Annotated in this window: 38 protein-coding genes; 8 read left to right on the top strand and 30 right to left on the bottom strand. The window is 42.3% G+C overall.

Translation table 11 applies throughout. From position 1 onward, the window contains the following. Positions 1-357: 357 nt before the first annotated feature. From PHI47_RS06730 to PHI47_RS06700, 7 genes are all read right to left on the bottom strand, one after another. On the bottom strand, positions 358-1,020 hold the full coding sequence (locus PHI47_RS06730) for a Tfp pilus assembly protein FimT/FimU (RefSeq protein WP_299935347.1): 663 nt from the start codon (positions 1,018-1,020) through the stop codon (positions 358-360). Positions 1,021-1,125: 105 nt separating this feature from the next. Continuing rightward, positions 1,126-2,943, bottom strand: a complete 1,818-nt coding sequence (locus PHI47_RS06725) for a citrate/2-methylcitrate synthase (protein ID WP_299935359.1) — start codon at positions 2,941-2,943, stop codon at positions 1,126-1,128. A gap of 10 nt (positions 2,944-2,953) precedes the next feature. Beyond that, positions 2,954-4,270, bottom strand: a complete 1,317-nt coding sequence (locus PHI47_RS06720; protein ID WP_299935344.1) for an ATP citrate lyase citrate-binding domain-containing protein — start codon at positions 4,268-4,270, stop codon at positions 2,954-2,956. A gap of 91 nt (positions 4,271-4,361) precedes the next feature. After that, entirely contained in the window at positions 4,362-5,546 is a 1,185-nt protein-coding gene (locus tag PHI47_RS06715) for a hypothetical protein (protein ID WP_299935341.1), read from the bottom strand. After that, positions 5,543-6,112 (bottom strand): aminodeoxychorismate/anthranilate synthase component II, encoded by a 570-nt coding sequence (locus PHI47_RS06710; protein ID WP_299935338.1) that lies wholly within the window; start codon positions 6,110-6,112, stop codon positions 5,543-5,545. The genes PHI47_RS06715 and PHI47_RS06710 overlap by 4 nt, the downstream gene beginning before the upstream one ends. Before the next feature lie 9 nt (positions 6,113-6,121). Beyond that, a complete protein-coding gene (gene mqnE, locus PHI47_RS06705) occupies positions 6,122-7,183 on the bottom strand; it encodes an aminofutalosine synthase MqnE (RefSeq protein WP_299935335.1) in 1,062 nt (353 codons plus the stop codon). Between the two features lie 84 nt (positions 7,184-7,267). After that, complete coding sequence (locus PHI47_RS06700) at positions 7,268-8,206, bottom strand: GGDEF domain-containing protein (RefSeq protein ID WP_299935333.1); 939 nt, start codon at positions 8,204-8,206, stop codon at positions 7,268-7,270. A 135-nt stretch (positions 8,207-8,341) separates the two neighbouring features. On the opposite strand from PHI47_RS06700, the gene PHI47_RS06695 reads away from it, so the two are divergent. The 3 genes from PHI47_RS06695 to PHI47_RS06685 all read left to right on the top strand — a co-directional run bounded on the left by PHI47_RS06695 (position 8,342) and on the right by PHI47_RS06685 (position 14,623). Further along, entirely contained in the window at positions 8,342-10,849 is a 2,508-nt protein-coding gene (locus PHI47_RS06695; RefSeq protein WP_299935330.1) for an HD domain-containing protein, read from the top strand. A 2-nt stretch (positions 10,850-10,851) separates the two neighbouring features. Further along, positions 10,852-12,666 (top strand): glutamine--fructose-6-phosphate transaminase (isomerizing), encoded by a 1,815-nt coding sequence (glmS, locus tag PHI47_RS06690; RefSeq protein WP_299935327.1) that lies wholly within the window; start codon positions 10,852-10,854, stop codon positions 12,664-12,666. Positions 12,667-12,787: 121 nt separating this feature from the next. After that, on the top strand, positions 12,788-14,623 hold the full coding sequence (locus PHI47_RS06685; protein WP_299935324.1) for a GGDEF domain-containing protein: 1,836 nt from the start codon (positions 12,788-12,790) through the stop codon (positions 14,621-14,623). Positions 14,624-14,632: 9 nt separating this feature from the next. Here the strand turns inward: PHI47_RS06685 and PHI47_RS06680 are convergent, their stop codons facing one another. From PHI47_RS06680 to thiC, 3 genes are all read right to left on the bottom strand, one after another. Further along, complete coding sequence (locus tag PHI47_RS06680; RefSeq protein ID WP_299935322.1) at positions 14,633-16,426, bottom strand: GGDEF domain-containing protein; 1,794 nt, start codon at positions 16,424-16,426, stop codon at positions 14,633-14,635. A gap of 102 nt (positions 16,427-16,528) precedes the next feature. Beyond that, positions 16,529-17,701: an Mrp/NBP35 family ATP-binding protein gene (locus tag PHI47_RS06675; RefSeq protein ID WP_299935320.1), complete on the bottom strand. Its 1,173-nt coding sequence runs from the start codon at positions 17,699-17,701 to the stop codon at positions 16,529-16,531. An 89-nt stretch (positions 17,702-17,790) separates the two neighbouring features. Next, complete coding sequence (gene thiC, locus PHI47_RS06670) at positions 17,791-19,167, bottom strand: phosphomethylpyrimidine synthase ThiC (RefSeq protein WP_299935318.1); 1,377 nt, start codon at positions 19,165-19,167, stop codon at positions 17,791-17,793. 215 nt (positions 19,168-19,382) lie between these two features. On the opposite strand from thiC, the gene PHI47_RS06665 reads away from it, so the two are divergent. From PHI47_RS06665 to PHI47_RS06650, 4 genes are read left to right on the top strand one after another with little or no spacing between them, the layout of a single operon-like run. Then, positions 19,383-20,504, top strand: coding sequence for a bifunctional 2-C-methyl-D-erythritol 4-phosphate cytidylyltransferase/2-C-methyl-D-erythritol 2,4-cyclodiphosphate synthase (locus PHI47_RS06665; RefSeq protein ID WP_299935316.1), 1,122 nt, complete (start codon positions 19,383-19,385; stop codon positions 20,502-20,504). After that, entirely contained in the window at positions 20,501-21,388 is an 888-nt protein-coding gene (locus PHI47_RS06660) for a hypothetical protein (protein WP_299935314.1), read from the top strand. Before PHI47_RS06665 ends, PHI47_RS06660 begins: the two co-directional genes overlap by 4 nt. Beyond that, positions 21,366-22,556: a sulfate adenylyltransferase gene (locus PHI47_RS06655; RefSeq protein WP_299935312.1), complete on the top strand. Its 1,191-nt coding sequence runs from the start codon at positions 21,366-21,368 to the stop codon at positions 22,554-22,556. The genes PHI47_RS06660 and PHI47_RS06655 overlap by 23 nt, the downstream gene beginning before the upstream one ends. 8 nt (positions 22,557-22,564) lie before the next feature. Continuing rightward, positions 22,565-23,071: a phosphatidylglycerophosphatase A gene (locus PHI47_RS06650; protein WP_299935309.1), complete on the top strand. Its 507-nt coding sequence runs from the start codon at positions 22,565-22,567 to the stop codon at positions 23,069-23,071. 29 nt (positions 23,072-23,100) lie between these two features. Here the strand turns inward: PHI47_RS06650 and PHI47_RS06645 are convergent, their stop codons facing one another. From PHI47_RS06645 to PHI47_RS06600, 10 genes are all read right to left on the bottom strand, one after another. Continuing rightward, positions 23,101-23,589, bottom strand: coding sequence for a hypothetical protein (locus PHI47_RS06645; protein WP_299935306.1), 489 nt, complete (start codon positions 23,587-23,589; stop codon positions 23,101-23,103). Next, a complete protein-coding gene (locus tag PHI47_RS06640; protein ID WP_299935303.1) occupies positions 23,586-24,029 on the bottom strand; it encodes a hypothetical protein in 444 nt (147 codons plus the stop codon). The genes PHI47_RS06645 and PHI47_RS06640 overlap by 4 nt, the downstream gene beginning before the upstream one ends. After that, a complete protein-coding gene (locus tag PHI47_RS06635) occupies positions 24,026-25,060 on the bottom strand; it encodes a 4Fe-4S binding protein (protein WP_299935299.1) in 1,035 nt (344 codons plus the stop codon). The genes PHI47_RS06640 and PHI47_RS06635 overlap by 4 nt, the downstream gene beginning before the upstream one ends. Positions 25,061-25,129: 69 nt before the next feature. Continuing rightward, a complete protein-coding gene (locus tag PHI47_RS06630) occupies positions 25,130-25,741 on the bottom strand; it encodes a molecular chaperone TorD family protein (protein WP_299935297.1) in 612 nt (203 codons plus the stop codon). A gap of 93 nt (positions 25,742-25,834) precedes the next feature. Then, complete coding sequence (locus PHI47_RS06625; RefSeq protein ID WP_299935356.1) at positions 25,835-29,227, bottom strand: molybdopterin-dependent oxidoreductase; 3,393 nt, start codon at positions 29,225-29,227, stop codon at positions 25,835-25,837. Between the two features lie 13 nt (positions 29,228-29,240). Further along, entirely contained in the window at positions 29,241-30,140 is a 900-nt protein-coding gene (gene nrfD / locus PHI47_RS06620) for an NrfD/PsrC family molybdoenzyme membrane anchor subunit (RefSeq protein WP_299935294.1), read from the bottom strand. Further along, positions 30,140-30,778 carry a 4Fe-4S dicluster domain-containing protein gene (locus PHI47_RS06615; protein ID WP_299935292.1) on the bottom strand — a complete coding sequence of 213 codons (639 nt, stop codon included), beginning with the start codon at positions 30,776-30,778 and terminating at the stop codon, positions 30,140-30,142. The genes nrfD and PHI47_RS06615 overlap by 1 nt, the downstream gene beginning before the upstream one ends. A gap of 247 nt (positions 30,779-31,025) precedes the next feature. Then, positions 31,026-32,318, bottom strand: coding sequence for a histidinol dehydrogenase (gene hisD, locus PHI47_RS06610; RefSeq protein WP_299935289.1), 1,293 nt, complete (start codon positions 32,316-32,318; stop codon positions 31,026-31,028). Positions 32,319-32,330: 12 nt separating this feature from the next. Continuing rightward, on the bottom strand, positions 32,331-32,750 hold the full coding sequence (locus PHI47_RS06605) for a thioredoxin family protein (protein WP_299935287.1): 420 nt from the start codon (positions 32,748-32,750) through the stop codon (positions 32,331-32,333). A 1-nt stretch (position 32,751) separates the two neighbouring features. Beyond that, complete coding sequence (locus tag PHI47_RS06600) at positions 32,752-33,258, bottom strand: shikimate kinase (protein WP_299935285.1); 507 nt, start codon at positions 33,256-33,258, stop codon at positions 32,752-32,754. Between the two features lie 62 nt (positions 33,259-33,320). Here PHI47_RS06600 and PHI47_RS06595 point away from each other — a divergent pair, with 62 nt between their 5' ends. Then, a complete protein-coding gene (locus PHI47_RS06595; protein ID WP_299935282.1) occupies positions 33,321-33,629 on the top strand; it encodes a cupin domain-containing protein in 309 nt (102 codons plus the stop codon). Here the strand turns inward: PHI47_RS06595 and PHI47_RS06590 are convergent. From PHI47_RS06590 to PHI47_RS06545, 10 genes are all read right to left on the bottom strand, one after another. Further along, positions 33,619-35,205, bottom strand: coding sequence for a methyl-accepting chemotaxis protein (locus PHI47_RS06590; RefSeq protein WP_299935279.1), 1,587 nt, complete (start codon positions 35,203-35,205; stop codon positions 33,619-33,621). The two genes, PHI47_RS06595 and PHI47_RS06590, sit on opposite strands and share 11 nt — an antisense overlap. Before the next feature lie 314 nt (positions 35,206-35,519). Further along, positions 35,520-35,834: a hypothetical protein gene (locus tag PHI47_RS06585; RefSeq protein ID WP_299935277.1), complete on the bottom strand. Its 315-nt coding sequence runs from the start codon at positions 35,832-35,834 to the stop codon at positions 35,520-35,522. Next, the gene (locus PHI47_RS06580; protein ID WP_299935275.1) at positions 35,831-36,037 is read right to left on the bottom strand and encodes a hypothetical protein; all 207 of its coding nucleotides are present in this window, start codon (positions 36,035-36,037) and stop codon (positions 35,831-35,833) included. Before PHI47_RS06580 ends, PHI47_RS06585 begins: the two co-directional genes overlap by 4 nt. Beyond that, positions 36,034-36,495, bottom strand: coding sequence for a M15 family metallopeptidase (locus PHI47_RS06575; RefSeq protein WP_299935272.1), 462 nt, complete (start codon positions 36,493-36,495; stop codon positions 36,034-36,036). Before PHI47_RS06575 ends, PHI47_RS06580 begins: the two co-directional genes overlap by 4 nt. Before the next feature lie 5 nt (positions 36,496-36,500). Continuing rightward, positions 36,501-36,776, bottom strand: a complete 276-nt coding sequence (locus PHI47_RS06570; protein ID WP_299935271.1) for a hypothetical protein — start codon at positions 36,774-36,776, stop codon at positions 36,501-36,503. Positions 36,777-36,994: 218 nt separating this feature from the next. Continuing rightward, on the bottom strand, positions 36,995-37,423 hold the full coding sequence (locus PHI47_RS06565) for a hypothetical protein (protein ID WP_299935268.1): 429 nt from the start codon (positions 37,421-37,423) through the stop codon (positions 36,995-36,997). Then, positions 37,416-38,375 (bottom strand): RNA-directed DNA polymerase, encoded by a 960-nt coding sequence (locus PHI47_RS06560; RefSeq protein ID WP_299935265.1) that lies wholly within the window; start codon positions 38,373-38,375, stop codon positions 37,416-37,418. Before PHI47_RS06560 ends, PHI47_RS06565 begins: the two co-directional genes overlap by 8 nt. Positions 38,376-38,637: 262 nt before the next feature. Further along, positions 38,638-39,057 (bottom strand): four helix bundle protein, encoded by a 420-nt coding sequence (locus PHI47_RS06555; protein WP_299935262.1) that lies wholly within the window; start codon positions 39,055-39,057, stop codon positions 38,638-38,640. Between the two features lies 1 nt (position 39,058). After that, the gene (locus tag PHI47_RS06550) at positions 39,059-40,405 is read right to left on the bottom strand and encodes a hypothetical protein (protein ID WP_299935259.1); all 1,347 of its coding nucleotides are present in this window, start codon (positions 40,403-40,405) and stop codon (positions 39,059-39,061) included. 14 nt (positions 40,406-40,419) lie between these two features. Continuing rightward, the coding region (locus PHI47_RS06545; protein WP_299935257.1) for a hypothetical protein at positions 40,420-41,402 on the bottom strand (983 nt) is incomplete at its 5' end.

Here is a 41,402-nt window from a genome sequence, read left to right as displayed (position 1 = left end):
GCACGCCGCCAGCGTTCACTCTGAGCCAGGATCAAACTCTCCATAATTGGTTTGTCCAATCCTATGACCCAAGATGTTAAAATCATTGGCTTCATAAATTGTTATCTATTTTACTTTTTGGTGACTGGTTACCCAGCCAAAGTAAATAGACGGTTGTTGTATTGTGTTGACATAAAGGTCAACGTCTTCGAGAAAGTCTCGAACCGTTTGACCTACTTAGTTTTCAATGATCTCAAACTCAAACTTAACTCTTCTTTCGAAGCGTCTCATCGTTTGTGGACGGGAATTATAGGGGATTTACTCTTAATTGTCAAGAGCGTTTTGAAAGAATTTCAATAAAAGTGATTAATTTCACTTTTATTGCGGAATATGTGTCGAGACATACCCTGTCTCAGGGACTACAGTAATAGTAGCTTGCCTATTATCTTCACCCGTAAGGGTTATAACCATATTTGTGGTTATCAAATAACCACGCCAATTATCATTTATTGCCCACGATGCACGGCGATAGGGTCTTCCTAAATTGTCAAATGTAATTCTCCTTGCAGTTACGGGAGAACCTTTAGCATCTGTTCCTCCAGTAATGACAATATTCTGAATCCCGTATTTACGGGTAAGATTAATAATTTTATTATCATCTACAGTATTGTTAAAAGTTCCATTTCCTAATGTATCTCCGGTTAATGGGTCAGTTGCTTCTTCAAGTGCCGTAGATTCACCATCATTAGAGCGATCAGAGAATACTTCATAAAACCACTCATTTTGCCCTCCATTATTAACATCATTCACTTGACGAATAAATAACGTCCACATTTCAGAATACCATTGCGGATTATTAGAATCAAAGCGGTCATCTACCATGGCTAAATGTTGTGTGTAGCGAATATGATTCGCCAGTTGCTCCGTTGCTTCGGCTAAAGGATCACGGTTAAAACTGGGCATTGCCAAAACGGATAAAATTCCAACTACAATAATGACAAAAATCAGTTCTATCATTGTAAAAGCAAAGCGTTTCATCATGAATACCTTATAAAACAAATTTCATCAAAAAACGATTATAACAAAAAAAAAGAAAGTTTAAGAAAAAAGGAGTCATTCCCGTACATACGGGAATGTGAAGAAAGATTAGATTTCGTCTGCGAGTTCTACATTGTAGAGAATATCGTCTGTCGGATGACGATACATTGGCATACCGAGACGTTTTTCATCCAAAATATGACCAATAAATCCGATTGAACGACCAACTACGAAAAATGCATTTAATGCGCCAGCTTCGATAAAGCCATCGATTTCATCTTCAGAGTATCCGAGTGCACGCCACATATCAACCATCAAGATACCAATAGTACCGTCAACGTTCAAGATAAGGTTATCTTTTTTAGATGTGGTCAATTTTTCGACTTCAAGAGCAAAATCAAGTAGCGGTGTAGCAGGGAAATGCTCAGCTGCATATTTTTTCAATCCTGATACACGAAGATCCGGATTACGAACCGATTTGATACGGTGACCGATACCGGAGATCGTTTTACCCTCTTTTTTCATGTAATCGATAAATTCAGCCGGAGACATGCCACGGTCATTCGCGTATTTGAAATAACGAGCCGCATCATCAATCGCACCGCCGAAACGTGGTCCGATAGTCAAAAGACCTGTTACGAGTGAGCTGATAACGTCTTTTCCTGCACGTGCAGTAACTTTTGCATTATGTGCACCCGAAACGGCAGGACCGTGATCGGCAACGGTTTTAATAACCGTCTCAAGATAATCGGTTGCCCATTTCGGATAACGTTTTTTGAACCAAAGGAGTGAAATAACATCACCGATACCGAAACCGGTTTCAGGAGTTGCCACTGAGCTGATCGGGTAGCCTGCGTAGGTTGCTTCATCACCACGGTCATCAGAGATCGTACAAATGAACTCTTTTTTACGACGTACTTTTGGAACTGAACGCAATTCAGGCTCAACGATTTCACCAATAGTACCCTCTGCACGAAGTTTTCCATAAACTTCTGCGATTGTGTGTGGAAGATCATTGAAGCTTGCAGGTACATAGATGCCTGCTGCTGCCATCGCTTCATTTTTAGACGCTGCTGTTTCTGCATCCGCATTTGCCGAAGCACCTGCGTGACCGAATTGGACACCTGAACTAAAATGTTTCGCGATCGTACCGATACACCATGCGATGATCGGTTTTTTGATCTTGCCGGCTTTTACCGCTTCGATGACTTTGTACTCTTCAGTCCCCCCTACTTCGCCGAGAAGAACCATGTATTTAACTTCAGGGTTGCTCTCCATACGAAGAAGGTTATCGATAAATACCGATCCAACAAATCGGTCTCCACCGATCGCAACACCCTCTGCAATACCATCTGCATTGATGCTAATGATGTTGGAAAGTTCGTTGAACAAACCGCCTGAACGAGTTACCAATCCGCATGAGCCTGCACGGTGCAATTTAGAGTTGATGATGTTTTCGATCGTTCCGCCAACGTTTGCGATTTTGAATCCACCCGGAGCGATACCGCCGACAGTCGCCGGTCCGATAACAACGACACCCGCATCACGAGCTGCTTGGTTCATTTTACGTGCAAGACGTTCTGGTATACCTTCAGCGGTAACCATGACGGTTTTGAACTGCCCTTTAAGAGTAATCGCTTCCATCGTAACATCGTACGCGGTACGGAAAGAACCGAAGTTTAAAAGAACATCTGCATTAGGAAATGCTGCTGCCGCTTCGGTAGTGTTGCGGAAAACCGGAACCATGATCTCATCGGGACCATAGAAAAATTTCTCGAATTTGTTTCCAGACGTTGGAGCAACGATTGCCGCAACCGAAGGTTTAGCACGGTTGATGACATAGTCATAATCCAACATACGCTGGATAGCGCTCGCGTTGTTGTTCCAAAAAATTGCTTGTGTATCTTTGGTAAATAAAGCACCCATCATTCTCTCCTTATTTTTCTAAAGCCATACGTACGATATCCGTTACGTGTGTTTCTGGCCCATAAACTTCGATATAGAGACCCAAACGGTCTGCCGCATCTTTAATATCTTTTAGACCTTTTTCATAGTTCGGTCCGCCACGGCGTACATAAATACGGGTATTATGTTCTTTCATACGATCCGCATAGGTCTCGAAGGATTGAATAATACCGGTAAAGGTTTTTGCAACGTCGGTAAAGTTTGCAATCGCACCCCCGATAATAAGGATTTTATCGCGCCCTTTTGGATCTTTGTGACGTGTCATCAAATCCAAAACTGTATCAGCATAAAATTTTGTTTCACCCGTAGTCGGTCCACCGGAGTATTCACCGTAGTTTGCAAGATCGGCAACATTGCCGGACAAATCGGCAATCGTATCGGCATATACAACCGATGCACCGCCACCTGCTACCATGGTCCAGATGCGACCCATAGGGTTAAGGATAGTGAGTTTCAATGAAGCACCCGATTTAGAGTCTGCTTCTGCAATCGCTTTTTCTTCAGGAGATTGATCTTCCATACCGAACGCCGTCGGGAACTCAGCACCGCACCATGATTCACCCATCATAAACCCTGCGGTGTCGTCGAGACGAGCAACCAAGTCAAGGATATGCATATCGTTACCGATCATAACAATCGGGTTGATTTCAAGGTAGGCAAAGTTCAAATCGCGGTAGAATTTGTAAAACTGCTCAGCAAAAGCGATAAAACGCTCTTTGTTCTCTGCAGGAATTCCTGCAGGAACATTTGCGCGGATTAAATGAGCGATGTTCGCATCATCCATAGTGATAGGAATTGTTACTTCGTTAACTTTCTCTTCCCAACCTTCTTCAACTTCCATACCGCCCTCAGCCGATAGATAAAGGACATCGTCTTCGCCTACTGTGGTTGCAGAAATATAATACTCTTGATCCTGGGAGTGCGGAGTGAACGGCTCAACAATAAAATGAGTCAATGTTCCATGTTGTCCGGAAAGAAGTGTCGTTTCGTGAGCGATTTTTTCGTCGATCCATTTAGCGGCTTCTTCAAGCGTGACGTCACCCGGTTTAGTAGTTTTAAACAATACAAGATCATTTTTACCGCGTTTACCGAAGAGCATATCCGGTTTAGCAACAAGAGCTTCTTGTTTCAACCATTCAAAACCGTGTTTTTGCGCACATGCACGCAATTCATCACCATTAGTTACCAATACTGATTTGAAACCGTAATGAAAACCACTGAAGTATTTTTCCCAATGTTTAGAGAAAATTGCTTTACCATCGTATTCACGAATCGCTCTTTGAGCCATTGCAACTCCTTCGAAAATCTATTTATCAGAAATTATATCATTTATAGGGAATTTGAATTACTTCTGAGAAGTTTTAACCAAAAGAAGATGCTTATTTGTTTATTTTGGTAACATATGTCTTATATACGGGAATATTTTTGTAACTTATTGTAACCTTTTTGCCTTCATGCGTTAACTTTTTCTCTAATCGATACGATTGGCATTGAGTGATTCCGTAAAAACGAAGTCGTAATTGAAGCTTTTCGTCTCCGGCATCAATACACTTAATATGATCTTGATGCAATACGGAAGAAAGCTCTTTTGCAACATGCATCGGATAAGAGAAATGATGCGTTGGCTTGCTGATAAAACGGTAAAACCATTGATTAAAGAAAACTGCCATTACGTTAAGTATCAATATTAGGAAAGCGCTGTAAAACAAGATTCGATATCGTATTCTGAATTCTCGGAGCCGGATTCGGTAGGTATATAAAAACGTTTGTGCGGCGAGAGGTAACGCCAATAATAAAAAGGGAGCAAAAGTTTGCACCTCGACTTTTTGACGGAATGAAAGTAACAGTGATATAAGAAATGCACTGCTTGCAATCATCCATATCAGATCCCATTCTTTCGCAAAAAAACGACGATATAAAACATAAAAAAGATACAAAAAGACAATAGGAGAAAAAATCGCTGCATATACCCCTAATGCATCCAAGAAGCGGCTCTCCGGTAATCCGCCCACATGAATACCGTATAAACGCAATGAAATAATAAGTAAAAGGATACCAAGACTGATAAAAAGATAATTTTTTCGATAGATTCCGTAAAGTGCCACTGCAAAAAATAAATAGGCAAATGCCGGATCGACGATCAGTAGGAATGGAAGTAACCCTAATGCATACTTATCAAAACGGAGATACGTATATGTGAATAAAAAGAGTGAAGCAATAACTAACCCGGCATTATCAACAATCAAAGCCGCACTGGTAACACCAGGAAGTAATACATAAATCAATATGATCCACAAACGGTCATTTTCACGTGTGACGTAATAACGGGATATCGCATACAGTAAAAAAACCGATACGAGATGAAGGAGGATCATCGGCAAACGTAATGCATAATCGTTATGGCCGAATAAATTTAATGAAAGATTGATAATAGAGCGCAAAAGAGAGGAATCACCATAAAGAATTTTGGCTTCATTATAGCTAATGGAGAGGCCCTTGATTTGCAATACGAGGATAAGAGTATTAATCCCCAATAATGCTAAAAAAAAAGCTTTTTCTCTCATAACTTCAGAAAGTTATCTAAAATCTCATGTCCGAATTCACTCATAATCGATTCGGGGTGAAACTGAACACCGTAAATCGGTTTATCTTTAATTTCCAATGCCATAATCTCATGGTCATCTTCACTGTAGGCTGTCGGAATAATCACGTCAGGAAGATTTTCCTGTTCCACGATCAAAGAGTGATATCGGGTTGCCGTAAACATTTCAGGAAGTTTGTGAAAAATCGGTGTGTCCCCCTGACGAATCATCTTGGACGTTTTACCGTGCATCATACGATTTGCCCTTACAACATGACCACCGAATACCTGTGCAATACTTTGATGCCCCAAACAGATGCCTAAAATAGGAACTTTATCAGCAAAATGACGAATGACTTCGAGTGTCACCCCAGCATCATCCGGCGTTGCAGGCCCCGGGGAGATGATGATTTTTTCAGGATGGAGCGCTTCGATCTCCTCTACCGTCATTTCATCATTACGGATGATCTTTAGATCTGCACCGAGTTCGAGACAATACTGCACAATGTTATAGGTAAAACTATCATAATTATCAATCATTAATATCATCGTATTTCCTTACCACGCTTTAATAACATTATACAAGCTATCACGTTCAATTGGATCAAATCCGCTGTTCTTAATCAACCCGACAAACTCTTGAAGATTTACACCGTGTGCACTTTTAGCCCCTGCAGCGGAGTTGATCGATTCTTTTTCGATTGTACCGTCGAGGTCATTCGCCCCAAATTCCTGCGCAACAAGCGCCAAATTGACCGTCGAAGTGACCCAATAGGCTTTTAAATTCGGAACATTATCCAATACGATACGGCTGATTGCCATCGTTTTAAGAATCTCATGCGCCGTAATAAACTCTTTGACATTCAAAAAGTTGTTTTCGCTTTGATAAACAAGGGGTATAAAACAGTTAAAGCCACCCGTAACATCCTGTAAATCCCGAATACGCATCATATGATCGATCCGGTGATGACGTTCTTCGACATGCCCGAAAAGCATCGTCACATTGGATTTCATCCCCCGTTCGTGCCATTTGCGATGAATTTCAAGCCACTGTTGTGAGTTGACTTTCCCTTTGCAGATGTAATCGCGTACTTTTTCATCGAAAATCTCCGCACCGCCGCCCGGCATTGAATCGACTCCGTTGGCTACCATCAAATCGAGAATCTCATCGTAACTTTTGCCATATTCTTCAGCAAGAAAATGGACTTCCGCCGCCGTAAGTGCTTTAATATGAAGCTGTGGATGACGTTCTTTGATTTTTCGAAAGACTTCAAGATACCATTCCAATCCCGTATCAGGGTTATGGGCAGAGACAATGTGCACTTCCGAGATACCGCGTGAGACGATGTCATCCGTAATCGCGACAATCTCCTCATGGCTCATGGTATAGGGATTGGGGTTTTTACGGCTGGCACTGTAGGCGCAAAATTTACAGACGTCTTTACAAATATTGGTCGGATTGATATGGCGATTTATATTGAAATAGGTTTGTTTACCATGCAACGCTTTTCGACGTTCATCAGCGAGTTCACCAAGGGTAAAGAGGTCTAAATCGTACAGAGCTGTTGCTTCGTCTATGGATAACCGTTCACGCCGTTTTACTTTTGCTATCAAATCCATTGTATAAATCTTTATTGCTTATTTTTGGGCGCATTATAGCAAAAGAAAAAATCGTATCCTTTAATTGAATCATCTTTTTTAAGATTACCAGTCAAACAAAATAGTACAGTTTTTATTCGATTTTTTGGCACAGTAAAGTGCTTTTTCTGCACGTGCGATTATTCCGTCAAAGGTATCAGCTTGCTGATGGATCGTAACACCGGCGCTGATGGTGACATGAACACTTTTGCCCAAATAAAGCAAGTTGCTAGTCTCAATCTTTGCACGAATTTTATCCGCAAGAGCAAAGGCCTGTGTTACATCGCATCTTGTTAGAACGACTGCAAACTCCTCTCCTCCGTAACGATACACTTTATCGGCATCACGAATCATGCTTTTGATCGTCTGCGCGATAAAATAGAGGACTTTATCTCCTGCCACATAACCGTGTTCATCATTAATAAATTTAAAGTTATCCACATCAAACATCATTAAAACCATTGAAATATTTTTGTTCTTCCCAGCTTCAATTACCGATCCCATGTCCTCTACAAACCCTTTTCGATTGCCAACCTTAGTAATAGGGTCAATTGTAAGAGATGAGAAAGCCTCATTCAGATCGGTAGTAAGCTCAATAATTTTGGATTGCGCTTTATCAAGTTCACCGGACATATCTTTATTTAAAGAATTCAAACTTTCGATAAAGGTGATATGTTCTTCCTCCGTACTTATAGGAGCATTATCAAGCTGTTCTTGCTGTTTTTTGGCTACAGATGCGATATCGGCATGAGATTCGACAAATGACATAACAGAGCGCTTGGCAATATCAAGATGCTTTGTTCCATCGTCCTTGGAAGTGATCATTATTTGATGTTCTGCATCTTCCTGCTCTTTGCGTAATTCGGCATCAGCCAATTGTAAAAAAAGTTCGTCAAAATATTTTTTATAGTGTGCCGGATAAGGGGAAATTTGCATAGAACGTAAAAGTCCCATCACCTGATCATGAATTGACATAACCTTTTGGTAGTTGTTTGTATTGTTCATCGTGATACACTCCTGCAAAAATATTATATCTTCTATTTATAAATCTATTTGAATGAATATAGCTCATTTTATCATCAATTATCTCTATAATAAAAAGAGCGTTTTGCGCTACAATTAAACCAAAAAGTAGTAAACATGAGTATTACCGAACAAATTGAAGACCTCATCGAACGTAAAGCAAGCGATTTCGAGATATCCAAACTTTTTAAATCCCATATAACCGATTATAAAAATTCGCTTTCAGAACTCTTCGAACGTAATCAGGGGAAAGATTTCCTTGTCATCCATACCAAAACCCTCGACTCGATCATCTCTCTTATGTACAAAACTGTTCTACGCCGGCTGTTTGGAAATTATTTACCGATGCGCAGTTCCATTCCGATCGCATTTATCTCGTTAGGGAGTTACGGACGCGAACAGTTATGTGTACACAGTGATATTGATCTGATGATAGTGTATGAGCAAAATGACGGGTATAACACTGCCGCCATCATTGAAAAATTTCTCTATTTGGCATGGGATGCAGGGCTGAAACTTGGGCATCGTGTTCATGAAGTAAATGATTTATTAAAAGCTTCCCGTGAAGATATCACCATTAAAACAGCGATGATGGAATCACGGCTGATCATCGGTTCTTCTTTTACCTGGAGTTCGACCCAAAACCGGCTCAATACGATTCGCCATGATAACCCTAAATCCTTTATTCTCGCGAAAATAGAAGAAGCGGAACTTCGTCGCAAAAAATTCCCCTCCTCAATGCAGCCGCAAATTAAAGAAGGTGTGGGAGGGCTGCGCGATTCACAACTGCTCTACTGGATTGCCAAAACGCTGTACGGGGTCAACAGCCTCAAAGAACTCACAGGAATTTTATTCAGTGAAGAGCAGTACCGTGAATACCGTATCGCACTCGAATTACTCTTTCGTGTTCGCAGCGCTTTGCATCTGCTCAGCGGTAAACAGCAAGATCAACTTGTTCTTGACTACATGCCGCGCATTGCTCAGATGCTTGGTTTTAGCGATGAGCGGAGGCTGGTCACCAGATTGCTCGAAGCACAATGGCGGATCAATAACTTTACCCAAATCTATGTCAAGAAGATGGCTCGTGTTCACCTGCATGATGCTTCCACTACTTCAAAGCTCCGTAGCGGACGTATTCAAAAAGGATTTTATGCGGTAGATGGAGTTTTATATGCTTCGTATCATACCGCTACACCTGCTATCGATGTGCTGTTGGAAATGCTGGTAAGTTTGGAAGATCGCGAATGGATATTTGACTCAAGTGTCTTGTTTCACTTTACCTATATTTCTATCAAACACCCATTAAAAGTAAAAACATACACCCTGATGCGTAAGCTATTCGAACGCAATCATTTTTATGTTATTTCAAAACTCTTTTACGATGCAGGCATTTTGCATCAGCTCATCGGAGCGTTTAAAAAGGTACTCCATCTCCCTCAGTTTGACGGTTATCACCACTACCCAGTCGACCTGCACTCCATTAAATGTATCGAAGCGCTCGAAAAAATTAATGATCCCCATGTCGAAGCACTCTATAAACCGCTCAGTACAGGAGACAAACTCCTCCTTAAAGCGGCTATACTCCTCCATGATACCGGCAAAGGACGGAAACAAGACCACAGCGAAGTGGGTACAAAACTCATACTCCCCTTCCTCAAAAACCTTAAACTCCCTGCCGGGCAGTTCGAACGCGGAGCGTTACTGGTACGACATCATATTTTGATGAGCAATGTCGCGTATCGTGAAAATCTCTACCATGAAAAAACCCTCTATCAGTTTATGTCTAAAATCAAAACACCTGAAAATCTCACCCTTCTTTATATCCTTACCTACGCCGATATCAATGGGGTAGGTCCTGGAACCTATACGAGCTTCGGTGCCAATTTACTCCACGAACTCTACGAAGCTTCCCTTGAAATCGCTTCCCAAAACGATCGAATTACCGATGCCATTAAACGGGAAAACAAAGAGAAAAAACTCACCAACGATCCTGAATTTATCCAACTCAGTAAAATCGAACAGAAAAAGGTTCTCTCCATCGAATCGAGTCTCTTTTTCTTTAAACATACTCCCAATGAAATCTTGAGTATCTCCAAAAAGGCATTTCAGTGCCAAACTTTCACCTATCAGTTGAATATTGACAACGGTTTGATAATCCATATTTTTCGAAAAATACCTTTGAATCTGGGATATCTTTTGGGCAAACTCAGTTATTTGGATGTTGCATCAATGGATATTTTTACCCTTTTTGACGGGATAAAATACTTCAAAATCGAATTTTTACAACGGCCTAAAGAGGGTACGATGGAACAAATCGAGATGATTGTCGAGGAGGCATTTGATATGTCTAAAAAAATCGATCTCCCCAAACCGATCATCAAACCTAGCGAGATCACCATCGATTGCGACCACTCTATTCATTACGCGCAACTCAATCTCACTACGACCAACCAAAGGGGACTACTCGCCTATTTCGTCCAATGTTTCGATGAAGCGCAAATCAATATCGCCACCGCGAAAATTCACACCAATAAAAATATGGCTCGTGACCACTTCTTAATTGAAAAGCAACATAAAATGTGCGATAATGCGCGCGAAATTATTAATAAATTAGTAGAGGTGTAATCATGTGCGGTATTGTTGGGTATATCGGAGTCAAGCCAGTTAAACAAATATTGATAGACGGGCTTCGCGAGCTTGAATACCGAGGATATGATTCTGCAGGAATCGCCGTATTGCAAGAGGGTCATTTTTCCCTTTTTAAAGCCGTTGGTAAACTTGTCAACCTTGAAGAAAAAGCTCAAAATTATGAAAGTACCGGCTTCTCCGTCGGTATCGGACATACCCGCTGGGCAACACATGGCAAACCGACGGAACTTAACGCCCATCCCCATTTAGGACAAAATTCTTATGTTGTTCATAACGGTATTATCGAAAATTACCAAGAGCTTAAAGCAATGCTCACCTCGCAAGGGGTACAGTTTCTAAGCCAAACCGATACCGAAGTGATTGTCCATCTATTTGAGCACCAGCTCAAAACAGCTCCAACACCGTTTGATGCTTTCAAGCAGACCCTCGCACAACTTCACGGTGCCTATGCAATCTTGCTCGTTAATGCGGATGCAGAAGGGACAATTTTCTTCGCTAAACACGGTTCTCCGATGATTATCGGACGTAACCGTGAGAATGAAACATTCTTCGGTTCCTCAGATGCCGCCTTGATCGGAAAATGCCATGAGGTGATCTATCTCGAAGACGGCCATTATGGGTATGCCTCAGCGGATGGCATTTTACTCTTTGATGAACAAAACCGTGAGGTGGCATTGCGCTTTACTCCTCTTTCCGAAAATAAACTTTCTGCTCAAAAAGAGGGATATCGCTTTTTTATGGAAAAAGAGATTTATGAGCAAAGTACGGTTTTATCCGATACCCTCATGGGACGCTTACGGGACGATAGTCTCTATTTTGAAGAGCTGGATAGTCATTTATTTGAGGGAATTAACGAGATAAAACTCTGTGCCTGCGGAACCAGTTATCATGCAGCTTTAGTAGCGAGCTATTTACTCGAACGACACGCTAAAATCAAAACTTCCGTCGAAATAGCCAGTGAATTCCGTTATCGAGAACCGCTGTTGACTCCCGATACCCTTTTTGTCGTTATCAGCCAAAGCGGTGAAACTGCTGACACACTGGAAAGTCTCAAAATGGCAAAACGCAACGGCCTGAAAACAATGGTTATCTGTAACGTCGATAACTCATCCATGGTTCGTCTCGCCGATGCAAGTATCCTAACCCGAGCCGGTATTGAAAAAGGAGTTGCATCAACCAAAGCATTCGCTACTCAAGTGTGTGTCCTGTGGATGCTCAGCCTCTATTTATCCGGGGAACGAAAAACTCTCAGCACTACTGAAATCCAGCATCAAATTACATTGCTTCGTGCCGTCCCTGCCACTGTCCGTGTCGACAATGCCATACATGAGCAACTTCGTCGCCTCTCAAAACGTTATCTTCACGGTCACGGCTTCTTTTTCATCGGCCGTGACGTGTTCTTTCCCCTTGCTCTTGAGGGGGCATTAAAACTCAAAGAGATAAGCTATATGCATGCCGAAGGCTATCCTAGCGGAGAAATGAAGCACGGGCCTATCGCTCTAGCCGATCCTGAACTCTTTACCATTGCTTTACTCCCACAGCATATGCTTTACGATAAGACAAAAAGCAATATCGAAGAGCTCAGTGCACGTGATTCAACAATCTGCTCCATCAGCCCTCTTGATTTTGACAAAGCAGATGATCATATCCGTACCAAGCATACGGACGATTATATGCTTGAATTCTTCGAAATGATGGTTGTTCTGCAACTCCTCTCCATGGAAATCGCAATCCGCTTAGGGAACGATGTCGATATGCCGCGCAACCTCGCGAAAAGTGTTACTGTCGAATAATTCCACCCTTCCTAAATGCCTTTCATAAGGCATTTTTTTTACTTTCATATATATTTAAAAATTATTTAGCTATTCTCATTAATTAAATCTTCCCCGTCCATTTTTTATAAGGCATAAACCCATGAATACCAACCGTAAGATTTTATTTATTGTCGCATTGATGCTAATCGGCCTTGCCGTCGCTACAATCACCAACGTTGCTCTGAACTTTCGTGATTACGGCTACAACAATGCGATTGAAAAATCAAAGATGACCGCTGAAATCGTCCGGGATGGATTAACCGCACACATGGTGAACGGTATTATGGACAAGCGAGAGTTTTTTCTCTCCAACATTGCCAATATCAAAGATGTGCAGAAATTATGGATTGTACGCTCACAGAATGTTGTCGCCCAACACGGGGAAGGGCTTGAAAATGAGCATCCCAGAGATGCTATCGATCAAAGAGTACTCAAAGAGGGAATTGTTATTCGCCAAATCAATGAAGATGCTCAAAACGCTGTTTTACGTGTGACCATCCCTTACATCGCTACCGCCTACGGCAACCCCAATTGTCTCACCTGTCATAACGCTAAAGAGGGGGATGTGTTAGGTGCCATCAGTATGGAATTTAATATCAACGATATTCGCCAAACCGGCGCCATGACGATTGCCAAAATTTTTGCTATTAACGTTATTTTTATTTTTATTGCCCTTTGGGTAACAAACCATTATTTCAAACCCTATATGCAGCTATTTGCTAATTTGCAAAATGGAATTAAACGAGCCCGTACCGGAGATTTCAGCTTCCGTTTCACTACTACACTCAAAGATGCAGGAAGCGAAGTTGCAGAGCAAATGAATACCCTCTTTCAAAAAATGGAAGATACGTTCGGCGGTATCAAACATAATCTCAATACATTTGCATCTCGTTCCAATATCTCTTGCAGTGATCCGCTCAGTACTGCAGGAATAATCATACAAGAGCTCTCTGATGTCTATAAGTTCAAAAAAACGATCGAGCTTGACAGTACCAAAGACGCTATATATGAGCGGTTTGTCTATGTTTTAAAAGAAAAATTCCATTTTGCCCATTTTGCCCTCTATGAAGTGGATAAAAATACAAAAGAGCGAAAATTGATTCATATTACGGAGGGCAAAACCTTTTGTCTTCCAATCGCGGATAAGGATGCCATAGAATGCAGAGCCTACCGCACCGCTAGTGACGTTTATTCAACTGATTTTCCTAATCTTTGTGCTAACTGCGCACAAGATAAAGAATACTCATGTATTCCATTTAATATTAATGATGATTTAGCCCTCGTTCTCTCTTTCTCAGCAAAAACTGTAATAGAAATTGAGACGATGAATCTCTCATTACCAAGTATCAAAAACTATTTTGAAGCAGCAAAAGCCGTTATTGAGAGCCGAACGCTTATGGATAAACTGCGCGATTCTTCACTCCGAGACGGTGCGACCCGTCTTTATAACCGTCGCTTTTTGGAAGAGTTTATTGATAAAAGTTCAGAGCAAGCGCTTCGCTCAAACATCTCCTATGCTATTTTAATGATCGATATCGACTATTTTAAAATGATTAATGATACTTACGGACATGATTCAGGGGATATTGTTATAAAAAGCTTGGCTGAAATTCTCCAGGAGAGTATCCGCAAAGCCGATCTTGCTATCCGTTACGGAGGGGAAGAATTCTTGATTCTTTTATACAACACAACACCTGAAGGTGCCGTTCAAGTTGCCGAAAAAATTCGTACACGCTTTAATGGGAAAAAATACCATTTTGGCAACGATACGGTTGAAAAAACACTTAGTATCGGAGTGGCCCATTTCCCATCACAAGCAGATTCAATCTGGAAAGTAATTAAATATGCCGATCTTGCGCTGTATGAAGGAAAAAATACAGGACGCAACCGCGTTATCGAATTTGAATCACGGATGCATAGCGGAAATGAATTCTAATTTTTCCTGCTAAATCAACATCGTTTCGACATCATAAAGGAGGGAACAATTTCCCCCATGGTGTTTTGCCTCTAACAATGCTCGCTTCGCGAGCTCAATCCCTTCCATCATATCAGACGTTTGTTCAGGAAAAAGTGAGATTCCGATACTCACCGTTTTTAGAATCGCATAGGTATTAATACGGATTTTCTTTTTGAATGAACTACGAATCGCCTCAGCAACTTCATTAACGTGATCAGCTTCATAATCGTATAAAATAACCGTAAATGTATCCCCGCCGTAACGGATAAGAATATCTCCTAGTTGGATACATTCTTGTATATTACGTGCCATAGCTTTGATCACTTCATTTGCGATTTGACTGTCATAGGAATGATTGATCGCATTAAATTGATCCATATCGACCATCAATATACCATAGGGAATGATTGTACGGTTAGCTTGTGCATTAATCAATTTAGTCAGTTCTTCAAGATAAGTACGATTGTAAAGCTGTGTCAGCGAATCTATCCGGACTGTTTGCTGTAACTTCTTATTGATAATTTGAACTCTTGAAGCATTAATGTAATTACCCAATTGCTCAAGTGCCAAGCGTATTTTCCCAATGTCACGGACATCATACGTTACCAAAGAAATGACGATATCAAGTTCATCCACAATAGGATAATTTCGACATATATAATAGGCAGAGGGATCGATCATTTTCGGACATGCGACTTCACATTGAGTCGAATCAACCATTCCGGTCGTCCGATCGCAACGACATCCGCTTAAGGCATCACAAAGCAGCGTTTTCTCGCTATGAACGACATGCGTTGTCTTATCCAGTGGATTGAGTTCTAAAATATTAAAATTACCAAGACTCCACCGTGTGCGTAATAAGGCAATGATACGACCGTAAATTTCTTCGAGATTTTGATCTTTTTCGATTTCCTTGCGAAAACGCTCCACTTCATAGAGTTGATGGACACCCATTTGGAGGGTAAAGAGCGGATCAGCATTCGGTTTATCCAAATGGATCAATGAACCCATTTTTTTACCGCTTTCAGTGAGTGTTGTATGAAGTTTTTCCATCAAAGCATTTGCCCACATTGCCGTGTGGTATCCATCAACACTCTCAGTCTGTTTAAGCCGATACGAATAGTCTCCCCCTTCAGCCTTTTCCATCATCACCGAAAAATCATCGAGGGTCTCTTTATAAGAGACAATAAAACGACGAACTGTTTTAAATAAATAGTACATCAACCCCATCACCACTACCATTGCCATAAAGATGGAAATGAGTCCGGTAACTTTGAGATCATTGATTTGCATCTCAAGGGAAACCACCCCTAAGACATCCCCTGCTTTCGCATCATGACAACTTAAACAATCCATTTTCCCTTTCCCTGTTGCAACATAGGGAATAGAAAGACGATAGAGAGTATCCGAGAACAACGTTCCGGAAACATCTGATATACTTTTTCCTTCGCGTAATACTGCACGATCGATATTATCATGCGCATCCTGAGGATGGATTCCGTTGCCGTATTGATGATTTAATCGTTCAGATCGAACGATCCATGTACTCTTGACCCCATCGATAGTATCTATTTGTTTAAGGAATTCGTTTTGATAATCACTGCTTCCGGTAATCATATGAGATGTCAAGGATTCTCTTATGATATTTCCCGCTAAATTAGCTCTACTCTCAGCGGATTGAAGGATCATGTAACGGAAAATCAATGCTAATGCCGTGATAAAAAAGACGGCTAACGCGATCATCTTGATAACAAAAGTAAAAAATGTTTTCTCTTTTTTCATTATTCCTGACTTATAACACAAATGGGTCGATTATACTGAAAAAAAGATTAGAGGACTAACAGGAGAGGTTCCCCCTAAGTCGGGGGAATACTAGAAAATTGCTTAGTGACAGCCGCAACCGGTGCCGCAGCTTCCTGAACTTGCAGGAGCCTCTTGTTTTGGTGCAGCAGCGGTTGAACATGCCGATACACCTGGAGGTGTATTGGGTTGAATTGCTTGATTATCAACCCCGCCCTCTTCATTAATTTTCTCGATGGTCACCCAGAGATCTTCAGCCGCTTTCATATACCGTTTTGCCGTTTCTGAAGTCGGCGCGTAATAGGTGACCGGTTTTCCTTCATCTCCACCGGTACGGATAGAAGGTTCAATCGGAATTTCGGCAAGAATGCAGGTTTCAAACTGATCCGCCATCGCTTTGGATGTTCCTTTACCGAAAATATCGTATTCGACACCGGTATCCGGAGCGATGAAGCCGCTCATATTTTCAATAACACCTGCGATAGGGATATGAAGTTTTTTGAACATATCCAAACTACGACGAGAATCATCGAGTGATACCATTTGCGGAGTAGTAACGGTAACCCCAACGGTTACCGGAACACTTTGCGCCAACGTAAGTTGTGCATCACCAGTACCCGGAGGCATATCAATGACGAGACAATCCAAATCGGACCACATAATGTCACGCAAGAACTGCTCGATCGCTTTCATGATCATCGCACCGCGCCAGATAAGGGACTGCCCCTCTTCCATCAATGAGCCCATGGACATTACTTCAATACCATAGGCTTTAATCGGAAGCACTTTATTACCGACGACTTCAGGTTTGATTCCATCAACACCCATCATACGCGGAATATTTGGACCATAAATATCCGCATCCAAAAGACCGACTTTTTTCCCTTGCATTGCTAGCGCTATCGCAAGATTCACCGAAGTCGTCGACTTACCGACTCCCCCTTTGCCTGAGCTCACCATGATGAAATTTTTCACTTGAGGGGCAATATTTTTCCCCTTCGATGAACTCTCACGCGGCATTTTAGGTGCTTGAATATTGATGACAACGTCAGATGCACCGGCACGTTTTAACTCATCCGTTGCTTCTGTTGTAATTTGGTGAGCTACTTCAGGAGCACTTGAAGTAATATCAACTGTCACATGAACATTATTACCCTCAATTTTAATCTCTTTAATAAATCCAAACGTTACGATATCTTTCGTAAATCCCGGATAAGTAACTTTGGATAACGCTGATTTTACAATTTCTTCTGTCATATTTTTTCCTTTTTATTTATTTTTCCGTTCGTGGTAAGCCTGTCGAACCATGAACTTATCACCCTTCGACAGGCTCAGGGCGAACGGGATTAGCTTGCGTTTTGTGTTTTTGCTTCTTCAGCAATCCATGCAAGAGACTCAGGATTATCCATAATCTGCTGTGTAATTTTGTACGAACAAAACTTCGGTCCGCACATGGAGCAGAATTCCGCTTCTTTGAATACATCCTGAGGCAACGTTTCATCGTGATATTCACGCGCTCGTTCTGGATCAAGTGCCAACTCGAACTGGCGATTCCAATCAAACGCATAGCGTGCATCGCTCATTGCATCATCGATATCACGTGCGCCCTTACGACCACGAGCGATATCTGCAGCATGTGCTGCGATTTTATAGGCAATGATCCCAGCACGCACGTCTTCGGCATTCGGAAGACCTAAATGCTCTTTCGGAGTGACGTAACAGAGCATTGAAGCTCCATGCCATCCGCCGACCGCTGCACCAATCGCCGAGCTGATATGATCGTATCCCGCCGCGATATCGGTAACGAGCGGACCGAGGATATAAAACGGTGCTTCATGACAATATTCGCGCTGAATCTTCATATTACGCTCGATTTGATTGAGAGGAACGTGTCCCGGCCCCTCGATCATCACCTGAACATTTTTCTCCCACGCACGCAGTGTCAATTCACCGAGCACTTTTAGCTCCCCGAGTTGTGCTTCATCGGACGCATCCGCCAAACATCCCGGGCGAAGTGAATCTCCGAGAGAAAGAGAGACATCGTAACGAGCACAAATATCCAATATTTCATCATACGCCGTGTAAAACGGATTTTCACGATGGTAATGCATCATCCATGCCGCCATTAGCGATCCGCCTCGGCTGACGATTCCCATTTTACGTTTTGCCACTTTCGGCATGGTTGCGAGCAAAAAGCCCGCATGGATCGTGAAATAACTCACCCCTTGCTGTGCTTGACGCTCCAATACCTCTAGCATAACCTCAATACTTAAATCTTCGATTTTATTATTCACATCATGCAAAATTTGATAGATAGGAACGGTTCCGATCGGGATTTTAGAGTTGGCGATTACCGCACGGCGGATCTCATCCAAATCTCCACCCGTAGAGAGGTCCATGGCTGTATCGGCTTTATAGTGTTGAGAGACTTGAATCTTTTCAATCTCCCCTTGAACATCCGATGCTATCGCGGACGAACCGATATTGGCATTTATTTTACAGCGTGCGGCGATCCCAATCGCCATTGGCTCTAAATTTTTATGATTGACATTCGCAGGGATTATTAGGCGCCCGCGCGCTACTTCAGAACGAACCAATTCAGGATCGAGCTCCTCTACTTTGGCAACGTATGCCATCTCTTCTGTAATAATGCCTTGCTTAGCATAATACATCTGAGTTCGGACGGTATCGTTTTGTCTCTCAGCGACCCATTCAGTTCTCATAGTGTTTGCTCCTTAAATTCCGAAAGCTATTTGGACTTATAAATAAGACCCCCTAAAAGGGTGGTATCTCTTTTAATGTAGATTAAAAATTTCAAGAGGATTTAGGAAAACAGACCCTCTTTCCCCTTGTTATATTCTATAATTTATCGAAAACAAGATAAAAAAAAGCTTTTTGAGTGTATAATTTCGTAACAGTTTTCAAAATAGGATACATTTTGTCTGATTTGACCCTAGTTTTGCTTGCCGCAGGTAACTCAGAGCGTTTTAAAGTACCGGTAAAAAAACAATGGCTTCGTATCGGGCATGATCCGCTATGGCTTTATGTTACTAACCGTATCAAAGCTTCTCTTCCAAATGCCAACATTATTCTCTCTGGCCATGCAAATGAAATCCCTTTTATGACCTCTATGTGCGATTACACAGTCGTCGCAGGCGGAAAGACGCGTCAACAATCACTCAAAAATGCCCTCAAAGAGGTTAAGACACCTTATGTAATGGTCACTGATATTGCCAGAGCCTGTATCGATCCTGATCTCATTTTCCGACTCATTGCCGCTAAAGATTCAGCTGATACTATTGTACCTGCTCTCGACATTCATGATACGGTTGTCTATGATACTGTCACTATCGAACGAAACCTTGTAAAACGGATACAAACTCCGCAGCTTTCCCGTACTGAAATACTGCGCCGTGCATTAGAAACTGACACTGAATACACCGATGAGAGCAGTGCTGTTGTCGCTATCGGAGGAACACGTCATTTCATCCTCGGAGATGAACGTGCTGCCAAAATAACCCATGCATCCGATATTACCGCGTTAGAGTGTTTAAGCGCACCATCCAATATCGTTTTTACCGGAAACGGTTTTGATGTACATCCTTTTGAAGAGGGTAAACCTATGGTCTTAGGTGGCGTTGAAATCGAAAGCACTTTCGGCTTTAAAGCTCATAGTGACGGTGATGTCGCGATTCATGCCCTTATCGATGCGCTTTTGGGTGCCGCATGTTTGGGAGATATTGGAATGCTTTTCCCGGATACGGATAACAGCTATAAAAACATTGATTCCAAAGAGCTCTTACGCCTATGCGTACTAAAACTTCACCAATTCGGCTTTGTCATTACCCATGCCGACATAACGGTCATCGCTCAGGCTCCTAAAATTGCTCCTTATAAAGATCACATGCGATGCACGCTCGCTTCACTGCTTCACATCCCGACTGCACGTGTGAATGTCAAAGCAACGACCACCGAGCATTTGGGATTTATCGGTCGGCGCGAAGGGGTTGGAGTAATCGCAACTGCATCAGTACACTATTTTGATTGGAAAAACGGATGAACATACTCATTATCGAAAACGAGATCTATCTCGCACAAAGTATCGCTTCTAAACTCAGCGATCTAAGCCATAACTGCGATATCTCCAGCTCTACTAAAGAGGGGCTGCGCGGAGTCCCTTACGACGTTGTCCTCCTCTCGACGAATATCAGCGGCCAAGACATCTACCCTGTAATCGAAGCGTATAAAAATGCTGTCGTCATTTTGATGGTAAGCTATATCAGTAACGACACCGTCTCAAAACCTCTTGCTGCCGGAGCCAAAGATTATATTCTCAAACCGTTTATGATTGAAGAGCTGATTCGTAAAATCCAACATTTCCAAAACCATGAGCGTCTCCGCCGACAAAATCAAACCTATGAGCGCTATCTCGCCCACACCTTTAATTCCATCAATGTCGATGAAGATTTGGACAAAACAGAATTACCGCTTTTTATTTGCAGCGGATACCAAAAATACGCCGATGCTTTTGCATTCCGTTATGCCGCCCATCGGGATAAAACACTTCATTTTATCTCATTAGCTTCCGCCAAAGCATTTAGCGATATTGCGGCCTTAGGTGACGATGCAATTCTCTATATTACTGATTTTCAAAATCTCAAAAAAAGTGAACATAAAGCATTTTACGAACTCGTTGCAAAAAAAGCATGTATTATCGCAAGTACTGATCCTGTCGATTCACCTCCCTTTAGAGTTATCGAAATTGAAAGTGACAATAATCTTTTTGACCAAGGGGAAATTCTGCCGATCGAAGAGTATGTTAAATATATTATGATCCATTTTCAGAACCGTTTCCCGGATACGGAACTCTCAAAAAAACTCGGTATTTCACGCAAAAGCTTATGGGAAAAGAGAAAGAAATATGGCATCGTCAAGAAAAAATAGAACCCTTTTTATCGACCAAGAGGCTGTCTCCGCCCTAATCTTACTCAAATCAGGAATGCTGAGCCCTGTCATCCGCCTGATGAATGAGGCCCAAAGCAAAGAGGTATTAGCGACTGGAATGTTTCAAGATAAAACTTTCCCCTTCCCCCTAATTCTCTCACCCAGCGGAAAAGTGAATGAAACTATCCTGACATCGGCGAAAAAAGGAGAAGTTCTCGATCTGATTTGCGATAATACCCTTGTCGGTGAACTGTGTGTGGATGAAGTCTATCCTATCGATCCCCGTGAACGCTTACGACAAATTTACGGCACCGAAGATCTCTCCCATCCTGGGGTAAATGCAACCCATAAACGACTCGGAAAATACGCTATTTGCGGTGAATATTCAATTGATCTAACACCAGTTAGATCGATTCAAGCCATGATTGCCCAAGCTAAAGAACAAACGGGGGCCAAACACACGACCGCTTTGTTTATGGCCGCGAATCCCCTTCACCGAGCACATGAGCGTTTTATCCGACAAAGTTTGGAACGGACCGATATTATCGTTATTTTCTTGCTAAAACCGTATAACAGTGCTGACTTACAATACGAACTCCGATACCAAACACTCCAATATTTCGTTGAAAACTACCTCCCACGCAATCGTGTCGTAATCGTTCCATTGGAAAGCAGCTATATTTTTGCCGGAAGCAATGAAGTCATCCTTGATGCAATCGTTGCCAAAAACTACGGATGTGATCGATTAATGATTGGTCAAAATCATGCCGGAATTGGAATGTATTATGATCAGAATGCCAATAAATCGGTTATTGATCGATTGGTAGGCATTGACATCGACGTGGGCATTTCCAGTGAATACGTCTATTGTAATCAATGTAAAACCTTAGTAAGTGTCCAAACCTGCCCACACGGGCACCATCACCATATCTCTTATCATGCTGAATCAATCTTAGAACTGATGCAACAAGGCCTTCTCCCTCCTGCCGTATTGGTACGTAAAGAGATATCTTCCATGATCGTCGCATCACTCTTTCCAAATCGATTTAAAAATTTGGCCAAACTTTATTACGATATTATGCCCGTTAACGGTCTTCTCGAAGAGCACAGTGAAAAAGATTTTTACGTTGAACTGATGCGTCTATACCAGACAACTTCTTTAACATAAGGCAAACAATGAATTGGTTTTTTATCACCGTAGGATACAGCGGTCTTTTCCCAAAAGCTCCCGGAACGATGGGGACGATTGCCTCTCTTCCTCTGGGAATAGCAATACTTCTTTATTTCGGCCCGCAAACCCTTTTTTTAGCAACAATCTTAATCACCCTTATTGCGATTAAAGCCATTGATAAACATGAACGCACATCAAATGAGCATGATGACAGCCGAATTGTTATTGATGAACTGGTTGGAATGTGGTTCGCCCTCTCCATCGCTCCCGGGATCGGCTTTGATACTACCGCCCTTTTGCAATGGAACAACGGGATAGCCATACAAATTGTCCTCAGCTTTCTTTTATTCCGATTTTTCGATATCAGAAAACCCTCTATTATCGGACGGATTGATCGGGAAACTAAAGGGGGTCTTGGGGTAATGGGAGATGATATCATCGCCGGATTTGCCGCAGGTATTGCTTCGGCTATGATTTGGCAGGGTGTTCTTAAATCAGGTCTTTTAGGCTAAGCTTTTTGAAGAGAGCAAAATCTCTCTTCTTAGATCATCATCGGCTCATCCGTCGGTTCAATTTCTTCAAAATCTTCAATAATTTGATCAAAGATTTTTTGTGTCATTTTTATCTTTGAAATATTCTCATCAAAGAATGGTTTCGATGCAGGAAACGCTTCTGAAAGCTCTTGATAGATCAGTATACGTCCACCGAAATGGCGTTTGAACTCATCGAATGCACCCTGCAAATAAGCTTTAGTCGTCGTATGACGAAAAAGTGCTTTAATCATTTTTTTCCGCTCTTTGATCGGAATCGATTCATCAATCGCTTCAGCTACCCGTTTAATATCCAAACGCGACAAATAGGCACCGCAATGATACGGTGCTAATAATTTGTCGGAAAGCTCATCTACAAACCCAGGAACCGGTTCTTCTTCCTCATTTTCAGTATTCGTTTCACAGCTTCCCGTATCACATTTAGTCCGCACAAATTCGTCAAATTCAGCTCGTAAATTACTGAAATCATTTTCTTTCATTTTCTTTCTCCTCGTATTAAATCATAAAAATAGTGACACAACGATCTCAGTGCAATATCGTCTTTAAAATCTTCACTCTCAGCATACGTATCCAATGCCTTAGGCATTATCAAATCTCCCAAAAGAGAACCATTGTCAATCCGGATAAAATCGACCAACCCTGCTTCATTTGCTTCACTTGAAAGGGTATCCATCAACGAAAGTACCTCTTCTTGATACTCCGATCCTATTACGGCACCATTTAACTTTGAATGGCGCATTTGTGAAATGGTAAATACAACATCGTCCGGTCGAATGTTCATTGGAATCACCATCGCATTGGTTCCGTTCTCTTTAAATAGTTTGTTCACCATTGACGAGAAGCGATTGCTGTGTGCCACTTCGGCAATAAATCCAAAAAGTTTGCTCTCTGCCGTAATCGAATTATCGTTGTTCATCATCTATTCAATCCCCATAATTCCAATGCTTCTTCTTCTTCCAAACGACAGCGGCGGCAAATTTTGTCACCGGATACCGAACTAAACGTTGCGTCACACTCATCGCATCGACGCACAGAATAGGTGATCATATTTTGAACCTTCGGTTCGTACCACTCTTTGAGATTGTACGATGTGGATAGCGTAATCGCATCACTCTCACATACATCATGACATAGATGGCACTTGACACATAAAAATGGATCAAAATCAATCTTTGAGTTACGCATATCAGAGGTCAATGCACCTGTAGGACAAACACGGTAACACATCTCACACGCGGTGCATTTCGTCTCATCCATGAGTTTTTGAGAGGTAAAAGTGATCCGTTCCCCATCAACAACATGATAGATTGAAGGCTTATCAAGGCGTTTAAGTGCTGTAAAAAACACCTTTCGACGATCGGTTATTTTTTTCATTCGCATATCTTTGATATGAGAGGTATCAATCGAATGGGAGATAAATTCATCCGTGCTTAATTGCACTTCTCTCTCAAAATTTGCTTTGTACGAACCGATCTTTTTAAGATGAAACGTTTTGAAAAAATCGCGACGATCTTTTTCATCCGCTTTTTCATTTTCAGAATATTTCTCTTCGACGAACTCGACAAAATATTCCGATTCAATTGCTTCGAGAGCGTAATTAACATTTTCTACTCTCATCCGCAGATCACTCATTACCGCTTCACCAATAGAACATTCACCACAATGACCGATATCCAAGGTAAGCCCTTTTTTCATTCCGCACAAAGCAATCAAGTGTTCACTCCCAAGAGCGGCGATACACGGTACGTTCTTCTGACACGACACAAGCGACGATTCATCACTCACGAAATTAAAGAAAAAATCGGTCGGATTAAAATCATCCAGTCCCAATGCTTCGGTAGGACACGATGCAACACATCCCGCACATCCGACACATGACGCTTGATTTATCGAGGGAAGGCGATCGACAATAGCGATAGCGTTTGTTGGACAGACCTCTGCACATAGCATACATACTGAGTTTACGCTCAGAGCACGAACACATTTCGCAGGTGATAAGTTCAACAAGCCCATAACTCTTTAGACCTCTACACTTAAGGTTTCATTATCACTAAGGATAAATTCCAACGCCGTCTCTGCCGCATCGTAATAAAGCGGTGTTCGTGCTTCATATTTCAGATTAATGAGATACATCGGTGCCCATTTTAGTAAATGGGTATTGAGAAAATGGTGCTGTACTTTTTTGAGTTCAGTTACCGCTTCCCTATCATTTTCATTTAATGCTTTTTTCTGCGCTTCGCATAAATGGTGCATAAATTCGAGTTCAATACCGATGTGATCTGCTGATACGACACGTGCTACTTCATAATCGACCAAAAAGTCGTATGCGCTATAGATATCCGTAACGGGGTTCGCACCTCCCGTCTCGATCATTTGGTCGCTTCGTGTATAAAATGTCTCATACGGCACTAAATGCAAGATCGAAAGATTGGTAAAATCGGGATTTAAATACTCTTCGAGTATCTCTTTATTTGGGAGATTTTTACGTTGTTCCCATGCTTCCCAATGAGGGAAAAATTCTAAAACGGTCGGATCGTTTTTGAGTGTTTCTAAAATTTCATCATCCAGTTCTTGAAGTAATATTCGAGAAAGCAATGCATATATATTGCTTCGAGCAATGATCTCATCCATAACGGTTAGGCCTTTAAAAGTGATTGTAGGATTGTAGCCTAAAGGGCTGAAAAGCCCTTTAGTTGTCCCTATTAGAAAGAGAAGATGGAAGTTTTATCCCTTGATATTCACATCATACGACGTAGGGTCAAGTTTAACCCACGGACGGAAGATATGTTTCGGTCGGCGAAGTTTAGAGTTAGAATCCAAACCTCGTGAGAGTTTATCTCTCCATGCTTGGTAGACTTTCATATTATTGTCATAATTGACAAAAATATCTCCGATTTTATCTCCCGCCTGTGCCGGTTCAAGCAATACTTTGTGGTGCCAGCAGTGCATACCCGATACCGGATCCGGGTGTGGAGCCGCTACCGCATTTTGCCATGAACCTGAAAGTCCATCCCACCATACGTTACCTGAGTCACGGTTGTATTCAGCAAAACGTTCTGTATGGAAAGGTTTGATCCCCTCAACGTATTTGAGTTTACCCTCTTTTCCATCCATTTGAATTTCAGCAACCGGAACCCCGAAACTATTAAGTCCAGTAGTCCCTTCATAGTTATCGATAATCGTTTGAGCACCTTCTTTACCGACATTTGCCGGAGATTCTTTGAGGAACTCTTTGTTGTTCAAATCACGAGGAGCAACTCCAGTAGCTACTTTTCCATCGGTTACACCGTTAGGAATCGTAACATGATTAGTTAATTTCCAGCGACCGCCGTGGTGAGAACATGCGAGTGTTCCCGGAAGAACACCTTCAGTAGGAACCGCCATTGCAACAAAATGTCCGCTCTCCAATCCGGAAACGGTATCAACAATTCTTACACGAATCGCATCACCGCGTTTAAATCCAAGACGTTTAGCATCTCCGGTACTGATCCAGATCGGGTCATGGTTTTGGCTGATCTCCATAAGATGTTTGGAGTTTGCCGAACGAGTATGAATGTTATACGGTAAACGGAATACCGTATTGAGAGCAAATGAGTTTTCCTCTTTCATATAGACATGGTTAACATGCGATAGAATATGAACCATCTCCTCTTTCTCTTTATCATTACGAGGATAAATCGCCATCGCGTATTCCGGCCACTTCCAATCTTTGGCTACCCATTGGGTATAGACATCGAGTTTACGTGTCGGTGTTGTGAACCCTTGTACTTTTTTACCATCTACAACAATACCGATTTTTTTCGTATCGCCTTTGTCGTCTTTAGCGCTGATAATACCGGAACCGTCAACACTCATTGAAGCAGCATCAAACTTATGCTCATACGATTCAACTTTTCCCTCTTCGATTTTGAGTTCACGTTCTTGAACACTGTAGATTTTATCCTCTTCGAGCCATGCACCGTGATCACGCATGTATGCATAGACTGGGAATTCCTCTTTGGTATAGCGTTCATCGTTCATAACGGTCTCATGCAATTTTGGCAAGTTGTCCCCGAACGCCGCATCGTACCATTCTGCAATCGTAACAGGTTTGCCAGGATGACGTTTAGACTCCCACATTTGTTTGATATTTAAACTACCGTCCGGATCGATATAGTTGACACATAAATCAAACATAAATTCGTTCTCTTCCCATACTTCACCGAGACCCGCTTTGATGTGCGCTTCAAGAGTCGCACGAGCAGGATTTTTAGGTTTCCAGCCCGCTTTTTCCAACGCTACACGCAATACCGGCTGACGGAAACTTGTCCAGCGAGCCGGAAGAGTTGCTTCAGAGTGTTGGTCATGTCTCTCACCCGCAAGTCCTGTCGGAAGAACATAGTCCATGTACCAGTTGGTCTCAGACCAAACCGGCGAAAGATTGACGGTAAGTTCCATAATCTCTTCGTTTTTCAACACTTCGATCCAGCGGAATCCGTCCGGATTGATCCAAACCGGATTATACATACGCGGCATATAAACAGCAAGTTTACTCGGGACTTGCAATCCACGATCATTCCATTTTTTCTGCCACTCTTTATCGCTCAAAAGATGCGGTAACAAAAATGACATTTCATAGGTTGAAAGAGGCCATTCAGGCGGCCAAGTGAGTTCATTCCACGCTTTTACTTTCGGAACGTCTTTACCCGATTTACCTTGTCCTACGGTAGAGCTTCCACCCTTCCCGCCGACGGCGATGTCGTGCCAGTGATACCATCCCGTTCCACCGATATTTCCAACTGCACCGACTAAGCCGGTTACAAAGAAAACCGACTTACCGTTCATCCAACCACCGCGGTTACCCGCTGCCGTTGCACGCCAAACGTACGTAGAGATCGCATCTTCCGCCCAAATAAACATCTCATAGAGTTTTTCAAGTTTATACGCTGGGATATGGGTCTCTTTTTCGGCAAATTCAAGAGTATAGGGAGAATACATATCTTTGAGAAGCTCCAAGTAGCTCTCAAAATCACGTCCTGCCGGAAGCTTAGAAATGAATGTTTTCTCGACCATATAATTGAGATATTCGCTATCATTCATCAACGTTTCCCAGTTAAACCAACGTTTTACGAATGCTTTATTGACCTTATTTTCATGCAAAATACGGTTTGCCAAATAGAGGTAAATCGCTGATTCACTTCCCGGCCACGGAGCTAACCAAAGGTCGGCTATCCCCGCTGAGTTAGAGAGGCGCGGGTCCATAACGACCATTTTTGCACCCTTTTTACGGGCATCGGCAATCATTCCTGCAGCTTGTTGAAAATAGTGCCCTGCGTCCGCAGCATGGGATGAATTTAGGAAAATGAGTTTCGCATTTGCCCAATCCGGGCTGGTACGGTCATCATTAACAAAATGGATCGACGGTGTACGACCATTTGCCGAACAGATGTTCGTATGCGAGTTATACGAATCAAGTCCCAATGTTTCCCATACTTTCGGTACAAATCCATTTTCATTCGGGCGTCCAATATGATACATGACCGATTTTCGAGAAAGCTCATCCCCTTTTCGGATTGTATCCCCCATTTTTTTACCAATCGTGGTCATTGCTTCATCCCACGTTGTACGGATCCATTTACCCTCACCGCGTTTTGAACCCGGTGCACGCTTGAGCGGGAAAGGAATACGGTCAGGATCGTACATTTGTGATTGAACCGCATACCCTTTAGCACAGTTACGACCACGTGAACCCGGATGTAGAGGGTTCCCCATATATTTGCGAACTGTCAATGTTTTTTTATCGACCCATGCTGTCAAGCCGCATGATGCTTCACAGTTGGAACACGCCGTCGGAATAACCATATAATCGTGAACTAAAATACCGTCAGGGTTCTCTTCACTTTGTACGCCATGGCGATTAATACCGCCCCGTTTCCAATCCGTTCCGTCAAGCTCTTGGAAATGATCCCACTGATCCAGCGGAGGGTAAAAGGACAACGTATCAGGGGTGTTGGTGAATTTGCTTGCTTTTACTGACTCAGCAGCAGCATCGACCGAAAACACACCCTTTGCGATTGCGGCACCGGCTACAGTGAGCGCGGTCCCTTTTAAAAATGTTCTTCTGCTTTCTAAATACATCATAATCTACCTCTTAGCTCATATTTAACAATTGTGGAATAACGAGCCAAACGTGTTTGCTCACCCATAAACCGACCAATGCCGATACGGCAGCGATTTTTAACAAATAATACGATTTGTTTTTCAAGCTCAAGCATACCAAAGCCATAGGAACTAAGAATGCCATTACTTGACCTATCCAGAACATGGCTGTGTATTCACCGCCTTTGATAAATGCCAATGTCGCTGCTACCTCTTCGGCTTTCATTCCACCAAAAATATACTCAGACATATAAAGAGTAAATGCTGCGAATGCACTCAAGCCTAAGATAATAGCTAGGTCTTTTTTAATCGCATCGGAAAATTTATTTCCGCCGAGTAAAATCATCGTTGCCGTTCCAGCCAAGAAAGCGGCTAAAATCATCTGAGCCGATTCTGTCGGCATCTGCCATAACTCACGGGCAGTCGATTCTGCCATTAACCCTGCCGTATACAATGTAACCGGAATAGCCAATAAAACTGTCCATCCGAGAAATTTATCGTACATCGCTTCATCTTTTTTCAAATAGATAGCATACGCCATAGCAAAAAGAAGACCGACAAAACCAGTTGCCATCCATGCACCGATCGTAATTGCCGATGTTAGATGAGGATAGAAAAATATATGCCAAAAACGGAACATCTGATGTAAATCAATGACCGTAAAGAACAAGAATAGGTGAATAAAGACAATCGAAATTGCCACGGCCGGAAAACGGATAAAACCGGTTTGTTCCGGATACTTTTTCAACAAGAAAAAGGTAAGGAAAATAATACCGGTTCCGATACTTTTCGCCCACATATTCATCGTAATAATCCAGCCCCAGACGATCCCAGGAAGGGCAACGTCAAGGACTACGATCGCGTTGGTTGCCGCAAGTGTTTCGTGTACCATCAGTGATGTCCTCCTATAGGGAGATGGGTAAGGTTGTTAAAGAGGTTATGTCCCTCTCCTCGGAACGATGCCAACGGATTGAGCTGAACGTTACCGCCACCGACATAGAAATGGTGAGGATCAGTCCCTTTTTCCGGTTTACGTACTTGGACATCGCCTTGATGTTGCTGGAGGTATTTACTGATGTTGGAGGTCGGATCATCCAAGTCACCAAAAATATTTGCTTCTACCGGACATGCTACAACACATGATGGCATCATGGCACTCGCAATACGGTGTGCACAATAGGTACATTTATCCGCTGTTTGTGTCTGCGGATCAATATAGATTGCTCCGTATGGACATGCCATAACACACCCTGCACATCCGATACAACGTTCTTTGTCAATATTGACAATACCGTTTTCAATGTAGTGCAATGCACTAACCGGACAAATACGTTCACACGGTGCATTGGCACAATGATTACAACGAAGCGGCGTAAATGTCCGTTTCGTTTCAGGGAAAGCCCCTACATCTACATATTTTACGCGAAGACGCCATGTACTAAGTGGAACTTCGTTTTCCACTTTACATGCGATCTCACAGCCCTTACACCCCATGCAAAGGTGAAGGTCTACCAAGAAACCTAACTGCATATATTCTCCTTGATTCCCTATTCACGTTGATCGATTTTCATATCATAAGTGACATGAATAATCTTTATTTGATGCCGTGATTTCAGGCATTTGACGGCATTACTGCTGGGTTGATGGTAGCTAAATTAGGTTTAACCGAAACTAAAAACTAATACCATTTTGCTATAACTTTTTGATATGTGTAACCAAAGAGAGATTTTCCCTGAAATAGGAAAATCTTATTGAAGATTATGTGCAGTTTTATTGATTATTTTTCTAATCGACAGCGAACCGATGCTTCGTGTGCACCCAATCCTTCGGTATGTGCGATAAGGGCACATGCTTCTCCGATCTCATTGATAGCTTGACGTGAAAACGAGATGATTGAGGATTTTTTCATAAAATTCTCAACCCCAAGCGGTGAGTAGAATTTCGCCGTCCCTCCGGTTGGAAGAGTATGGTTCGGTCCGGCGACATAATCCCCGATCGCTTCAGGAGTGTAATGGCCTAAAAATATAGCTCCGGCATGTTTGATAGAAGGAAGGAGCGCAAAAGGATTGTCTGTAGCCACTTCCAAATGCTCTGGAGCAATCTCATTCATCAATCCTACTGCTTCCTCCATCGTTTCCGTAACAATAATAGCGGCACGCTCCTCTATCGATTTACGAGCAATCACTTCACGCGGAAGCTTTTTAAGCCACACTTCGATCTCTACCGCACACGCATCGGCAAATTTTTGAGAGGGGGTGATTAAAATGGAGCTTGCCATCTCATCGTGCTCTGCTTGGGAAAGCAAATCGATCGCAATATGGACAGGGTTGGCCGAATCATCCGCCAATACACCGATCTCGCTCGGTCCCGCGATCATGTCAATGTTAACCTCACCAAACACCATTTTTTTAGCCGTTGCCACAAAAATATTACCCGGACCGGTAATAACATCAACTTTTGGAATGGTTGTCGTACCATATGCCATCGCTGCAATCGCACTGGCGCCGCCTACTTTAAACACTTCGGTCACTCCACATAAGTAACACGCTGCGAGTAATAGTTCATTAGGCTCATTATCAGGGGTTGGAGTAGTCACAACGATATGCTCCACTCCCGCTACCTGTGCCGGAATCACATTCATCAAAAGTGAACTCGGGTACGCTGCTTTTCCTCCAGGGATATAAAGACCTGCACGATCTACCGGCGTCACTTTCTGTCCTAAAATCGTTCCGTTAGCTTCGGTGTCAAACCAGCTTCTCGGAAGCTGTTTTTCATGATATGCCCTAATGCGGTCATATGCTAAATGCAAAGAAGCCTTGAGCGCAGGTTCCAATGCTTCATACGCACGTTCCATATCCGTAGCATTAATTCGCAAATCGGCTCCGGATGAAGGGCTCCATCGATCAAATTTTTCAATATGACGCATCAATGCACTATCATCCTCCGCGCGTATCTCATCAATAAGCGTTTTGACAATCGAGGATACATGTTCCATATCCATCTTTCCACGGCCAAGAAGTTCGTTAAATACGGTTTTAAAATTGATATCACCGATATGAATACGTGTCATAATTATCCTTTTTTACTTTTTCGTCGAACTTTTTTTGTAATCTTCTTTGACAATATCAAGTGCTTTAAGAAAATCTTCACTTCCTACAGCTCCCATGATCGGTTCAAACATCGGTTCACCATTGGATTTTAGAAACCATGTTCCCGGCGTTCCAGGGACATATAACTGATGTGGAAATATAGGATTTTCATCAATGTAAACAATCGCACTGACATAATCATTATTTAATTTTTGCACGACCTTAGTATCTTTCAGCGTCGAATTTTCAAATTGGACACAAAAATGGCAACCATGGTTGGAAACAATGAACATTAAAGGCTTGTTCACGGCCTTTGCTTTTGCAATAGCCGTACTATAATCTTTTTCCCACTTTATACCTGCACCGAACAATGAAAATACTGAGAGTAACAGTATGAAAACAATCTTATTCATCTTATTTGACCTTTTTTAAAATCTCTTTTGCGATATCACCTATCTCTTTATCACTCACATCGATAATAATATCAGCAACCTTTTTGTACAAGGCTGAACGTTCTTCATAAAGTTCACGCGCTCTTTCGATATCTTGGAATAAAGGACGTTTTTTGAGTTTTTTAGCAGCATCAGGATGCGAAAGTATACGATTATGAATCGTATCAAACGGAGCGGATAAATAGACAACCGTTCCGATTTTAGAAAGATTTGGGACTTTGAAAAATCCTCCGCCTGTGGAGATTAGTGTCCCTTTTACCTCTTTTTGAAGCCATGCGGCAACTCTTCTCTCCAGCGCACGAAAATGTTCTTCACCCTCTTGAGCAAAAATCTTTTTAATAGAACGATTTTCCATACTCTCGATAATATCATCCGTGTCTAATGCAATCAAATTGGATTGTTTTACAATTTCACGTGCAACAGAACCTTTCCCGACTCCCATAAAACCGATTAAAACGATGTTTTTCATAAATTCTCTACTGTTAGTTTATAATAGCGTAATCATATCACGCGTTTACTTAGGAGTGCTTCTTGATCCGTATCGATAACTTGTATGCGGGAGAAAAGCCCGCTGAAAATAATGAAGTTTTTTCGACCCTTTTTCAGAATGAAACAGTGAAAATCGAATCTATACGCTCTTCACTCAGAACACCAGGGCAGCTTTATGACCAAGACTATGATGAGTGGGTTTTACTCCTTGAAGGAGAAGCCAAACTCGAAATCACAGATGAAATACGGACTATGCGTTCAGGAGATTATCTTTTTCTCCCGAAACACACAATTCATAAGGTTCTTACAACTTCTAAGGATGCACTTTGGCTGGCTGTTTTTAGCTCTTAAACTCATTGATGCGTGCAGACAATGAATTAGCGACGTCCAACAACTGTTTTGAATCATTTTCAATCTGCTCAACACTGCGGCGATTGGATTCGGAAACATCGTTAATCTGAGAAATTTTATCAATAATCCATTCAATATGTCCCACCACTTCAACGGAATCGTTGTATGAGCGTTCTGCAACACTGACCGAACGTTCCATCTCTGATGATGTTGCAGAGATTTTCTCTTCAACCTCATTGGAAATCACAGTAAGTTCATTCATATTATCAGCATTTTCACCCATTCTATCACTGACATCATTAACGGCTTGAACAATCGTCCCGACGCTGATTTCAATCTCGGTCAAGCTTTTTTGGGTTCGCTCCGCAAGTTTTCGTACCTCATCCGCAACAACGGCAAATCCACGTCCATGTTCACCTGCCCGTGCAGCTTCAATTGCAGCATTAAGTGCTAAAAGGTTGGTTTGATCGGCGATATCTTTGATAACGCCAAGGACATTTTTAACTTGTTCCGCATCATTACGCAAGGAGATTAATTGTGAAGCCATCTCTTGCTCTGTTTCAATGTACCCTTCTACTTCGTGAACCAACTTGCTTAATGCATCTTTCGCCGTCAATAACTCTCCGTTGGCATTTGCAACATTACGTTGTGTTTGTTCCGATACAGCAATAGCACCGGAAAGAATGTCTTTGATGGAATGACTTTTTTGCGTTGTTGCTTCAACTATTTGACGTTCTTGTTCTACTCCACCGGAAATAATACGCGTTGCATTAGTAATTGTCGTTGCGATCATCGAGTTCTGCTGTCCAAGTTTTTTGACTTCATTTACCGTCTCTTGTACCATCGAAACAAAATTATTTACCGCTCTCGCCGCATCTGCAAATTCGTCTTTTTTAACAACTTCAAGACGCTTCGTTAAGTCTTTATCTCCACTCACCAAAGCACCGATACGGCTTCGTAATCCCTCTAACGGTGTCAGGACCTCTCTTCCGAAGAAAATATTCATAACCGTTATAAATGCAATGACCACAATACTTAGTGCGATCAATAAAATCGTTTGGGTTTTACTAATTTCAGTATCATTTTTTTCTAAAGAGATCACTAAATCCATAACCCCTAAGGTATCTCCGATTGAAACATTGGTATGGCATGCTAAACATCTCTCTTCTGCAATCAGCGGTTGAAGAAGACGTATAGTATGTTGCCCATCCGTATTTTCACTCACTTGAGGCTTTTTGCTTTTAAAAACTTCTTTAATTAACGGTTCATTTGTAAACTTGGCATCAGGAGCAAGCAAATCAATAACAGCTTGAGATTTTTCCACTTTTAATGCGGCAATCCCGTCAATTTTTTGCGCTTTAGCGATCGTTTCGGCAACAACAGCCGGATCACCGGCCAACATACTTCCGGTAAGGGTTTGGAAAATCGATTCACTTAACATATTTAGAGATCGTTTTGCCGTCTCATTCGAAAAATCATGAAAGGTTGTCGTTAAGTACCAGTAAATTGCCCCCAGACCCATAAAGCTAAAAAGTAAAGTAGAAAAAATAATTTTAGATTTAACTGTGTTAAACATCTCAAGACCCCATATTAAAAAGTGTTAGGATTATTGTACCGTATATCGGTTCAATATATATCGTAATATAGGGATTTACACTAAATGTGTGACAGAAACACCATGATTTAGACGTTTCTATGACACATTTTTGACACAGTTACTTACAACTCCGAAACCGATTTAAAAGCACCTCATAATCCCCCTCTAAAGTAATGTACTTAGATGCTGCGCACTCTCCAAACTTTGTATCATTACTCTCACCGGCACACTGCTTATGATAAGTGCGTGATGGTTCCTCCGCTTTGCATGGTAGATACTTCGGAGCGCATCCGCTAAAAAACAGTACGCATGATAGCAATACCGTTGTCACAATCAGATTTATTTTGATCATATACATACTCCTTTACTGTTTGTAGCTTCTCAGCAGTTACTACGTGGATCTTTTCTTCGATCACTTTTGACTCGACAACTTTTACCTCTTGGTTTTGAGACAGCCCCGCCGTAACCCCGAGTTCAACATTGAGTTTGTTGATCTCATCTTGCTTTGATGAGTTCATAAACCACAGCATAGTATTTGATACGATAGAGACTGCTAGAAGTGTCGCAAGTATTCCGATTAGGTAGGTTTTAATCCAATCAAGCATCATTTCTCCTCAACTGATTTGGTAGTAATCGTTCGTAATACCCACCCGATCATCCCCAGTGCTACTAAAAACAACCCAAAATATGACGGAGATATAATCACTCGAAACTCTTCGACGTTAGCTTGCACTAATCCTGAAAGGACGATTGCGCCATTAAACCATTGTGTTTTTGAACGATGCCAGTTTTTAAACAATCTTCTTTTCATGCTACCGTTACCCCGCTTCTAAGTTGCGCCAACGTAAATCCTTTTGAGTCTTGAAAATGCGGAAAATCTTTCAATGATTTAAAATCTCCCCCCCATTCAAGACCGCACTCTTTACCGATTCGACCGATTTCAGCCCAAAGCTTCCCATCCTCTCCGGATGTTCCCCATACAGGTTTTCCATGTCGTACAGCAACGACGTCTAAAGCAAGTCTAAAGTTATGCCAACTGTATCCTGCTTTCGCATTTGTGACAACATTACCCATCGGTTTTTTTGCAGTGATCCCTGATCCTTTAACCGTTCTTCCGATTGCATAAAGAGCATTTTGAGACGGATCATCCCGATAGGTAGAAGTGAACACAAGATCGATTCCGAGTTCATCCTCACATCGCTTCTCCATCTTAAGTGCTTTATCCCGAACTGTCGGGTGCAGGTCTTCAAGTTTTCGTGAATTAATCATTTTTTTTACCCCTTCATTACAGATTTAATAACAGCTGCTATAACAATAAGAATGACAACCCAACCAAGCTTGCTTTGGTTAGACTCAAGCGCTTTTATCCGTTCATCTCGAACTTTATTTAGCAGTTTAAGCTCGCGGATCTCTGTGCTATTTTCATTTTGTTTTTCCAGAGCCTCTTCGATTTTTTCGAGAGTATCATTTAGACGTTCCCATTCAGTGGCAATTTTTATATGCGTATCTTCAAGTTTTCTAACTCTATGTTCCATCTCATCACCAGCCATAAATAAACTCCTTTGCTCTCATTACTTCTCATCCTCCTCAATAGATTTAATACAGTGATCCCCCTGAAACCAATTAAGCACTTTGCACAGATGCCTACAACGTGGACGGTCTTTGATACGCTTTCCGCAGCGAGAACTTATTGTCTCATCGGGATTACCTGCCATTATCGTATTTGCAAACTGATCGATAGAGATTAGGATGTTCCAAAAATATTTCTTCATATAAATAACCCATTACGTTTTTCTACAAACCATGCAGCAAATTTGGGAAAATCAGCTACAACGATTGGCAAAATAGCCCCATTCGAAAAGTGGATATTAGTAGATATTCCCCCCATTTCAAATAACGCCTTTACTTGTAGCAGCCCCATAGCGTCATCATTGGTATATGGGATTAAAACACCATCATAAAGCGCACCGTTTGTTTTCTCATAGGCTTTGACAACAGCTATCTCTTCGGACACCGTAAGCTCAACCGGATCACAGTTCTGAACACCAACCCATTCAACGATCAAAGCCTCATCCGCTTCAACTCGAACAACATTTTCTTCAACATTGACAATCTCGCCATTATTAAAACGGTGATGGTTGACGCTTTTGACGATCTCATTTTCGACGCCTGTTGTGACTTTGTAGTATTTAACCATTTTTCCTCTCCAGTATTGATGTGTAATATCTCATTGTTTGTGTCCCTTTTGCGTGTCCCATCATGCTTGCCAGTGCCTCCGTATTATTATTTTTAACCGCTTTTCGAAAGTTGTACATACTGCGTTTTCTCACGAGTTTCAACCCCTTAAAAGTACGAAACCCCACGAAGTTCGTCCCTCTCTTGATCTTTTGGATCGTGCATTTCGAGAGGGTTAGATGGAGGCGTTTATTTAGAAAATTGATGATGATTACCTTGAGCGCTTTTGCCTCTTCTAAACTCACACCAAAGAGAATGAAATCATCGACGTAGCGCACATATAAACGACACCCGACATCCCGCTTGATGAAATGATCCAACGGGCTGAGATAAATCAGCGCATAGAGCTGTGATAGTAGGTTTCCGATAGGGATACCAACAGGGCTGTCCTCCATACTCATAAACAGTTTCATCATTGATACTAGGCGCACGTCTTTGATCTTGTTCTCGATCAGTATTCCCAGTATGGTTCGATCGATACTGTAAAAAAACTTGCGTATATCCAACTGGATCAAGTAATCCTCATCATCGCATTGGCGTAACGCCCATTGAGTATAAGCACTTGCACTATGAGTACCGTGATTCTTTCTGCATCCGTGGGACTGACGGATGAACGTCGCGTCAAAAATCGGATAGATCACACGATAGATAGCGTGTTGCACTACTACGTCACTAAAATGAGGGGCATAGATAACCCGCTCTTTTGGCTCATGGATGATGAACTTGGTGTATGGTTTGGGGGCATAGCTCCCATCGCTAATGCTTTGGCGAAGATACTCGATGTTTGACCCTAACGATTTTTCGAACTCGATCACAGACTTTTTAGCCCGCTTTCCTTTTCGAGCATCGAGGTATGCGCCATAAAGATTATCTTCGCTAAAACACTGCTCGAAGAGATTGCCGACACGTTTCACACGTTCCCCCTAAAAGCTTCGCTTACGCTACCGCAGTTGAGGGATTGAATAATATTTTTGCCAAGCAGGGATGCCATCTCCCTATCATCTCTCATTCGTATCATACGATTCACAGAAAAGACCATAGTCGCGACCGCCCACATTGTTGTTCGAATTCGACCGAACATTGTTCCAATTACGAGCCCACACACCCGCAAGCGAAGAATTGTTCCAATTCCCGCCGACGATAGGACACTTAACATATAAGATAGCACCCGTAGATTTACCATTTTAATTCTTCCTTGACCTTCTTGATCCATCCGCCCACGATACGCCCGATCTCATCGAGCTGAAGGCTTAACACTCCGTACCGTTTCTCTGAGAGCATCGCGCACGTTACGACGGTGTCCGATTTGGTCTTGTAGCTGAAATAACCCAGCTCATACGCGAGCAAGAGTTTCATCCGCAATCGCTCTACCGCAACATCCAATTCAGTCAAGGACGTTTTTTTGTAATGCCGTTTTTGCCCCTCGACCATAAGATCGAAGATTACGTATGCATCGTTTCGGATGCCTAGAGCCAATCCAAATTTTTCATGGCTAGGAAAATGGTTCAAATAGAGATTAAGCTGTTTGAGAAACATCACCATTTTCCGATAGAAATTCCCCTCCGGAAACCTATACGCCACACTGTCGTGTGTCATATCATGCCCCCAAGAGACAGGCGCGACCGCCCACAGAGAGGGTCGAATTCGACCGAACATAGTACCAATGACGAGCCCACACACCCGCAAGCGAAGAAGTGCCCCAATACCCGCCGACGATAGGACACATGGAAGCAACTGAGTATTTCCATAGACCATCCCCTCCAAAACGAGCAGGAGAACCACCCATAGAGAGTGGGACTCCACACATATCGAGTCGATAATCATTGCTTGCCGTATCGACACTGCCACTAAATACAGCCGATGTACCGTTGCCAAAAGTAGTTTGTGTTTCGTCAGGAGTAAACGGTAATGTGAGAGGATCGTAGTTTGCAACATTCCAGTTGTCCGTTGCATCGCCTACGACAACACCCGTGAGGGTTTTAATATCAATTGTCTCTTTAAGGATATGGAACGTATCGGCAGTGCTTTGGATAAACCCGCTTGCAATTTCCCACATATTCCCATTCAAATCAGTGATGCCGCATTTCTGACCATTGTGAGTGATTTTGGCAAACACGCTGTCAGAGCATGAGGCATTGAGTGGAGCTGTAGGATACGTGGCATTACCCGCTGTGACATAGACAACCGATGCATCATTTGCATCTTTTAGGGCATTGTTGTTACACCCCTTTGGAGCATAAGGAGAGATGTCCATCCATGCGGCAGTCGATACCGTAGCACTCTGACGATGTGCCAACGAGAGAAGCGCAAGAGCGTTGTACATAAACATCGTAGGAACGGCATAATTAGCCCCACGAGATTTTACCGCTTGGAAGATTTTGTCATAGGTATTTGCCGTAACGCCTGTAATACCCATAATCGGGTTGTGAGTAGTGGCGGTAGATACGGGGTCAATGTTACGCTTGCTGACAAATTTTGACGCAACATTTCCACAGATGTATTTATCAAAAAAGAAACCGTCTTGTATGACACCATTGTTCACAAACGCACGGTGGATGACGAATCCTGCTTGAGGAGTGTCGGACACTTCGACTTTGGTACCGTTGTATGGAGAGGTGATATCGTTGGTAATTTTATAATAGAACCTAGGGATAAATACCATCACCGACCCCGTAGCATCGATGTAGTTCCCATAGTTGTCGGATAGATAATCATCATACCCCGCCATAGGGTAAAGCCCGAAAGAAGCTACGAGAGGCGCAGGAGCGATACCCACTCCAAAACCTAGAGCACCGATGGTTCCGATGGTGGTTTTAGATACTGTAGAAGTTTGTAGATTGAGTTCCTCGCACGCTGTTTTAAAAGCTTGCAAATTTGCGTCGTGTTCTTCGGCGGTCAATGGTGTGCCTTTGACGAGTCTTTTTGTTATTGTTATTGGGGTCATTTGTTTCTCCTTTATTAAGCTATGTTGTAACCGACGGCTCTAAAAATAGCATTCACGCTAGATACTGTCCCGTTTACCGTCATCGTCAGTGTGATTGATCTAGAGCTTGCTTGGGTTAAAGTACCTACTGTTGATATTTGAATTGCTTTATTATTTGCAGTCAGCCTTGCTGTAGCGGTCGTGACTCCAGTTCCTGATATGGTGCAATCAACATAATCATAGGTTCCTACAGTTGCAGACATGAAAAAATCTATTACGAATAGAGTTGGATCGTTTACGAATCTATCCGCACGATGCCCAGTCCCATATGAAGCTCCGTAAAATGTTAATGTCATCGTCCCAGTAGAAGTTCGTGTTGTCTGTCCTACGATAACCATAGGAGCTGTATTTGCAGGGTATGTACTATTAAATGCAGTTAGTCCGTTTACTTGGAATTTACTTGCAGACAACAATGCCGCGTTAACGCTTACCCCATCAACAGTCCCCCCCCGAATATACGCCCCATAAATGTCAGGATCAGCATTCGTAGAAGCCGCGTTTGTTTTGAGTCTAAAACCTGCACCGCCTATTGTCGTAAAATCAGAAGATTGGAGTATCCCGCCGATCCAAGCGGTGTCGACAACAAGATTGTCACCGCTGATATTACTTCCTCGAATATATGCCCCATAAATATCAGGATCAGCGTCCGTAGAAGCCGCATTTGTTTTGAGCCTAAACCCTGCCCCACCTATCGTAGTAAAATCAGATGACTGGAGTATCCCGCCGATCCATGCGGTATCTGTAGTTATTTTCCCGCCATTGATTGTTGTTGTATTGCTATTAACAGCTGTTGCAACATTTTCCGGGAGCACTTTGCTATCAGCAATGCTTTTTGCAGTAGCAGCTATCTTATTGAGCAGTGTTTGCCGAGAAGTGTAAACATCATTAAACTTTGTTCTAAAGGTTGCTCCGACGATAGTGGTATTCCCAGTAGTGACATTCCACGCCACTGGAGCAG

It is taken from the genome of Sulfuricurvum sp. (assembly GCF_028713855.1).
GTDB lineage: Bacteria > Campylobacterota > Campylobacteria > Campylobacterales > Sulfurimonadaceae > Sulfuricurvum.
The sequence above is the reverse complement of the archived record's forward strand: the minus strand, read 5'-3'. Positions and strand labels throughout refer to the sequence as shown.

What these genes read in the sequence shown, in the direction of transcription:
- PHI47_RS06730 (WP_299935347.1), bottom strand. Translation starts at nt 1,020, where the DNA reads ATGATGAAACGCTTTGCTTTTACAATGATAGAACTGATTTTTGTCATT.
- PHI47_RS06725 (WP_299935359.1), bottom strand. Translation starts at nt 2,943, where the DNA reads ATGGGTGCTTTATTTACCAAAGATACACAAGCAATTTTTTGGAACAAC.
- PHI47_RS06720 (WP_299935344.1), bottom strand. Translation starts at nt 4,270, where the DNA reads ATGGCTCAAAGAGCGATTCGTGAATACGATGGTAAAGCAATTTTCTCT.
- PHI47_RS06715 (WP_299935341.1), bottom strand. Translation starts at nt 5,546, where the DNA reads ATGAGAGAAAAAGCTTTTTTTTTAGCATTATTGGGGATTAATACTCTT.
- PHI47_RS06710 (WP_299935338.1), bottom strand. Translation starts at nt 6,112, where the DNA reads ATGATATTAATGATTGATAATTATGATAGTTTTACCTATAACATTGTG.
- mqnE (WP_299935335.1), bottom strand. Translation starts at nt 7,183, where the DNA reads ATGGATTTGATAGCAAAAGTAAAACGGCGTGAACGGTTATCCATAGAC.
- PHI47_RS06700 (WP_299935333.1), bottom strand. Translation starts at nt 8,206, where the DNA reads ATGAACAATACAAACAACTACCAAAAGGTTATGTCAATTCATGATCAG.
- PHI47_RS06695 (WP_299935330.1), top strand. Translation starts at nt 8,342, where the DNA reads ATGAGTATTACCGAACAAATTGAAGACCTCATCGAACGTAAAGCAAGC.
- glmS (WP_299935327.1), top strand. Translation starts at nt 10,852, where the DNA reads ATGTGCGGTATTGTTGGGTATATCGGAGTCAAGCCAGTTAAACAAATA.
- PHI47_RS06685 (WP_299935324.1), top strand. Translation starts at nt 12,788, where the DNA reads ATGAATACCAACCGTAAGATTTTATTTATTGTCGCATTGATGCTAATC.
- PHI47_RS06680 (WP_299935322.1), bottom strand. Translation starts at nt 16,426, where the DNA reads ATGAAAAAAGAGAAAACATTTTTTACTTTTGTTATCAAGATGATCGCG.
- PHI47_RS06675 (WP_299935320.1), bottom strand. Translation starts at nt 17,701, where the DNA reads ATGACAGAAGAAATTGTAAAATCAGCGTTATCCAAAGTTACTTATCCG.
- thiC (WP_299935318.1), bottom strand. Translation starts at nt 19,167, where the DNA reads ATGAGAACTGAATGGGTCGCTGAGAGACAAAACGATACCGTCCGAACT.
- PHI47_RS06660 (WP_299935314.1), top strand. Translation starts at nt 20,501, where the DNA reads ATGAACATACTCATTATCGAAAACGAGATCTATCTCGCACAAAGTATC.
- PHI47_RS06655 (WP_299935312.1), top strand. Translation starts at nt 21,366, where the DNA reads ATGGCATCGTCAAGAAAAAATAGAACCCTTTTTATCGACCAAGAGGCT.
- PHI47_RS06650 (WP_299935309.1), top strand. Translation starts at nt 22,565, where the DNA reads ATGAATTGGTTTTTTATCACCGTAGGATACAGCGGTCTTTTCCCAAAA.
- PHI47_RS06645 (WP_299935306.1), bottom strand. Translation starts at nt 23,589, where the DNA reads ATGAAAGAAAATGATTTCAGTAATTTACGAGCTGAATTTGACGAATTT.
- PHI47_RS06640 (WP_299935303.1), bottom strand. Translation starts at nt 24,029, where the DNA reads ATGATGAACAACGATAATTCGATTACGGCAGAGAGCAAACTTTTTGGA.
- PHI47_RS06635 (WP_299935299.1), bottom strand. Translation starts at nt 25,060, where the DNA reads ATGCTATGTGCAGAGGTCTGTCCAACAAACGCTATCGCTATTGTCGAT.
- PHI47_RS06630 (WP_299935297.1), bottom strand. Translation starts at nt 25,741, where the DNA reads ATGGATGAGATCATTGCTCGAAGCAATATATATGCATTGCTTTCTCGA.
- PHI47_RS06625 (WP_299935356.1), bottom strand. Translation starts at nt 29,227, where the DNA reads ATGTATTTAGAAAGCAGAAGAACATTTTTAAAAGGGACCGCGCTCACT.
- nrfD (WP_299935294.1), bottom strand. Translation starts at nt 30,140, where the DNA reads ATGGTACACGAAACACTTGCGGCAACCAACGCGATCGTAGTCCTTGAC.
- PHI47_RS06615 (WP_299935292.1), bottom strand. Translation starts at nt 30,778, where the DNA reads ATGCAGTTAGGTTTCTTGGTAGACCTTCACCTTTGCATGGGGTGTAAG.
- hisD (WP_299935289.1), bottom strand. Translation starts at nt 32,318, where the DNA reads ATGACACGTATTCATATCGGTGATATCAATTTTAAAACCGTATTTAAC.
- PHI47_RS06605 (WP_299935287.1), bottom strand. Translation starts at nt 32,750, where the DNA reads ATGAATAAGATTGTTTTCATACTGTTACTCTCAGTATTTTCATTGTTC.
- PHI47_RS06600 (WP_299935285.1), bottom strand. Translation starts at nt 33,258, where the DNA reads ATGAAAAACATCGTTTTAATCGGTTTTATGGGAGTCGGGAAAGGTTCT.
- PHI47_RS06590 (WP_299935279.1), bottom strand. Translation starts at nt 35,205, where the DNA reads ATGTTTAACACAGTTAAATCTAAAATTATTTTTTCTACTTTACTTTTT.
- PHI47_RS06585 (WP_299935277.1), bottom strand. Translation starts at nt 35,834, where the DNA reads ATGATGCTTGATTGGATTAAAACCTACCTAATCGGAATACTTGCGACA.
- PHI47_RS06580 (WP_299935275.1), bottom strand. Translation starts at nt 36,037, where the DNA reads ATGAAAAGAAGATTGTTTAAAAACTGGCATCGTTCAAAAACACAATGG.
- PHI47_RS06575 (WP_299935272.1), bottom strand. Translation starts at nt 36,495, where the DNA reads ATGATTAATTCACGAAAACTTGAAGACCTGCACCCGACAGTTCGGGAT.
- PHI47_RS06570 (WP_299935271.1), bottom strand. Translation starts at nt 36,776, where the DNA reads ATGGCTGGTGATGAGATGGAACATAGAGTTAGAAAACTTGAAGATACG.
- PHI47_RS06565 (WP_299935268.1), bottom strand. Translation starts at nt 37,423, where the DNA reads ATGGTTAAATACTACAAAGTCACAACAGGCGTCGAAAATGAGATCGTC.
- PHI47_RS06555 (WP_299935262.1), bottom strand. Translation starts at nt 39,057, where the DNA reads ATGACACACGACAGTGTGGCGTATAGGTTTCCGGAGGGGAATTTCTAT.
- PHI47_RS06550 (WP_299935259.1), bottom strand. Translation starts at nt 40,405, where the DNA reads ATGACCCCAATAACAATAACAAAAAGACTCGTCAAAGGCACACCATTG.